A 57,671-nucleotide genomic window follows, 5' to 3' on the forward strand; every position below is an offset into this window, starting at 1 on the left:
TAAGCCATTTTTACGATTGTATTTAGTTCCCTGCCAGAAGGCGGGGAACTAAAATAGCAGTCAAAGGAGATAATTTAAATGGGGTATCAAAATAAAAAAGTCACATCACCATTAGGAAATAAATTTGATGAACATAACCTGCCTAAATTATAGTATTCAAGTCTTTTGGAACCTCACAGTGCCGTCAATATCAGTTTTAAAGAAATAGCTGCTGATACACTGGATTGCTACCATGATTTTTATAGTATTGATATGAAATGCTTTAGAATAACACTTTCATTATTTAATAATGATAGGATGAATTATTAGGTCATTAGGGTAAATATAGTAAATATGTAAAGGAGATTTTGCATCAAAAATGTTGTGAAATAAGAGAGTGAAAAAATTTCAGTAAAGTAAAATTTATTAAGGGAGTGAAATATATGAATTATATATTGTCGAATAATAACTTTAAGACGATAGTTAAATTATATGAAAATATAAATAACAGATTAGGGAAAAATGATGGTTTGCTAAGCGACGATCCTAACTTTATCAGTCTTAAAGACAAAATAACCATCAGTCGCTCTTCAGAAGAAAGTATCTTACTGGCTTTATTCCCGATACTGATATTTGTTTCTTATCTGACGTTGGTTATTGTATTTTATGGTTTTTACTTTTCTTCTGATGCTGCGGGATTACAACGTTCCGCCAGTATGTTTATTATTTCAGTCATTTCCTTATTGACACTCTATGTCTACAGAGGAAATCTTTCTGCTTTAAAAGCTCTGAATACGTTGAATTCATCAAGTATTATCCTTGCAATGACCATTCTTCTGCTTGATTATTTTGTTTATTATATGCACCACGAATGGTATTTGTTGATCATCGTATTTTTTAATTTCTTCTCTAACCGAGTGATCATTAACAGTGAGGCTTTTTCCCAAGCTATGACAGAAATTTTGTGGTTCAAAACGACGAATCATATCCTGAGAAAGCAAATAAACAGTGAGCTTGATGCTATAGAAGAACACAAGGCTCCTCAAAAGAGAAACCTATTCACTCTGTTTTGGCAGTATTGTGTGTTAAACATAAACCTCAATCGTACACTGAAAACAAGTTATGAACTTAATCAGCGAATGGAAAGAAATGATCCTGCGTTGCTGACAGAAAAAAGATTAAATAAATATCAGCATCTGTTGGATTTCGATATGTCAAAAAAAGCGTTATTAATGACAGCATTGGCTACAATCTTATTGATTAAGGCTTATGTGATAGGGACATTTATGCTGTTTTCTAACTTTGATAATAAAAACGATCTACCCATCTTATTTTTTGCAGTTGCTGTTGTGACTGTCTTTTCTCCTTTACCCATCTTACTGACTCATCGAGGAGTGACATTAGGCTTCAAAATTTTAACTTTAGCCCGCTATTTTTTCATGATTATTTTTATTTTACTCGTGGGTTTAAAATTCGTTTTAGGAAGGCTGGATTACAGCAATATATCTTTGGGGATTATTACCTTCGATTTCTTATTGGTATTTTTTATGCTGAATACTGAATATTACAGTCGTCACCTTAGTGAACTACACTGTTTTTTAGCTTGGCATAAGGTCATTAGAAATAATATCCAATAAATTGGAGGCACAGGGCATGGTAGCTCGTACCTCCAATTTATCCAATTAGTGGTGCTTTCTTCTGCCGGATACTGCGATCCCTATGGCGGTTAGTAAAAATAATATACTTGACACGATTAGCACCCACAGGAATGAGTGATTGAAAGCCTGTTTTGCGGCATAGACTAGTGACAGTGCGGTGTCTCCTTTTAGCCCTTCTGCGATGATAAGTGCCTCGTCAATGCTGTTTCGCGCCAGTTCTGAGTGGCTTATATCAGCGGGAAAGGTGAACGATGCAGAATAGATTGTCACCATGAGACTACCGAGAACGGCTATCCCGATTAAACTGCCCAATTCGTATGCAATTTCTTCGATAGAAGCGGCGGTGCCCGCCTTGTTTTCTGGTGCATTAAGCATAATGGCAGTAGAAGCCGAAGTCATTGCCGCACCAATACCAAATCCGATAATGCTAAGTGCAGCTATTTGTACGAAGAGACCTGTTTGTAGGCTCGAGAGGTAACCAAAAGTGCCTAACCCTGCAAGGGTAAGAGAGAACCACATAATTCGTTCTGAGCCAAATTTAGGTATAGCAATCCCCGCCAAGGGGCCAGCAAAAAAAGAGGCAATTGGGATGGGTAAAATGAACAATCCTGCCTGCAAAGGAGATAGCCCCATGGCAAGTTGGAAATATTGGCTGATGGCAAGTTCCATGCCTACCAGTGCTGCCATGGAAACAAAGGCTACGATGGCTCCTGCGGTGAAAGCACGATTAAGGAAAAGGTTGAAGTCGATCATAGGGGTTGATGAGTTTAACTGGCGGCGAACGAAAATAGCTGTGAAAATAATCCCTACAGTGCCCATTGTTGCTGCGATAAGCAATGATGGTGCTTGTTTGCTTAATTCTTTGATCGCATAAGTGATACTCACCAAGCCAATCATGATTTGCACTGAAGCCATCAGATCAAAGGAGTGATCTGTATGACTCCGGCTTTTAGAAATAACGACCAGTGCAAAGCCAAGCGCGATGATAACAATGGGAACGTTGATAAGGAAAACGGATCCCCACCAGTAATATTCGAGCAGTAACCCGCCGATAACAGGGCCAAGAGCAGCTCCCCCCGAAGCGACGGCAGACCAAATACCGATGGCAAGTGCGCGCTCATTCGGATCTTCAAAAGTTTGGCGGATGATAGCGAGAGTTGCTGGCATCATCAAGGCGGCCCCAAAGGCGAGAACCACGCGGGAGGCGATCAGAGTGTTGGGATTGGGGGAAAATGCAGCCATAATGGATGCTGCACCGAAAACAACCAATCCAATAGTGAAGAGTTTTTTTGCGCCAAAACGGTCACTCAGCGCCCCTGTCGCTGGAAGCAGGCCTGCGATGGTTAAGGTATAAGCATTCATGATCCACAGCTTCTCTGAAGCAGAAGCCCGTAAATCATGAGTCAGTCGCGGCAACGCGGTGTAGAGGACTGTCATATCAATGACAATCAGGAAAAGTGCGCTGGAAATGATAGCCAGCACAAGCCAGCGGATATTGGATTTCATGAAAAAACTCGCTAATACGATTCAGGACGTAGTATCCGCCAGCCTAACTTTGACGGAATTGTTGTATTTTATTATAAATACATACGTATTTAATTAAAAGGGATTCACATGGGACGACGTAAAACCATCGACCGAGAAGTGCTGCTTGATGCAGCGGAGCAAATCGTCACAACACAGGGAGCTTCTGCACTCACCATTGACGCGCTTGCAAAAGCGGTAGGTATAACCAAAGGCGGTGTGCAATACAATTTTAGTACAAAAGATGTACTCATTGATGCGATGTTTGAGCGCTGGGGAATGAATTATGACGAACAGTTTCGTGAAATCGCTGGGGACGCTCCCGAGCCTTTGATCACTGTTCAAGCACACATTGAAGCGACGATGCGATCAGATGAAGCATCGACTGCAAAGGCGGCAGGCCTGTTGGCGGGATTGCTACAGACACCAGAACATCTTGAATCGACCCGTACTTGGTATCGCCAGCGTATAGAGGGATTGGATACCACGACGGAAGAAGGTCGTCGGGCACGTTTAGCTTTTTTGGCTACTGAGGGAGCATTTGTTCTGCGTTTCTTCGGCTTAATGGATATTGGTGAAGATGAATGGCGGGATATATTCGGCGATATTCTTGCTTCCATGCCATTCAGAAATTCTTCTGCAACGGAACAGCAAAAATAACGCATAAAATATCGTCACTTTATGAATCTCCTCAAGAATCATTATATTATTTAACTTATTGATTATACTGGTAGCAAACGTTTTCTTTTTTTACGATTTTGGAGTAACCATTTATATATCTTTCCTGTAGGATAAGTCGAAAACTTCGTCTTTTGGGAATTGAAATATCAATGAGCACAGTAAATTCTGGCCCTGTAAACCGTCAGGGCTTGCTTCAACGCGTATTTAAATTAGAAGAACATGGCTCGACGGTTCGTACCGAAATGATCGCCGGGCTGACAACGTTTCTAACTATGGTTTATATCGTTTTTGTTAACCCGCAAATTCTGGCCGTTGCGGGAATGGATATTAAAGCAGTATTTGTCACGACCTGTTTAATTGCTGCGGTTGGCAGTATTTTGATGGGACTGATGGCGAATTTACCTGTTGCCGTGGCACCTGCTATGGGGCTTAACGCGTTTTTTGCTTTTGTCGTTGTCGGTGCGATGGGTATTTCATGGCAGGTAGCGATGGGGGCGATTTTCTGGGGGGCGGTAGGGTTGTTGATCTTGACTATCTTTCGTGTCCGTTACTGGATGATCGCCAATATTCCATTGAGTCTGCGTGTGGGCATCACCAGCGGTATCGGTCTTTTCATCGCCATGATGGGGCTGAAAAATGCCGGCATTATCGTGCCAAATCCCGATACGATCGTCTCAATTGGTAATTTCGCTTCCCACAATGTCCTGTTGGGAACATTGGGCTTTTTTATCATTGCCATTTTAGCAGCCCGAAATTTCCACGCGGCGGTGCTGATTTCCATCGTGGTAACGACGGGTATCGGCTTCATGATGGGGTATGTGGAATACCACGGTATTTTTGATTTACCGCCCAATGTGATGAGCGTGGTGGGTAATGTCGATGTGAAAGGCGCTTTGGATGTCGCGTTGGCAGGCGTTATTTTTTCGTTCATGCTGGTGAACTTGTTTGACTCTTCTGGCACGTTGATTGGCGTGACGGATAAAGCGGGTATCGCTGACAGTAGCGGCAAATTTCCACGTATGAAACAAGCATTATATGTGGACAGTATCAGCTCGGTAGCGGGTTCTTACATTGGAACATCGTCGGTTACTGCGTATATAGAAAGTTCTTCTGGGGTTTCTGTTGGCGGTCGTACTGGATTGACGGCGATTGTAGTCGGTATCTTGTTTCTGCTGGTGATGTTTATCTCTCCGCTGGCGAGTATGGTCCCTGCTTATGCCACAGCGGGAGCGCTGGTTTATGTCGGTGTTTTGATGACCTCCAGCCTGACAAAAGTGAAATGGAACGATCTGACTGAATCCGTACCTGCATTCATTACTGCGGTGATGATGCCATTCAGTTTCTCCATTACTGAAGGCATTGCGCTTGGTTTTATTGCCTACTGTGCCATGAAACTGGGAACCGGCAAATGGCGTGAAATTGGCCCGTGCGTTATCGTCGTGACATTACTGTTTGTATTGAAAATGGTGTTTGTGGACGTTCACTAACTGATCTTAATAAAACCTGACAGTGCATATACTGTCAGGTTTTATTGGGGATCTATTCGTTATGGGATATTTTTAGGTGCAACAAAACCCACGCAAACCGTTTGTAGCTCAGCACTTGGTTGGGCTTGAAAGGAAAACTCTTCTTTATGGCTAAGCTTCAATGCTGGCCAATCCTTGAAAGTCGCTTGGAAATCCTCCTCAGCGCAGTTTTTGCCCCGATCACCCACCAGCAACGCCCCATATTTTACGATATCCTGCTCTTTGATATGGCGGTTATAAATATTCGGCGGAGCATCATTGCCTAATTCCCACGGTTGTATCGTTTCTGGGCGATATTGGCTATAGAACGTTAGCCATTGATGTAGATATTCCCCACCAACATAATATAAAGGTATTGGATACAACTCGTTCCAGCGTTGATCAAGTTGGTGCGTAAAGGATTTTATACCAACAAACTTTTGCCCTGCGTCACGGACATTAGCCGCCATCACACCAATATAGCCGAGTAGTACCAGTATCCCGAATACCGTTAACCCGCGTAGTGTACCTTGCAGAGACTTACGAGGATATACCGTTATTGAGCCGACCAACAGCGCGGGTGAAACGACCATAAAGGGCTGTACCCATTCGGTCATGCGTCCGCCCTGATTAAAGGAAAACCAGCCATAAATAATCAGTAAAGGTAGTAGGATAACAATATTAGCCAATGTGTTGGATTGCTGTTTTGGCCAGCCGAACCGCCCACCCAGCAGATAAATAATCATACTGAGGATAATTAACGGATAGAACACGGAAAGCACGGCGCTGGTGGTATGTAGGTTGAAACCTTGCTGAATCTGGGAATCTACCCACTTGAAGGCAACGAAGTCGTTATGTACCAGCCACCAGACATTCGGTAATACGAGCGCAAACCACACCACGATAGCGAGATAAAACAGCGGCTCCCGATAATTACGTCGCACTTTGGGTACAAATAGCGAGAGTAAAAAGACACTGCCGATAATGGCAAGTGAGGAGTATTTACCCATCGTTGCTAACCCCGTAGTGAGGGCGAATGCCAGCCACCATTTGGGGTGGTCATCAATGGCACGCAGGAAAAACAGCAAAGACCACGGCCAGAGCATGACTAAAAGGTAATTATCGTTATAAGGAATAATATCAAAATTTATAATGCCGGATAGGTTCAGCGTTAGCATGGCAAGCCATGCCAATGCAATTTTACCCGTCAGCCGAAAAGCCAGATGCCAGACACCCAACATGCCGATAGCAATGGCAACAAAGTGGGTAAAATACCAATAAAAGCTGAGCGAAATTTGGCTGATATGGATAGCAGGTAGCATGATGACACCCACTAACCACGGGTTCTTGGGTGAGCCCCATTCTCCATTTATGCCCCAATTCAAGGCTTCTACGGCATCATAAGGAACGGTAGGATCGAGCGAATAGCTTGCTGTTATCCATAAAAAAGCATAACCAATGATCCAAAGATACAATGGCATGCGATAAGACGAATTATCAAAAAAATGCATTGTGATTAATGATCATAATATTTGAGTTAAAGTTATTTAGAATACTAGCTGAAATTCAAGTGAGATACCCAATAGATTTTGAGTTGCAATTTGAAAGATCGAGGGTATAAGTGAATGCCATTGGATGTTAAAGGTAGTTTCTGTTAGATTCCGCCGAAAGTATCTTGATAAACGCGAGTTGAGTTACAAACTATGAGCCCGTTAAAGAAAAAATCACCAGCAAAGCCTTCTGCTGGTAAGCAGAAAAGAAAAAGCCGCGCAGAATTGGATGCCGAAGGTCGTGAGCGTAAGCGCCAGAAAAAACGCCGTGGTAATGCTACTGGCACTCGTAGTAACGGTGATGGCAGCAATAAAAATCGTTCAGCAGCCAAGCAGGAAAAAGATCCGCGTATCGGCAGTAAAGTTTCGGTTCCTCTGATCGTCGGTGAAAAAGCAGCGATGGTGAAACCAGCGGTTAAGCCGGTTGTGGAGAAAGCGAAGCCGCGCCTGTCACCGCAGGAAGAGCTGAGTATGTTGGAAAATGATGAGCGTCTGGATGACCTGCTGGCACGTCTTGAACAAGGTGAAACGCTGTCGCTGGAAGACAATACCTATGTCGATAGCATGCTTGATCGCATTGATACCCTGATGGAAGAGTTGGGTATTAATTTGGAAGAAGATGACAGCGAAGAGGAAAAGCAGGAAGATATTATGCAATTGTTGAAGGGTAAGTAATTCCCACAGCAATAAGTTTCAAGCATCGAGGATAAAAGGCGGGTTCCACCCTGATAACTGTAAAATCAATAACTACAATACTAATAACCATAGTATTAGTATGTTATTTATTATGGTTATTAGGTAGACTATCGTGGCTATTGCGACGTAAGCGTCGGTTGCGACGTATCATCAAGGCACGACATTTCAACTCCATGAAAAAGTCATGTTTTGCTGGGCGAAAACAGCGGAAGGAATAAGCATGTCAGAGCAAGCCATCGTTTGGGATCTGCCTTTGATCCAAAAATACAATTATTCAGGGCCTCGTTATACTTCATATCCAACGGCATTGGAGTTTAACCCGCAGTACGACAATACTGCGTTTGTACAGGCTGCCGCGCGTTATCCCGATCGCCCGCTTTCCCTCTATATCCACATCCCGTTCTGCCATAAGCTGTGTTATTTCTGTGGCTGCAATAAGCTGGTCACTCGCCAGAAGCATAAGGCGGATGAGTATCTGGATGTGTTGGAAAAAGAGATTTCAGCCCGAGCTAAATTGTTTTCCCAGCGCAAAGTCAGCCAAATGCATTGGGGGGGAGGAACACCGACTTATCTGGATAAAGCACAGATAAGCCGATTGATGTCAATGTTGCGCAGTCACTTCAGCTTTCTGCCTGATGCTGAACTCTCTATTGAAATTGACCCGCGTGAAATTGAACTCGATATGATTGACCATCTGCGTCAGGAAGGTTTTAACCGCCTGAGCATGGGCGTGCAGGATTTTAATAAAGAGGTCCAGCGTCTGGTCAACCGAGAGCAAGACGAGGATTTTATCTTCAAACTGGTCAACCGTGCTCGTGAAACCGGTTTTACATCCACCAGCATTGATTTGATTTATGGCTTGCCAAAGCAGACACCCGAGAGTTTTGCCTTTACATTGCAGCGAGTGCTGGCGTTGTCACCCGATCGCTTAAGTGTATTCAACTACGCCCACTTGCCGAATTTGTTTGCGGCACAGCGTAAGATCAAAGAACAAGATTTACCGAGTGCAACGCAGAAGCTGGATATCTTGCAGGGAACGATTTCAACCCTGACAGGCAATGGTTATCAGTTTATTGGCATGGATCACTTCGCCCGCCCTGATGATGAATTGGCGATTGCTCAGCGCGAAGGTGTGTTGCACCGTAATTTTCAGGGATACACCACGCAGGGAGAATGTGATTTATTGGGTATGGGTGTTTCTGCTATCAGTATGTTGGGAGACAGCTACGCGCAAAACCAGAAAGATCTCAAAACCTACTATGCTACGGTATCAACTCAAGGCAATGCGTTGTGGCGTGGTTTGGCATTGACGCAGGATGATTGCATTCGTCGTGATGTGATCAAGGATTTGATTTGTAACTTCCGGCTGAACTTTGAGGATATTGAGCAGCGTTATACGCTGAACTTTGCTGATTATTTTGCCGAAGATCTGCAATTGCTGGCGCCATTGGCTGAGGATGGCCTGATTGAAGTGACGGAGTTTCATATTAAGGCATCCCCAAAAGGGCGTTTGCTGATCCGTAATATTTGTATGTGTTTTGATAGTTATCTGCGTAACCAAATGCGTCAGCGGCAGTTTTCGCGGGTGATATGATGGCTTGTAATGTTTCACACAGAGACCCCCCTTCGATCTCATGCTTATGGCTCAAGCTATATGTGAAGGGGTAGTATTAGTCACAAATGATGAGTCGCTCTTAACTCAATTTGTGGATCTCTCCGAATATTTGCTCAGTAATAGAACATTTACTCCATAATAGTCTGTAAACGAGCTACTCCAACCCCAATTCCTTCAATTTCCGCGTTATCGTATTTCTTCCCCATCCAAGTAAGCGGGCGGCTTCCTGTTTATGGCCATTGGTATGTTCCAGTGCACAATGAAGTAAAGTGCGTTCCAGTAACGGGAGTGCATCAGAAAGAAGGTCGGTTTTTCCCTCTTTCAAAGCGCGTTCAGCCCAAATTGCTAATTGTTGTGACCAATGTTCAGCTTGTGCAGAACGGGAAGCCGGGGGGGCATCATTCGGCTCCACCGTTTTCTTTTCAAGTAAGTCAGCAGGAAGATCCTGCATCAATATTTCTTTGCTGGCGGCCATCACGGTCAGCCAACGGCAGACGTTTTCCAACTGGCGAACATTCCCTGACCACGGCAAACGCATCAAGGCCAGTTCAGTATCAGGATGGAGTACTTTGGCTTCAACGCCCAGCTCTTTGGCGGTTTGTTGCAGAAAATGGTACGCCAGACGGGGGATGTCTTCCACCCTGTCCCGCAAGGGAGGTAACTGAACGCGGATCACATTCAAGCGATGATAGAGATCTTCCCGAAACTTACCTTCCGTAACCCGTTGTTCAAGGTTTTGATGAGTAGCAGCAATAATTCGCACATCAACCTTCACGGGCGCATAACCTCCAACCCGATAGAACTGTCCTTCCGCCAATACACGCAGTAAACGGGTTTGGATATCCAACGGCATATCCCCGATCTCATCCAAAAACAGAGAGCCGCTATTAGCTTGTTCGAAACGCCCGTGACGAACCTGATTGGCGCCGGTAAAAGCGCCTTTTTCGTGACCAAACAGTTCTGATTCAATCAAATCTTTCGGGATTGCGGCCATGTTCAGGGCGATAAAAGGTGCCGCTGCGCGTGGGCTGTGGCGGTGCAGGGCTTGAGCAACCAGCTCTTTCCCCGTGCCGGATTCTCCGTTAATTAACACGCTGATGGAGGAACGGGAAAGCCGGCCAATAATCCGGTATACCTCTTGCATGGCTGGCGCTTCACCGATCATATCGGAGACGGATACCGCTACTTGCGGATTGGAGGTAGATTGACATTGTTCGCGATAGTGACTTAGTGCCCGTTCAACCAGCGCAACGGTTTCATCAATATCGAAGGGTTTTGGCAGATAATCAAACGCACCGTGTTGATAAGCACTGACAGCAGCATCCAGATCTGAATGAGCAGTCATAATGATGACAGGAAGCTGTGGATGGCTCTGTTTTATCTGATTGAGCAGGCTCAGCCCATCCAAGCCGGGCATACGGATATCTGACAGCAGAACTTCCGGGCAGCTTTGTGATAGTGCTGACAGTACAGTATCTGCGTTTTCAAAACTGGTACACTCCATTCCTGCACCACTCAGCGCCCGTTCAAGTACCCAACGGATAGAATTATCATCATCAACGATCCAGACTTTTCCTCGTTGCATTGTCACCCTCTACTTATTGATCGGTTACTTTCGCTCTGTTATTTCTTAATAGGCAGGTAAATAGAAAATTCGGTATGTCCCGGCCAACTGGTGAATTCGATTTTGCCATGATGTTGATCGATAAGATTACGGGCGATTGATAGCCCAAGTCCAGTGCCACCTTCATGTCCACTGACCATCGGGTAAAAAAGCGTATCTTGAATATTGGGTGGGATACCCGGCCCGTTGTCTTCAATATCAATTCTGGCTGCTAAGCGGTAGCGCTCACCCTTTAAGGTAATTTGGAATGCTGTACGCGTCCGCAGTGTGATAGTACCGTCTTTTTTGCTCAGAGCCTGTAAAGCATTACGGGTAATATTCAGTAGTACCTGCTCAATTTGGTCAGGATAATGGGATAGCTCTGGCAAGCTCGGATCATAATCTTTGAGCAACGTAACATTCGCGGGCATTTCCAGTGAAACTAATTGATAAACCCGTTCGACCACATGGTGGATGCTCTGGCGGGTTTGAGTTCCCGGATGCTGTGGCCCCAGTAATCGATCAACAAGGGCACGTAACCTGTCAGCCTGTTCAATGATAACTTGAGTATATTCCCGCAAAGACGGTTCGGGCAGCGCTTTGGCAAGGAGTTGTGCTGCTCCCCGTAGCCCGCCAAGGGGATTTTTGATTTCATGTGCCAGCCCCCGAACCAATTCCCGAGCAGCCGCCTGCTGTGCTTGTTGTATCTGCTCTTGGCTTAACCGGCGTTGACTGTCCATAGGCGCCAGTTCCAGCAGAATAAACTGTTCGGAAATCGGTTGGGCACTGAGCGACATCACATGCGAGTGATTATTGATCACCAAAATGACTTCGTTATCGGTAAAACCATGACCATCAATCAGACTGGAACGCATCAATTCAGTATCCAGTGAGATATAACTAAACAAGACTGGAAGAGGCGTTCCGAATAATTTATGTGTACTTTGTGCCATAAGTTGCATAGCGGAATGATTGGCATAGCGGATAATTAAATCGTTATCCAGCACCAACACGCTGTTTATCAGTGAATCGAGAACATGTTCTGCGTTTGGGAAATCAGCCATTGTCATTCAATCTCTGCACTTTTTTGGTGCATTGTAGCCTATTTAAGCATAACTCGATGAGTTCTTCTGCTAATTACGCGTTATTCTCTCTATGCTATCGAGAATGTGCATCATCATGGGTATGAGCACGGACGCTCGATAAAAGAGCCCATCCGAAGATGGGCTAAAAGTTTCACGGCAACAAAAAATCAGCTTGAAATCTACTGGATGTAATAATTACACACTGTAATAGAGTTCAAATTCCAGCGGATGTGGTGTCATACGGATGCGTTCAATCTCAACATGCAGTAATTTGATATAAGCATCAATTGCATCATCAGTGAAAACACCACCGCGTGTCAGGAATTCCCGATCGGCATCCAGTGCTGCTACGGCTTCTTCCAGAGAAGAGGCTACTGTTGGGATCTCTTGTGCTTCTTCTGCTGGCAGGTCGTATAGGTTTTTATCCATCGCATCACCGGGATGGATTTTGTTGATGATGCCATCCAGACCTGCCATCAATAAAGCAGAGAAAGCCAGATAAGGGTTCGCAGCAGGGTCAGGGAAACGCACTTCGATACGGCGCGCTTTTGCACTTGCCACAACCGGAATACGGATAGAGGCGGAACGGTTACGGGCAGAATACGCCAACATGACCGGAGCTTCAAAACCGGGTACCAACCGCTTGTATGAATTGGTGGTTGGATTGGTGAAAGCATTTAACGCACGGGCATGTTTGATAATACCGCCGATATAGTACAGAGCCAGTTCGGACAAACCACCATACTTATCACCTGCAAATAGATTCGTTCCATTTTTGGACAGAGACATGTGGCAGTGCATACCAGAGCCGTTATCTCCCACTAACGGTTTTGGCATAAATGTAGCGGTCTTGCCAAATTTATGGGCAACGTTATGAACCACATACTTATAAATCTGAGTTTCATCTGCTTTTTTGGTCATTGTATTAAAGCGGGTTGCGACTTCATTTTGCCCGGCAGTCGCGACTTCATGATGGTGGGCTTCAACCACCAGACCCATTTTTTCCATCGTCAGGCATATGGTTGAACGGAGATCCTGAGAGGAATCCACCGGAGGAACAGGAAAATAACCGCCTTTAACTCCTGGACGATGACCTTTGTTACCGTTTTCATAACGTGTACCACTGTTCCACGCTGCTTCGGTATCATCAATATGATAATAAGAGCCGGAGATGGAATTACCGAAACGAATATCATCAAATAGGAAAAACTCAGGTTCTGGCCCGAATAACACCGTATCTGCAATATCACTTGCACGCAGAAAATCTTCTGCGCGTTTGGCGATGGAACGCGGATCACGGCCATACCCTTGCATAGTGCCGGGTTCCAGAATATCGCAACGTATAATCAGCGTGGCATCTTTAAAGAATGGATCAAGTATTGCGGTGCTGGGGTCTGGCATTAACACCATGTCGGACTCATTAATACCTTTCCATCCACCAATAGAGGAACCATCAAACATTTTGCCATCTTCAAAGAAATCTTCATCAATCTGGTGGGCAGGGATAGTGATATGTTGTTCTTTACCTTTGGTGTCAGTAAAACGTAAGTCAATAAACTTCACCTGATGTTCTTCAATCAAGGACAAAACATGCTCAATGGACATACTGAACTCTCCTGGTTTACGCCGGCCTGATAAAACAATGCAAGGATACCGCTTTATCTTAAAGAGGTGTGCATCTCTGTACGATCAATTTTTGTAAAATTTCTATTGCAAAGAGAAATGCGAAAAGTGTGCCAGTTTTAATAAATTATTAAATATCAATTGGTTAATTTTAGTGAGGTAAAAACTAATGAGGTAAACGCACAGTTTTAAGTACATTTGCCCCAAATTAGGGATTCTGACAAACAGAAATGCACTGAAATGGTGCGCCTGGGGATTGACTCAACGTTGAGGGAATCAAGGAAGGTGTATAATAGCGAATATATATCGTAATAAGGCGCAATCGGTTATATAGAATCAACGTCAATTGCGCCTGTTAGTTTAGAGTAACCTGATGATTACACTGGTATCAGATATTATATTAATCCTTATAATAGGTCAGTTTTTCACCTAATAATGATGTTATCTCACTGGTATCCCATCCACCACCGGGGTTACCCCAAATAACGACTTTTTTATCTGCTGTCAGAGCAACAAATGCTTTTCCTGTTGCATAGATAGCCCTTACATTTTTCAGGTCGCCTTGAACTGCTGAACAATCACCACCATATTCAGCATCTCCCCAAGTGACGACTGTGCCATCTATTTTCAATGCTGCATACGCACTAGCTGAACATGTTACTTGAACGACATCTTGGAGCCCTTGAACAATTGGATCGGGAGCATCGGGAGCAGATAACATGACTGAATGATCGCTATTCAGTAAATACAATAGAGTATGACTGATTGATATGTCTACGGAGCGTATCGTTCTAGTTATCGCCGAATCATTACGGTCTTGGAAGTACCATGATATCATTTCACTATCACCACTAGCATCTGGGAACATTCCCAATCCACAGACCATCACCTTGCCGGTCGGATCTGTAACTCCGTTGAATTTTATTAAATTCTTTGGCGCGGCGAAGCTAGGTGGGGTAGCTAGTGTGTAGGAGTAATACGGATCTGCATGACCAACTGGATCGTTGCTCGGAATATCCAGCCCCCACAGTCCCGGAGTACCGTCTTGAGTTATGAAGCAGCAGTTCCCAGCAGGTATTGTTGAAACATAACGTAAGTTTGTGTAATTTCCTACAGGAGGTAGCGCAGACCCTGGTTGACCCACAATTTGTTCTGGCCAGCTCTCTAAACTACCATACGTAGTATAGCCGAAAAAATTATATTTATTTCCGATATAAATATATTCGTCCATACCAATAGACCAAGAGCCAGTCAGCTCCCCCCAGACATGCATAGTGTATCCGTTAGCATTGAGAACGGCAAAGCTAGAGTGACCAGCACCTAAATTTTGGAACGGAGCACTACCGCTTAAATTATTAGGAACGTCCATTCCCCAACACATGATACGTGAATTCTCGTTTCCAACTGATTGTAGGGCTGCATAGGCTGATCCGCATGTGGTAAGGGAATTAATGTTACTTGCAGTAGTGGAACTACCGAAAGGTCCTCCCCAACCTACCATGCTATTGTCGTTGAGGAACGCCGCGAAAGCGGAAGGGTAGTCACTATCAATGCCTCCGTTCCCAAAGACATTAATTGGATTTATCGTTAGAGAGCCTTTGCTGGGATGACTAACACTAATAGTTAGATTAGGAGCATTATCATAGAAAAATGTAGACGAGCTATAGTCAAAAGGTGAATAGAACTTTGATGCTCCATCCACATATGACCAACTTACTGCAAGGGGTTGACCATCATGACTCCAGGCAGTTAAGCGTTGTGGTGCTCCAAGGTCATTAGCCATAGCATAATTGGCATAACGGGCACCCATGACGATAAAGGGTTCGTCGGGGTGAGTTGGAGTTGTGGCCGATTTATCCTTAACAAGTATTGGTTGTTTTTTTGACTCAGTAGGCGTGCCAAGGTCGTTTTTAACTACATAGTAAACTTCAATATTTCCTAACTGTATATCAGCTTGGTCAATACTGTACACGAACTGGTTGTTCGGCCTATATGACCCCGCGGTTTCTTGAATCGGATTTACGGTAAGGTTGTAAATAGTTATGGGCTCACCAGTCATGATACCATCGGCAGATATATGAACTTCAATAAATTGCCCTGTTGCAGATTTATCTATAGTTAAAACACCATTTTTTACTGGAGTAATAATAGGTGCTGGAAGGAGGTGCTCTTCGCTCATAATAATAAGTCCTTATATTGTTAAGTATTTGTTGTGTACAGTTATTTACTGTTAAATGGCTAATATAAATAAAATATAATCGTGTAACTAATGAAATAAAGTTATCACTCGTATCATTATGATTTAATGTTATTTTTTATTTAAATTGCTTTAGTGATAATGATATTTTTTCTCTAATTTATCAGGTTTATTTGATTGATAATAATTTATATTGAACTATAACATAGTGGGAATGGATTTTTATATGTTTACTTTTTAAAAATAAATAATCTGACTAATTATGTTAGCGATACTATTTTCTTTATTATGCGCTTGCTTTATTTGTTCTGCTAATGAGCTATTAAATTTTAATTTAAACTAAGTTTTTATAGTTATAAAGATAACTAATGGTTATCAATTGATAACCATGTTTCATAATGACAGAATGAATATTATCTACTAGTCTAGGATATTAGGGGGGTAGTTTTATTTTATTACTTAATCAGCATAAAATAAGACTATTGATAATGACTTGGAGTGTTTGGGAGTCTGATGTATGTCATCATATTTTCGTAAATTAATTGTTTTTTTTATTGTTATTTATGTTTTATTTACACCTTCTATACTGATGAACGCCTTTGCAGATAGTCAGGTAACGGCTGATGAAAAATACACTCAGAAAACAGACAAAAAAGATAATATAGATGCTCAGGTAATAGAATCAAGTAAAAGTTTTTTAAATCCTAAAATAAATAAAAAAATAAATTTAAAAAACACTAATGCTCTTTCAGAATCAGATGCACCAAATATAATCGCCAGCAATATTCAAACGGTAGGAAACATTCTGTCATCTTCTCCTTCGGAGCTAGCGGAACAAGCTAAGTCTTACGCTTTGGGTAAATTTAACGGCACAGTATCTTCCGAAGCGCAAAAATGGTTATCGCAGTTTGGTACTGCCAGAATTAACTTTGGACTGGATAAAAAAGGAACCCTGCAAGAAAATTCACTCGACCTATTACTACCTCTTTATGACAATAAAACAGATTGGTTGTTTTTCTCTCAATTAGGTTATCGCAACAAAGATAGCCGCAATACTATTAACGTCGGTTTAGGTGGACGCTATTTTTATCAGAACTGGATGTATGGACTAAATACTTTTTATGACCATGATATTACAGGAAAAAACCAACGTATGGGGGTGGGGGGCGAGATTTGGGGTGACTACATTAAACTCTCAGCCAATACCTATTACCGCTTGAGCGACTTGCAAACATCACGGAATTTTAAGGATTATCATGAACGCCCTGCAAATGGTTATGATATTAACGGAGAGTTTTTCCTGCCCGCCTACCCCAATTTGGGTGCTAAATTGACATATGAGCAATATTTCGGTGAAAACGTTACTTTATTTAACCGTGATACCAGACAGAAAAACCCGAGTCTGGCTAAATTAGGCTTAACTTATACGCCGATTCCACTCGTAACAATGGGGGTGGATTATAAACAGGGTGAAAGTGGTCATACTGAAACACAATTTCTGGCGAATTTAAGTTATAAACTCGGTGTTCCTTTTAGTTCTCAATTATCGCCAGAAAGTGTGGCTTCGATGCGTACATTAGCGGGCAGCCGTTATGATTTAGTGGAAAGAAATAACAATATTGTTCTTGACCATATAAAGCAATCCACAATTCAACTTTCTATACCACAAACTTTAACGGGTTACAGTCACGAAGAAAAAAAAATAGCAGCCACAAATAATCCGGAAAATATAGTTAAATGGCAAGAAAATAAGGAATATACCAAATTTATCAATGATGGCGGGAAGTTAAATGTTAATGGGAATCAAATTTCCATTATATTCCCGACATATCAGCTTGGTACTGGAAAACCCAATAATTATCCCATTAATTTCAACATATTTGAAAATAGTAATACAAAAAAAGCTTCTCATCATGAAACAATGACCGTGATTGTCAGGCCATTTATTGTGAAAGAAAAAGAAGTTAATCCTACAGAAACATTACCTGCTGATGGTAAACAAACTTATCAATTTACCCCAGTTATAACCTACGATGCCGTGGGTAATCAACCTTTACCTCAGGTTACACTTGATAATGTCCAATGGACAACTGAACCGGAGATTGGTGAACAATCAGGGTTACAGTGGGGAAAACCCGAAAAAACATCAAAAACCAATGATAAAGGGCAATTACAAGCCGCTTTAACCAGTTCAAGACCCATCAACGATGTGAAAGTGTTTTTGCAAATGGATGGTATGGATAAAACGCAGGTAGGGACGGTGAGTTTTGGGGACGATAGCACGCGTCTTCATATAGATAAAATAGGCGTTTCATTACCAGACAATATGACAACACCTCTGATAGCAGATGGAATCCAAGCCTATACCTATAAGGCCGTTGTTTTGGATGGTGATAATAATCCAGTGTCACCAAACACATCAATTTCCCATGTAAAATGGGGACACGATCAAGAAGGAATTTCAACTTTGAAATTAGAACCCAAAGGTAACAAGACCGATGATAAAGGACAATTGACCGCAACATTGACGAGTTCTGCAGAAAAACCAGTTAATGTTATTGTTACTCTTTCGATTGAAGGGCATCCAGAAAAATCAGCTGATCCGGTTTCTTTCAAACCTGCAGACATTTCGCTAGTACCTTCACCTTCAGGCGCAATATTGGTCGGTGAAACATATACTGTCACGGCAACAATTAACGATAAAAATTCGCCAATAACGTGGAGTTTTGATGCTCCTCATCGTGATAAGGTTACATCAAATTATACTGCTGGTAATCCAGTGGCAACATTTAGTAGTAGTGTGGAACAAATAGTTACAGTGAAAGCTTCTATTAGTGGTTCTAAGCTCTCGCAAAAGAGTTTGGATTTCAAATGGCCAATAATTCATGAGCCAACTTTCACCCCAAAAAGTGGGACTATTCCACCAGATGGAGATATAAATTCTAAGCATGCTTATGATTATATAGCGGAAGTTTTTGGTACTGATGGATTAAGTTATACAGGAAAAGAGATTAAATTTAAATGGTGGTTGAAACCTTTAGCAAGTGGTGAAGCACCAAAAAATACTTGGCTGTCAGAGACGGGGGAAGTTACTGCTCAGTCAGATGGAAAATTGAAAGTTCAATTGAAGAGCAGTCAGAAAAGTCCTGTAGTGACAGGTGCAATAGTTTGTCTTTCTGTTGTTGATGGAAACCCTGCTGAAGTCTCTCCGACAAAGCAATGTGCACAACCTGTGAATTTTGAAACGCCAGCACCAGTAGAGGATTTAAAGATCATAAGTCTTACATCTGATTTTAATGTTAATAGCCCCAAGGTAGGAGGGATAGGAGGGAAGAAAGAAAAATATACCTATAAGGCAATTGTTAAGTCAGCTTCTGGTACATCATTGCCCAATGGGCATAAAATAAATGGTGCTAAATGGAGTACAGATCCCACTACTAAAACCGGTGATTGGGAAATAAAGAGTAATAATACGGTAGAGGATAGTCAAATTACGGCCACATTGACCAGCCAGGCTGGTATAGGCGATGTTAAAGGGGGGGGGGTTACTGATGGTCTGATAGTAAAATTAGAAGTGCCAGCAGGAGCGGGAAAAACTGATTCCATGCCAGCAGATCCAGTTGTCTTTGAAACTCCTACTGTGCCAGCAGGAATTCATGTGTACAGCGATGATTATCCTAATGGATTAATATTTCAAGAGCAAAATAAGCCTTACAATGCGTTTAATGGAATGAAAGGAAAATTGGTTAAACCAAAACCATCAGGGAAATCTATCCTAGAGAATCAAGGGAAAATTGTTTCTATTGGGAATTATGACCCTATGGATATCAACAGTACGATAGGTACTATAGATGAGAAAACAGGAGAAATTACTTTTACTTTGTCAAATAAAGTAAGTATTGCAATAGAGGTTAAAATGCCCAGTAAGGCTAGATACATCTATTCATATAATTTTGATATTAGAAGATATTTTTTTAGTGGTAGCGATACGGGTGGAGCCATAACACCGAATACAGGACATAGTTGTATTGGAGAGTACGATAAGCCGCTCGCCCGCCGTGGGGTAGAGAATGTTACTCCTACTGACTTGTTTCTGAAACAAGGCAATAATGTCCCGCTTCTAGATGAGATAAAAAACGTTTTTTCTTGGGGAATACTAAAGTATGCTGGTTCAATAGGTTATCCACCAGCTAGCTCACTGATTGTTGGTTCATATGACCCAATTGATGTGAGTCGCCAGTTTATCTATGATATTGATAAACATACTATTGTTAATAATGATGGTAATAATCTAAATGGTTATTTACTTTGTTATCGACATCCATAAGTCAAATATCTGATTGAAATCATTTCATGTTTAAACTGAAGACCACCTCCTGTGGAGGTGGTCAGTAACAGGTAAACTCTGCTAATAATACTAGGACTAGGGCGTGTTGTTACCGATAGCTTCATCTTCCCCTGAAGACGTTTCCACCTATGTTAGCGAGCACAATACTATCATCAATAAACAACCACTCTGTATCTACATATCCAAATGACTATTTGAAAATTAATGTAACATTTATATTTTGACTAGATATTAAAATGCTGGGAAATGCTATTCCATTTCCCAAATTCCGAAATAAATTCGCGGTATGATGTGATGTGATGTGATGTGATGTGATGTGATGTGATGTGATGTGATGTGATGTGATGTGATGTGAGATTTGGTTGTTTTTTGGCAAAATAATTATATCAAATCACCCTGTTTAATAACTCCTCACAAAACGTCAATACGGCCTAGGTAATCATTGAAGATGCTTGATTTTTCATTCGTATCAGATCAGGATCGCGCCCATGAAAATTAATCTGACAGATACCCAAAAAGAAGCCCTCGAATTGACGCACGATACGACCCGTGATGGACGAATAAGTGACAGTATCAAAGCCGTGCTTTTGGCGTCAGAAGGCTGGATTGCCTAGGCTTTGCGTATTCATGAAAGTACGGTGAGTCGCCATCTGAAAGATTATTTCTCTGAGAAAAAACTCGCCCCTGAAAATGGGGGGGGCTCTGAAAGCCGTTTGTTTACCGAACAAACGACAGAATGAGTTGAGTATCTGACTGCAAATTTGATGCACACCACCGCGCAAATTGTCGCCTGTGTCTGGGTGCGCTGGCAGGTGACTTTTACTGTGGCGGGATGACAAAATGGCTTCACCCGTCAAGGATTCAGCGACAAGAAGCCGATGGAACGCCTCATCAATTCGATGCGGATAAACAGCAACAGTTTATTGAGGCCTACAATGCGCTGAAAGCCGAATGTGGCCAAAATGAGCCTATTTTGTTTATTGATGCAGTGCATCCTACCCAGTCTACAAAATTAAGTGAGGGCTGGATGAAGCGCGGAAGGGAGCATGTCAAAGTGGTCGAAACCACAGGCAGTCGTACCCGCCTCAACATCATGGGTGCTCTCAATTTGCAACGGATTGAAGAGACCATTATTCGTGAATATCCGACGATTAACGCAAAAAATGTCATCTTTTTTTTCGGCCCAATCCGGGAAACCTATCCATGTTCGCAAAAAATTCATATTATTCTGGATGGCGCCGGTTACCACCGCGTCGAATTAGTTCAATTTTTTGCCAAAGTACTGAATATTGAGTTGCATACCTGCCGCCTTACAGCCCTAACCTCAACCCGATTGAGCGATTATGGAAGTACACGAATGAGCAGGTACGAAACAATATCTATTTCCCGGACGCAAAAACGTTCCGTGAAACACTTCATCATTTTTTCATGTCACATTGCCAGAAAAAGTACAGGAGCTGACTACCCGATTGACTGATAATTTCCAGATTTTAAGTCCTGCATCGTCAAGTTAATTGCGTATATTCTTTTTATTTTTTTAGCAATATTATCGTTTGGTTTATAATTTGCATTAGATATTACAATTTAAATGAAGTTATTTTATTTACGTTATTATATCATCAGATGATAACTATTTTTCATTATACAAATTACTAAAGGTTGTTTAGTCTATGATGTAACGAGTTTTATTATAATGAAAATATGAGTGATTATTTAATGCTATATTTATTAATAAAGAAATATAGTAATGATATTTTTTATAATGTTAACTGTATATTAGTGTGGTATATAAAATGAAAATTGAAGAAATAACTGTGCAGTCTGAACAAAAAAAAGATGCTTATATTTCTGTATCATTAGTCGATGGATCGAGTATTGCTATTGGTCAAATTTGTTATTTGACTGTAACTATTCCAGTAACTACTCCAAGTTTTGGTCTTATTCATAGTATTCATATCAAAGACTCAACTGGGCAAATTAAATCAAAACTTTTGCGCGGATGGACTACAGAAGGAAATAATAATGGTTATTCTATATTTTTATTAGAGCTTGAGGATGACGGGAGTGTAAAACCAGATACTAAAGTGGGGTATACTGTTGAGGCGTTAAATGCATCAGGAGCACTTATAACATCTTTAGATGTTAAATATACAGCGGTTAAGATAAATAATGATTTTGTTATTACACTAAATACAAAAAATGAATATATTTCACCAGCAAAAAAAAATTTGAAAATAGATGATTCAAATAATGATGATTATATTAAATATGTAGGTAAGGTTGTTGATTATAAAAATAAAAAATTAGATAAAGTTCAGGTAATGATTTCATCCTCAATAGTTGGTAAATTAATAAATCCGGAACTTGTGAGGATTGCTACCGAACCTGACCCGACTGTAAGTTTATCTACAGTTGCACCTACACCTACACCTACACCTACACCTACACCTACACCTACACCTATTCCTATCCACAGTGAGAATGGTACGGATTTTTTCCTTATAGAGAGCGATAATGGCTATGTGAGGTTTCGTATATATACTAATATGAACACTTCGGCAAGAATCGACTTCAAGACTCAAATAAATGGTGTAACTGATACAAACTATGCAGCATCCATATATGTTTTTGAAGCTCTAGATGATTTTGGATTTGGCCCACCATCTCCAAATATAGAAGGAATCAATAATAATGGTATACTTAAAAAAATACCAGGTGAAAAAGAATTTCAAGTAAGCATTAATCCATATCCTGGATATAGTAATACTGATAGCCTGATATTTTTCTATATGGATCGTAGTCAAAAGAACAAAATAACTCAAATGCTACCAATATATAAGCTACAAAGCATATCAAGCTTGGTAACAGCTCGTTTTAGTTTTATGTATGAAAACTTGGTCCGCAATGATTTATTAGGCTTATATTATATGATAGCTCCTGTAAATGGGAATCCAACATACTCAATGAAATCGAGATTAATGTATGTTGGTAGCCCAGGAAATTCTCCTGATAATGATGATGGTATTTATAATAAGGTCAAGGTATATACCAGTTATGCCAAATCACCTATTTCACCTTCTAGCGATGATGATGTGCTTTATGAAACGGGTTCTTTAACTTTAGATGCAATAAATCAGTTAGCACTTAATGGTGATCCTACAGGTTTAAAAACGGGTTTATATGTTGTTATAGAGGGACGTAAGTCCTTAGGAACGGATAATGGATTGCCACCATTGGGGAGCAACGTAGTATTGACTATGAAGTTAACGTCCCGGACAAGGAATAATATTCAAACTTATTCAAATTATACAGTGGGAGAAAAAAAGAAAGATTATACTGTAATTCAAATTCCATATTGTGAACTTACGCGAGCTGAGTCATGGCACAATGGAATACAGGGAAGACTATATTTTAGTTATAGCGTTGAAGTTAATGGTGTGTCGGTAAATAGCAAAACATGGGGAGTTGATATCTACACAGGGGTTGTGGGAATTTCTTCGTTTGATGACAATTGTCCTAAGTAAAACAAGACTAATTGAGAAAATATTAATATTATGAACGTATGGTTGAATTAATTTATTAAGGTTTAAATCCTTAGTTTTTAAATTTATGATTAAATAAGGATGTAAAATGAACATTGAATTTAATAAAGTTATTAAATTGGAATCATACTCTTCTGGTGGAGATATTAGTGTATCTATACCAGATGGTTCTGATGTGATTATTGGACAAGATTGTTATTTGACTATTGAAGTTAAAGCAGACGAAAACGTAATTAAAAACATTAACAATATTTCAATAGAAGGAGATGATAGCTCTATAATTGTAACTAAAATTAATCCTTGGATAGTCAAAGATAAAAATTGTGGCAAGGCTTTTTTTTTATTGCAAATTAATAAGCAATTATCCCCAGAGACACAAATTAATTATACTGTTCATGCGTTTTCAATTTCACAGAAAGATGTTGATGGTATTACTCCAAAGGGAATTACCTATACAGTAAAGAAAATAGAAGAAACTAGTATTATTACGTTAGAGTCAGACAATAATTTTTTAGAGTTGCCAACTAAGCCTAATCCAGTAGGTGATCATAATAGTGAATTTTCCATATATTCAGGTATAGTTACTGACTATAGAAATGCTCCATTAAAAAATGTTCAGGTTACAATATCATCTTCAATTACAGGTAAATTAATTAGTCCTCTAGTATATATAGCTACGGATTCAGAGCCATCTGATATTATTACAATTGATACCCCTGATGATTCGGAGTTTTTCACTGTTAATAGTGATGAGCACGGTAATATAAGGTTTCGTGTTTATCCAATAAAAGATAAGTCTGCAAGAATAGATTTTCAAACTCAAATTATGGGAGTGACTGATGTAAGTTATGCAGCATCTATATATGTTTTTAAATCAATCTCTAACTTTCCTTTTGGTCTTTCACCTCCAAACATTATAGGAAAAAACTCAGATAATACCCTAGAAAAAACATCTGGAAAAACTGAGTTTAATGTGGGGGTTAATCCATATCCTGGGTATAGTAGCACAGATACTCTTATTTTTTTTACAAAAAGTGAAATTTCTAATGAAATAAAACAAGTTAAGCCGGTATATAGACTTAATGATATAACTGATTTATATTCACATCAGTTTTGTTTTTTATATAGTGAATTGAAGCTTAATGAGTTTTTAGGGTTTTATTATATGGTTGCACCGATGAATGGAGAGCCGAGATATTCGGATAAATCAAAGGTGAAGTATATTATCGGTCAAGGTGGTTCTCCAAATGAAAATAATAAAAATGTCTATAATAAAGTAAAAATATATTCTAGTTATGCAGCACCTCCTCTAAGTGACCCATCTAATAAAGAAAGTGAAGTGTATGAACATGATACTGTTACATTAGATATGATAGAGCAGAAAAAAAAAGGCGGGAGTGTATATGTTAAAGATGCGATAGGTCTTTATATATTAATACAAAGCACTAATGATCCTCAAAAGCATACTTTACCAAAAATTGGACAGAGTGGTGGAGTAAAATTGCAATTTACCTCTAGAACTAGAAATAAGAAGAAGACCTATCCATTCAAAATACTTGATTCGAATGGCGCTATAGTAACCATACCATATTGTGATCTCATTAGAGCGGCAAGATACCGCGAGTCTGGTATCCCAGGTTCACTTCATTTTGAGTATTATACAGATGAGGACGATGGAACTAAAATATATAGTAAATTATGGTTGGGAGGTATTAGCACTGCATACAATCATGAAGATATTGATAATCAAGGTTGCCCACCTGATGATGACGATTAATATCTATAACATAAAGAAATAAAAAACTTCCGTAATGAAATTAAGATTTAATTGAAGCGGTGAACGTTAGGGTAAGTTAAATTAATTAATAAAGTGTTTTAATTTAAAAATACAAATATTTTTGTTATTTTTTAAGTGTCTTAGATTTATGGATACTTATATTGTACTAACTGCATCCTATTTTTATTATTTTATTTAAATTATAAGGCGATAATATGAAGAGTAATGAATTCCCTACTGGGAAGTATCAGATTTATTTATCTGTTCCAAAAAATGCTGATGTTGCTATTGGTCAGGGATTTTATTTGAATATTACTATCACTTCAAATGAAGCTATACCTACTGATTTTAAATTTACTTTAGATAATTATATCGGTTTAAATGTAGAAAGCATTAATCCATCACTTTCTGCACCTTCTACACCAAATTCTATCGATTTTTTAGCTTACTTGGTTATTGATGATTCAGGTTCAATGGCAGAAGGAGAAAGCACTACAGTTTCTTATGGTGTGAATATTTCAGGTGTTGAACCGAAAAAAATTAGTTACACTGCTAGAAAAATTAATCAAGACGAGATTAAATTAAAAGTAGATAAGTTGATTTGTCATACACCAGAAAAAGATGAAATGCCTAAAAGTATGGGAGATGATTTCATTCTCTATTCTATGATATTAACTGATGGTTCTGGTCATCTGATGAAGAATACTCCTATGCAGATTTATTCAGATAACTTAGCTAATTTAAATGAAAGAATTGTTATAACGACTGATCCGAGTAAAGGAACACCTTTCCGAATTATTAAACCTATTCTTAGCGATAAATATAATTTTATTCCTATTTCTAGTAATGATGAGGGGAATGTTAGCTTTAGAGTTTATCCAGTGAAAAATAAGCCAGCGGTAATTCAATTAGGTATTCAGCTAGCTGGAGCAAATTCAAATTATGTAGTTCCTATTACATATAGTTTGAGTCCTAAACCAAAAGATCCTCGTGAGCTACTTTCTAAACCATTAATACAGGATCTTTATAACGGTAAATTAAGTGGATATGGGGCTAATCAAAAATTTAGTATCAATATACCATATTATGATGATGCAACAGATTCAGATCATATTTTATTCTATACTAAAAATGGTCTTAACTTACCTGTCAGAAAAATACAAGATGCTACAGAACCTGATTATAGTTTTGAACTTTATTATAATGATTTTTCATTAAATGAATTATCTGAATTGTCTTATGTTGTCGCTAGAAATATAGATAATACTTTATATTCTAATATAGAGTATTTTACATACATAGGCGGTGGCGATAATAAGCCAGCTGATGGTATTGATCGTATCTTCGATATGCCTATTATATACGCCAGTGAGGCAGATCCTAAGAGTCACCCACCTTTTAAACATGATGAACAGTTGAAACTGGAATATGGCTCCACTATAGGCCCCTCATCGATTGAGGGTTATAGAGAAAATGGTGGTTATGGTTTGTTTGTTCAGATAATCGGAACGAATGATCCAACAGATAAACAAAAACCAAAATTTGGAGATAAAATCCATTTTACTATGTATTTGAATGGTGATCATAGCGATGATTATACCGTTAACAAAGGGTATAAAAAGATCAATAAGCAGTATTCTTGTACTATTAAGGATGTTTCTGACAATGCCGGTGGTAAGACATCTACCACGGTTGTTTCTATACCACATGATTTAATTGTTAACTTTGCAAGTAGTCCGGAATACGGAACGCCTAATATTTATTTTGAATATTATATTATGGATGACGAAGGAATACGGACTTATTGCAATTACTATTATAGTGGAATTGAAACTGTCGGTGTTTGATTTTGAAAAATCAATAAAATAATATGTATTTTTACTATGATTAATATATTTTTTAATCGCAATTTGGGTAAGAAGAGAGTCATCTGTGGAATTCATGGATGACTCCGTATCTATAAAATGATTTAAATTAATATAACAAAGAAAAAAGAAGTTTGAAGAATATGAATATAGATTGAAATGATCATTCAGGTGGATGATTAAATAGTTTAAATCATCAGTTTATATAGTTAATATAAAAGTGAGAGAATAACAATGAGTAACAAAATTACACCTTATATAACAAGTGGCTCAGATGTAGTGATAGGGCAATATTTTTTTCTTGATATTATTTTTACTTCCGATAATGTTATTTCAAGTGAGGTCAGTATTGATATTGATTCGACAAGGTCTGTTGGGATTTATCTAGAAGGCGATATTCCACCAATAGTTATTTCTGATGGTGGGAAGAAAGGTGTTATTACTGTTGAATTAAGTGTTGATGAAAACATTTCTGAAAATGATACTATTAGTTTTTATATTACACCAGATTCAAATGCAATAGGATTCAGTGAAATTTATGTTCAGTATAATGCAAGAACTATTGATAAATCCTCAACTAAATTGACTCTTGGTGATGATTATTTGGCAGTGCCCCATCATGTTAATTATCCGCCAAAAGGAATTTTTTCTTTTGCATATACAACGATAAAAAATCAAGATGGAAGTCATGGGTTATCTGGTACGCCAATTAATATAATGGATATTGGTGGTGACCTTGATAAAGTTGATTTTTATGCTGCTGACAAACAGACAAAATTAGAAGTTAGGAAATTTGGTAGTAAAAGAGGATTAATTGTTAAGACAGACTCTGATGGTAAACTCGTTTTATATATATATGCTAAGGAAGACACTTCTGCTGTAGTTAATCTTTATTCTGAAATACTTGGTGTTACAGGTGCTAGTTCAGCCAATAAAACTTTATATATTATAGATAATACACGAACAAACCCTGCAACTACTTTGGACGTTCCAGTTATTAAAGATGAGGATCAGGGAATTTTACGCTCCGACGGGAGCTCTCCAACATTTTCCGTAAAAATTCCTCCATATGATAATGCGGAGGGTGATGATTCTATATTTTGCTTCATTGATGGAAAGCCGATAGATAAACCTACTCGTTTATTAGAACCTGAAGAATTTCTTGGAACTTATTTTATTTCTTTACCTTATAGTAGTTTTCCAGAGGAAAATAAACTATATCAATTTGATTATAGTGTTATTAAAAAAAGTGGAGCGAGGCTAGTATCAGAACCGATAGATGTAACATATATAAGAGGCAGATCTCCAGACAATTTATATGAAAAATGTAAGGTGTACTCTAGTTATGGAGCTGATGATGAAAAAAATTTAATACCGGAAAGTGAAGGTATCAGTTGTGAACTTATAGCGAATTATAAAAATAATAAGGGTGTTGCTGGATTGTTTGTGAAAATTATGGGCACTGATGGTACAGGAGATGATACTAAAGTACCATTAGGCTCTAATATTTATGTACATGTGCGTATAAGATCCGCAACTAGAACTTTAGATAGGTGTTTTCCAACGACTATGCCGACGGATGGCAGTAATTGTGCAGTAGTAGGTATTCCTCAACAACTACTTGCTGGCAATAATGCATTTGATTTTGCCCATCTTGGCAAAATTTATTTTTATTATACAACGAATAAAGATGATAAAAATCCTGATAGCCAGACATGGCAAGGAAAAATTAATACTGTACCTCCTGGCCCGTGGCTGGATTGTGGTGCTATCGGTTCGTGAGATATGATGAGGTGATCATATTACAATTGGTCTCAGTATTATAAAACAGTATGGCTATATTAATTGGCCTTCTGCGAATTCTTGTAGAAGGTCATTTTTTAATTTTCGTATAGAATAGTAGTTTATAAATGATATTGTTCTCTCGGTTTTTAATATATTAAAAACCGAGAGAACAATATGGTATCAAGATTCCCTCCACTTAACGAAAGTAAAGCAACTCACTGACGAATCAAGCATGCTACCTGTTAGCCCCATCTTACCTGTAAACAAACTTTCGTAGTGATACATCTCACATTTATTTCACCTCTGTAGCTATAACGTGTAAAATAGCAGCATATTTGTGTTAGATGCGTGTAGCGGCATTCTGCCTTGCTGCACCCATGTAATATTTTCTCAAATAGCTAAAACGGTAAAAATACTTGTCAATTAATAACTTAAGAAATATCGCCATTATCGCTCACGTCGACCACGGCAAAACTACGCTGGTTGATAAACTCCTGCAACAGTCAGGGACCTTTGGTGAGCGTGCTGCGACAACTGAGCGTGTGATGGATTCCAATGATCTTGAAAAAGAACGTGGTATTACAATCCTTGCAAAAAACACCGCTATTAAATGGAATGATTACCGTATCAATATCGTAGACACCCCAGGTCACGCCGACTTTGGTGGTGAGGTTGAGCGTGTAATGTCAATGGTAGACAGTGTTCTGCTGCTGGTTGATGCGATGGATGGCCCAATGCCACAGACTCGTTTCGTAACCCAGAAAGCATTTGCTCATGGTCTGAAGCCTATCGTTGTTATCAACAAAGTTGACCGTCCTGGTGCGCGTCCTGATTGGGTTGTGGATCAGGTATTTGATCTGTTTGTGAACTTGGGTGCAACCGATGAGCAGCTCGATTTCCCAATCGTTTATGCTTCTGCGCTGATGGGTATTGCGGGTAACGAGCACACTGAGATGGCGGAAGATATGACTCCGTTGTATCAGGCGATTGTTGATCATGTTGAACCACCTAAGGTTGATCTTGATGGCCCATTCCAGATGCAGATTTCGCAGCTGGATTACAACAACTATGTTGGGGTTATCGGTATTGGTCGTATCAAGCGCGGTTCTGTTAAACCAAATCAGAACATCACTATTATTGACAGCGAAGGTAAAACTCGTAACGGTAAAATCGGTAAAGTTTTCAGCCACTTGGGTCTGGATCGTATCGAGTCTGATAAGGTTGAAGCGGGCGATATTATTGCGATAACAGGTTTGGGTGAACTGAATATCTCCGATACCCTGTGTGAAGTGAGTGCGGTTGAAGCATTGCCAGCACTGGCGGTTGATGAGCCTACCGTGAGCATGTACTTCTGTGTTAATACCTCTCCATTCTGTGGCCGTGAAGGTAAATACGTCACTTCTCGTCAGATCCTTGATCGTCTGAAAAAAGAACTGGTTCACAACGTCGCATTGCGCGTTGAAGAAACTGAAGATCCAGACGCATTCCGTGTATCTGGTCGTGGTGAGTTGCACTTGTCTGTTCTGATTGAGAACATGCGTCGTGAAGGCTTCGAAATGGGCGTTTCCCGTCCAAAAGTTATTTTCCGTGAAATCGATGGCCGCAAACAAGAGCCGTTCGAGCAGGTAACTTTGGATATCGAAGAGCAGCATCAGGGTGACGTGATGCAGGCACTGGGTGAGCGTAAAGGTGAAATGCGTGATATGTTGCCAGATGGCAAAGGTCGTGTTCGTCTTGATTACAGTATTCCAAGCCGTGGTTTGATTGGTTTCCGTACTGAATTTATGACTATGACTTCCGGTACTGGTCTGCTGTATGCGACATTCAGCCACTATGATGATATCCGTCCGGGTGAGATCGGCCGTCGTCAAAATGGCGTACTGATTTCTAACGGCCAGGGCAAGGCAGTTGCTTACGCACTGTATAGCTTGCAGGAGCGTGGTAAGTTGTTCCTCGGTCACGGTACTGAAGTGTATGAAGGCCAGATCATCGGTATTCACTCACGCTCTAATGATCTGACTGTTAACTGTCTGACCGGTAAAAAACTGACTAACGTACGTGCGTCAGGAACGGATGAGGCGACAACACTGTCTCCGTTTATCAAGAAAACACTGGAGCAGGCTCTGGAATTTATTGATGATGACGAATTAGTGGAAGTGACTCCACAGTCAATTCGCCTGCGTAAACGTCATTTGACTGAAAACGATCGTCGTCGCGCAAACCGTAGCAAAGACGCTTAATTTCTCTGCGCTGCTGTGTGGCAGAAGTTGATCGTGTGACAGACTGTATCTGACAGTTTGAATATGAGTAGCTTAGGGTGCTTCGGCACCCTGAGTTTTTTATGGTATTTGTCTTTTTCCGCTTTAGCCTGATTTTGTTATTACACTTCCTGTTTAGTCTTTTGCTCAATCTTCTATTCACTGCCTGTAGCACTCTGCATATTGCTGAATGTCCTTGATGATGAGTGGCCTTAACGATTATTAATTAATATTCTTAATCCAAAGTGAAATTTGTCTATTTTTTATCAATTCACACTTCTTTATTAATAAAATTATGATAAAAGTACTCAATGATGCGCATCAATCAGGAGGGGGTATGCTGTATATTTTCGATATGGGTAACGTGATTATTGATATTGATTTTAAAAGAGCATTGGCTGTCTGGAGTAATCTGAGTGGGACGCCGCTGGCAACATTGACCCCAAAATTTTCAGTGGGAGAAACCTTCGAAAAACATGAATGCGGGAAAATCAGTGACCGAACATTTGCAGACGTTATGTGCGATGAAATGGATATTTCACTCAGTTTTGAACAGTTTGTGGAAGGCTGGAATGCGATTTTTATTGGCGTCAGGCAGGAAGTCATTGAGTTAATGAATAAACTACGTGATCAAGGGCATCGAGTGGTTGTTCTATCAAATACCAACCATCTGCATCTGGATTACTGGCCAGTACAGTACCCTGAGATTACAACATCAACTGATTTTCTTTATTTGTCTCAAAATTTGGGTATGCGTAAACCGAATCCTGATATTTTTAAATATGTGCTTGAAACAGAAGGTGTGACAGCAGATCAAGCCATGTTCTTTGATGATGTTTTAGAATATGTTGAAACAGCGAAAAAATCAGGTATCAATGCCATTCATGTGACGGACAGGAATGTAATCCCTGATTATTTTAAGGCACATGATTTCTCACTTCCCACAGGAAATTAATCTCTTCCGCCCATTGCGAGAGAAGTTTTCTTCCGTTCTCCTTGCCTGTTTTTGGGCAAGGATGACAGTTTTGTTGCTGTGACATAATTTATAATGCCAAAAATAGCAAACAGCAATAAGAGCCTAATGAAGCAGGTTCTCAACGTTATGGCATGATATGGTTTGGCCAAAATATCATATTCATGGATTATCTATTTCTATTTTATATGGGTAATGGAATAACAGGATAGCAGGCAAGAAAAATGATCGCATTAATTCAGCGTGTAACACAGGCAAAGGTAGTTGTTGATGATGAAACGATTGGAGAGATTGAGCAAGGATTGTTGGTATTGTTGGGCGTTGAGAAAGATGATAACCCGCAGAAAGCACAGCGTTTATGCGAAAAAGTCATGGGATATCGGGTATTCAGTGACGAGCAGGGAAAAATGAATCTGAATGTTCAGCAGGCTCAAGGCAGTCTGTTGGTTGTATCTCAATTTACATTGGCTGCGGATACTCAAAAAGGTTTAAGACCTAGCTTTTCTGATGGTGCTGAACCTAAAAAAGCAGATGAACTTTATCGCTATTTTGTTGAACAGTGCCATGTAACTGGTGTAAAAACAGAAACGGGGAAATTTGCGGCTGATATGAAAGTCAGTTTGACGAATGATGGACCAGTGACTTTCTGGTTGCAAGTATAGCGAGTATAAAGTAACCCACTATATGCTGTATATGTTTCCCCCTGACTACACATGACCACATAAGAGAAGGGGCTGTTTCTATGTACCATCTGAGAGTACCTCAAACAGAACAAGAGTTGGAAACTTATTACCAATTTCGTTGGGAGATGCTGCGTAAGCCGCTGCATCAGCCTATCGGTTCAGAGAAAGATGGCTATGATTCAATGGCCCATCATCAAATGGTGGTGGACGAGCATAGTAATCCGGTTGCGGTTGGGCGCTTATATATTAATGCAGACAACGAAGGTGCAATCCGTTTTCTGGCTGTTCATCCCGGAGTGCAGCGGAAAGGGTTGGGTACACTGGTTGCGATGGCATTGGAATCGGTAGCCAGACAGGAAGGTGTGAAACGGATCGTTTGCAGTGCACGGGAAAATGCCGTTGATTTTTTTGATAAGTTAGGTTTTCAAAACCGGGGCTTGATCAATGGTGCCGGGACATTACCCATTAATCATTTTCTGATGATCAAGCCGATTATGAGCCTTGATGATATTTTACACCGCCCTGATTGGTGTGCAGAGTTGCAGCGGGCCTGGCATAAACACATTCCTTTAAGTGAGAAGATGGGGCTGAGGATCACTCAATATACCGGACAGCGTTTTATTACCACGATGCCTGAAGCCGGAAACCAGAACCCGCATCATACAATTTTCGCAGGCAGTCTGTTTTCGCAGGCTACTTTAACAGCATGGGGGCTGATTTGGCTGTTGTTACAGGAGCGTCAATTGGGGGGAGATATTATTCTGGTGGATGCTAATATCCGTTACCGACAGCCCATTACTGGGCGTCCCAGTGCAACGGCGGATTTCAATAACATGAGTGGTGATTTGGCCCGTCTTGCCCGAGGCAATAAAGCGCGAGTTAAATTGGAAGTGCAGGTTAGCGGTGAACATGGCATTGGTAGCGTGTTCACCGGTACTTATATCGTCCTGCCTCCCGAACGGCTTGTTACGACCTGATTTTTACAACCTAATTTTGGCGCAGGTTTTGCTTTCTGTTGTTGGTTGCTCGGTGGTTAATGGATTGGTGATTGATTGATCGGTTGCAGGGCTATCTACTGGAGAAACTGTTGTTGGTGAACAGTGGTCCGTTGAAATCAGCCCTTGTTCAATAGACTGAGACTCTTTGCCTGATGATTTATCTTCAGCAATCAGTGTGCCATTGATTGTGTTTTTGGCATCATCAGCAGAGAGTTCACCTGTAATCGCAAGTGAGAAATTACCTGCACCCTGAAGAGTCAGCGGTACCCATCCCCATTGCGGCAATGTGCTCAAATCCACATTCATTCCTTTGAAATTGAGGTTAAAAGGCGTTTGGTTAATTTGTTGTTCGGCCGTGCCTGTCACCTGTAATAGCCCATCTCCGTTGAAAGCGTTCAGTTTATCAATGATGACTTTGCCATCTGTGGCATGTAATTGCAGATAAAGGCGAGCTATTTCAATCTTATTGAATGTCCCTCCGGCCGCCTGCAAGGATGCCTGACCATTCCACAATCCCCATTTGCCATTTTTCAGGAGATCCAGAGTATTAATATGTCCCGAAAGGGTGGTGAACTGGAATGGGAAGTTGGGATTGGTATCAATCAGCACAGTATTATTGATACCAATATCATTTAATTTCAGCCCTGAAATCCATTCAGGTGCGGGTTTTTTGAAAGCGTTGAGCCATGCTGGTGGCAGAGTATAAAACAACCCAGATACTGAGCTATTGTTGATAGCCAGTTGCCGTGTTTTGCGATCCCATTCAGATTGGATGTTGAATAATCCTTTTTGATAATGGGTGGTTAGACTGGAAACGGTAAAAGTATCACCTAAAAAATGGAGTTTCCCAAGAGTATCGCGGAATTGTGCGTTATTCAGCACCATATCCGTAACATTAAAGTCAATCAGTCCATCTTCAGTATCCCAACTGCCATTGACCAGCCCCAAATTTTTAATGGTGCTATCCAGATAATCGACAGACCAGTTTTGCCCTTGTAACTTGGCATTGGTGATATTGAGATCTTTAACGTAAATAGCAGGGAGGTGACTGATTTTTTCCTTCAATGTGCTCAATGCTATCGGTGTTTGCCAGCGGATATCACTGAGCAGGAGATTGTTCACCCGCCAGCTACCATCGGGTAATTTCTGACCATCTCCAGAAATGGCGCCTTGCAGAAAAGTTGCGCCGAAAGAGCTGATAGTCAGAGTTTTCCCCTGATAACTGCCCTGCATAATGACATTTTCAACAGGAATGCCATTTAAACGGAGCGTACTGGCGCTGAATTGGTACTGCCCATCACCAAACGGAGCTTCCTCAGAAGGCAACCAGGGCGTAATGCCACCGGTGATATTTTCCGCTTGAATATGTGTATTTGGATTTTTTAACTGAACATTCATCTGGTTCAGTTGCAGAATGTCTGCTTGCAAGCGTGGGGAAAATTGATTTCCGGCTAGTGTTAATGTTCCTTGCTGTAATGTGAGGCGCTGGAGGTTTTTGAGGGTAAAAAGATCACGCCATTTGAAATCAAGATTAACTGTGTTGGCATTGAGTGCGAACGGGCTTTGTTTATCGCGGATATCAACCCAGCCCAACGTTAAGGTGGTCGGTTGTGACCAGCTATGACTGATGCTTTCAATACTGACTTGGTAATGTCCTTTTTTGTTAAGCCATTGGCTTATTTTTTTTGCTCCCCAATGTGTTTGAACAACAACATAGATAGTTATGATTGCTAAAAGCAGCAGTAATAGAAGCGCGACAACACCTTTCCCTAACCACTTCATGATTTCACCTCAGTATATCCCCCTAATAGAATCCCTTTTATGCCGTAAAACGGATAGGCACTCAATAGATGAAGCTGACAAAAATATTAATTAATTTTTTTTCGAGTGAGCGAGTATAGCTATTGCGAGTCGCTATGCAAAACGAAAGCAAAAAAGAAAACTCCCGCTGGGTAAGCGGGAGTGAGGGATAAAATATAGGCAAAATTATTGGTTATTTTTCCTGAGGAAAAATTAAGTTCAGCAAAATGGCTGTTAATCCACCCGCTGCGATGCCTGAGGAGAGTAAATTCTTCACCCACTCAGGTGCAAACTGCAAAATCAATGGTTGTTGTGAGACGCCTAACCCTACAGCCAGCGACAGTGCGATAATCATAATTGCACGACGATTTAATGGCTCGCGGGAAACTATTCTGACACCTGAAGCAGCGATAGTTCCAAACATCACAATTGTCGCACCTCCCAAAACAGGTTCAGGGATATGTTGCACAAAACCGGCCACCGCGGGGAATAGTCCCAATAAAATCAACATGGAGGCAATAATGTAACCCACATAGCGGCTGGCAACGCCAGTCAGTTGGATCACCCCATTGTTTTGACCAAAACAGGAATTGGGGAATGTATTGAACACCGCAGAAACCATTGAGTTAAGGCCATTTGCCAGCACTCCACCCTTAATACGTTTCATATATAGTGGGCCGCTGACGGGTTGTTCTGAAACATCTGAGGTTGCCGTGATGTCGCCAATTGTTTCCAGAGATGTCACCATAAAAATCAGGATGAATGGGATCAGCAAATTCCAATCACATGACAAGCCGTAATAAAGCGGTGAGGGAACCGTGAGGATAGGGGTATCTATTCTGGGTGTCGAGAGGGGAAGCATGCCCATGTACCAAGCCACGATATAGCCGACTGTCATAGCGATAACCAGAGAAGCAACACGCAGGTAAGGGTTCTTTTGGCGATTCAACAAGATGATGACGGCGAGGACAACACCGGCTAACAGTAGATTTTCAGGTGCACCAAATGTACCGTTTTGAATGGCGGAATAACCACCGCCAATTGAGGTTAACCCGACTTGGATCAGCGACAGGCCGATGATCATCACCACGATGCCGGATACCAGAGGAGTAATGACTCTCCTTGCCAGATGCAGTACACGGGAGAGCAGCACTTCGGTCATTGAGGCAATCATTAACGTACCGAAGAGAGCCGCCATCATCGTTGGGATATCCGCTCCGCCATTTTTCAGCGCCAGTCCACCCATGATAAGTGGTGCCACGAAGTTAAAGCTGGTTCCCTGAATTGAAAGCAAGCCAGAACCAATTGGCCCCCAAGAGCGAATTTGAATAAGGGATGCTAAACCAGAAGCAAACAGCGACATACTGATAATGCGCTGTGTATCCTGCTCAGGAAGACCGAGAGCCTGACAAATCAACATGGCTGGGGTAATAACAGCAACAAACATTGCTAGTAAATGTTGGCAGGCAGCAAATAGGGCATGTGGAAAGGGAGGCTTATCTTCGAGTCGATAGAGCAATTCATTGTCTGATTTGTCAGGAACTTCTAATGAATTGGATCCACGGGTTAAATTGACCATGTTATGAAATTCCGGATGGACAAAAAAACATATTTTAATGATCCTCACCAGTAAAGCAATCGGTTGCGTAACTTTTTAATAATAAAAGGCGGCTTAATTCCGTCACATTTTTAAATGTTTTAACTTGTGTTTATTAATGATTTTCTTTCTAATCCAACCCTTACCTGCTCTTGGCGTTTTTATAGGATGATTATAACGTCACATTAAATTCACATAATTTTAACAATAGATGGGGTACATAAATGTATCATCTGGATATTTACGGCACGCTCGTTGTTGCCGCACTTGTTTTACTACTAGGAAGAAAACTCGTACAATCAGTCCCATTCCTTGAAAAATATACGATCCCTGAGCCAGTCGCAGGTGGATTACTGGCCGCTTTTATTTTGCTGGCGGTTAAACAATTCACGGGTTGGGAAGTCAGTTTCGATTTATCTCTTAAAGACCCCCTGATGTTGACGTTCTTTGCCACAATCGGTCTGAACGCCAACCTTGCCAGCCTGAAAGCAGGCGGCAAATCTCTGATCATTTTTATCTTTGTGGTTGTTGGCCTGTTATTGGTACAAAATACCGTAGGTATTGCATTGGCGGAAATGCTGGGCCTTGACCCATTAATGGGATTAGTGGCAGGTTCTATTACACTTTCAGGTGGACATGGAACGGGCGCTGCTTGGGGGCAAATCTTCACGGAACGCTATGGCTTCGAGAGTGCGACAGAAGTGGCAATGGCGTGTGCGACATTCGGCTTGGTATTAGGTGGCTTGATTGGTGGCCCAGTTGCTCGTTTTTTGGTGAAAAATACCAAAACACCGGGTTTAGGTGCCGATGATGAGATCCCGACTGCATTTGAAAAACCGTATACTGGCAGACTGATTACTCCATTGGTCATGCTGGAAACCATAGCCATGATCTCTATTTGCTTGTTAGCAGGCAACTTTATTCAGGCTGGATTGAAAGGTACCGCTTTTGAATTGCCTACCTTTGTGTGTGTACTGTTCGTTGGGGTGATCCTCAGTAATAGCCTGTCACTGATTGGTTTTTATCGGGTCTTTGACCGTGCGGTTTCAGTCTTGGGTAATGTCAGTTTGTCACTGTTCTTAGCGATGGCATTGATGAGCCTGAAATTGTGGCAGTTGGCTTCCCTTGCACTGCCGATGCTGATCATTCTTTCCGTGCAGTCTGTCGTTATGGCGTTGTATGCTATTTTCATCACTTATCGTGTGATGGGTAAAAACTATGATGCAGCCGTATTGGCAGCCGGTCATTGTGGTTTTGGCTTAGGCGCAACGCCAACGGCTATCGCGAATATGCAGGCGATTACTGACCGTTTTGGGCCATCACATGTGGCATTCTTGCTCGTACCAATGGTAGGCGCATTTTTTATTGATATCGTTAACGCTGCTGTTATCAAAATGTATCTGTTATTACCGGTATTTCCATCTGTAGCAGGTTAAATTGATCCACTTTTGACTTTGCCTGAAATCATGGCTAAATATGCCGCTGAAATATCCAGCGGCATTTTTTCGCTTGTTTATTGGCTCATTACTATTTATTTATTCATTACTATAAGGTGCGTATTTTTAAGCATGGCTATATTGTGAGCTATCCGGCATCCAGCGCTCAATCAGTGCCTTGGCATGTTCAGGATAGTGTTGGTGAATATAGCGCGCGATGCGTTGAACTTCGGGCAACATACTTTGATCCCGCAATAAATCGGCGATCCTGAATTCAGCATTACCCGTTTGGCGCTTACCAAGTAATTCACCCGGCCCGCGGATCTCCAAATCTTTTTGGGCAATCACAAAACCATCGTTACTGTCCCGTAAAACTTGCAGACGTATTCTGGCGGTATTGGTCAGCGGTGTTTTATAGAGCAGGACACAATGTGATGCAATGGCACCACGTCCGACACGCCCACGAAGCTGATGCAATTGAGCTAGTCCCAGTCGTTCAGGATTGTCGATGATCATCAGGCTGGCATTGGGCACATCGACACCGACTTCAATCACGGTGGTGGCGACCAGTAATTGTAATTCACCCTGCTTGAAAGCTTCCATGATGGCTTGTTTTTCTGCTGGTTTCATTCGCCCATGCACTAAGCCGATTTTCAGTTCCGGCAATGCCAATGCCAGTTCTTCACTGGTTGCCTGTGCAGCTTGCGCTTCCAGTACTTCAGAATCTTCGATCAACGTACATACCCAATAAGCCTGACGGCCTTCATCCAGACAAGCGCTTTTGATTCGTTGGATAATGTCATTCCGACGGGTATCAGGAATGGCAACGGTCGTCACAGGTGTGCGGCCCGGCGGTAATTCATCAATGATGGATGTATCCAGATCGGCATAGGCAGTCATTGCCAATGTGCGCGGGATCGGGGTTGCTGTCATGATTAATTGATGGGGATGAAAGCCTTGTTCGCGGCCTTTTTCCCATAACGCAAGGCGTTGATGAACACCAAAACGGTGCTGCTCATCAATAATAACCAATGCCAATCCTGCAAATTTGACTTGCTCCTGAAACATCGCATGTGTACCGACGACCATGCTTACCTGACCACTCGCAATCGCCTCTTGCTGTGCCTGACGTGCTTTCCCTTTCTGTTTGCCAGCCAACCAGCCTACTTGAATACCGAGTGGCTCAAGCCATTGGCGGAAAGTATTGGCGTGTTGCTCAGCCAGCAATTCAGTTGGCGCCATCAATGCAACTTGCTTACCATGAACAATGGCGCGTACGGCTGCTAAAGCTGCTACCAATGTTTTACCCGAACCGACATCCCCTTGTATTAAGCGCATCATGGGGACATTTTTTTCCAGATCATGTTCTATTTCTGAAACGACACGGGCTTGAGCACCAGTGGGTGAGAATGGCAACTGGCTCAGAAGCTGCTGCTTTAGCGAATCGTTCGCTGTGAGCGGCTGAGCGTGGAAACGCTGTGCTCCTGCTCTGACCTCCAGCATACTTAAGTGGTGCGCCAGCAGCTCTTCCAGAATCAACCTGCGTTGGGCTGGGTGTCGGCCATTTTCTAAATCGTTCAGAGAGATATCCGGTGGTGGATAGTGCAACGTATGCAGGGCCTTGGGCAATCTGATGAGGTTTCGGCTGAACTTTTCCGGCAGCAACTCATTAATAGCGCAGGTATCCATTATCTCCAATGCCTGCTCGATCAACTTGCGCAGGGTTGTCTGACGTACTCCCTCAGTCGTGGGATAGATGGGAGTGAGCGTATCTTGTAGCTGGACACGGCCGGTATTTTGCTGAGCTTTATATTCTGGATGAATAATCTCCGGCCCTTGATTCCCTCGACGGATTTCACCATAGGCAACAACGTGTTTTCCTTCGGCCAGATTATTTTTCATGCTGGCGGTGAAGTTGAAAAAACGCAGGGTCAGCACTCCGGTTCCATCGCTGATTTGGCAAGTCATGATGCGTCGGCGTCCAAAAACCACATTAGTACGCAATACTTCACCTGTTACCGTAGCATGAATGCCGGGCAGCAATTCACTGATGTTATACAGGCGGGTTTGATCCTCATAACGGAGGGGCAGATGTAGCAACAAATCCTGTAGATTGACCAACCCCAATTTGGCGAGTTTATTGACCTGACTGGCTCCAACACCATGTAGGGTGGTTAAGGGGATGGCATCAAGTAGTTGGCCTTTCATGCGATTTCTCCGTCGGTGTGATTTATCCCCTTTATCTTTCAGGTTGCCTCTTTGTTGGCCGCCTCAATGCAACTCGAAATCTATTGGGTATATTTCCTTTTTGATGGTGCGTTTGTCGCTTGCATTTCTGCCCACCAAGATTCACTTGCGATGATTTGCCCTTGCTTATCAATCAATGGCTGTTCTAGCCCTTTACGGCGAGAAACGGCAGCCAAAACAGGGTATCCCCCTTCGAAAAGCAACTTTTGTTGTTCTTCTTCGGAGAGCGTGCTTTCTTTTTGCTGGTACATTCCAGCCAATTGCCGTTGTCGTTGTGCTTCATACAAGATCAAGGCTGATGCTACAGAAACATTCAATGATTGCACCATACCCGCCATCGGAATGATGATGTCATGATCGGCTAAAGCGATAGCTTGTTTTGAAATGCCTTTCTTTTCCTGCCCCATAATGATGCAGGTAGGTTTAGTGTAATCTATCTGGCGGAAATCGACGGCTTTATCAGAAAGATGAGTTGCCAGTACCTGCATACCATCGGATTTAAATTGCATGATGGCCTGCTCAATAGTGGCATGTGTTTTCACTTGAACCCAACTGTTACTACCGGCGGCAGAGGAGAGTTGCGTTCTTAATTGTTGCGTGGGCCAAATGGTATGGACTTGGTGGATACCGATTGCATCCGCCGTACGAATGACAGCGGATACGTTATGCGGCTTATGGACTTCTTCTAAACAAATCGTCAAATCAGGTTGACGCATCGCCATCATCTGGCAAATACGAGCGTAACGTTTTGGATTCATAACCTTTTAGTTTCGGTTACGGCTGACTCGCATCACATCTGGCATGACACGTATCTTACGCATGATATTCGCCAGCTGGATCCGGTCTTTGGTTGTCAGCCTGATGAAAGCACAATAAACGCGGCCATCTTTTTCCTCAGTATTCATGCTTTGAATACTGGAGTTTGCATCATTAATGGCGGCTGTCAGATTTGCCAGTGCGCCCTGATGGTTAAACATATCAACTTTAATTTCGGCAATAAAATCGCTATTGATATCTTTATCCCACTCGACAGGCATGAATTTTTCCGGTTCTTTCTGATATCCACGGATATTGCGGCAGGATTCGTGGTGGATTACCAAACCTTTCCCCGGGCTGATATGGGCAATAATGGGGTCGCCTGGAATTGGACGACAACATTTGGCAAAGGTGATCAAAATGCCATCTGCACCCTTGATAGGCAGCTTGCGAGACGAATTGGCATTGCCGTTGGGAATTTTTTCCGCAGCACCCAGCAATAAATTTCGGGCAACAACGACGCTCATGGCATTACCTAAACCTATTTCTGCCAGTAAGTCATCCAAAGTGGCAAGCTTCATTCTTGCCAGTTCTTTGTTGATATTCTCCTGAGGAATATCGATAACTTTCGTACCGTTGCCAAGAGCGTGATTGAGCAGACGGCGACCCAGTCCAATGGAATCATCCCGTTTCAGGTTTTTCAGTAACTGACGGATTTTGGCTCGTGCTTTGGAGCTGACGACAAAATTCAGCCATGCAGCGTTAGGGCGTGCACCTGGCGCAGTGATGATTTCGACAGTTTGCCCACTGCTGAGAGTTTGTGAGAGTGGATAAGGTAAGCGATCAACGCGGGCACCGACACAGGCATGCCCGATATCTGTATGGACAGCATAGGCAAAATCGACGGGTGTTGCGCCAGCAGGTAACTCCACAATCCGCCCTTCAGGGGTAAAAACGTAAATCTCATCAGGGAACAAATCAGACTTTACGCTTTCAATAAATTCAAAAGAGCTTCCAGCACTTTGCTGAAGCTCCAGTAAGCTCTGCATCCAGCGTTGAGCTCGTACTTGTGCAGTGGTGCCGGATTCTCCCTGCTCTTTATAGGCCCAGTGTGCTGCAACCCCCATCTCTGCCATCTGATCCATGTCTTCAGTACGGATTTGAACTTCAACGGGAACGCCATGCGGGCCAATAAGAGAGGTGTGCAGTGATTGGTAGCCGTTGGCCTTGGGAATGGCAATATAATCTTTTACTCGGCCGGGGCGCGGTTTATATAAACTGTGCATTTGCCCCAGTACCCGATAGCAGGTATCAAGATTATCAACGATGACACGAAAGGCGTAGATATCCATGATGGAATGGAAACGCTGTTCTTTCAGATGCATCTTACGATAGATAGAGTAGAGATGTTTTTCGCGGCCACTGACGGTACAAGTGATACCGGCATCTGTTAATCTGCCTTCAATTTCAGACAGAATCTTTTGGATCATCTCCTTGCGATTACCACGGGCGGATTTTACAACCTCCTTAATCACGCGGTAACGGTTAGGATACAGGGCTTCAAACCCCAGTTCCTCCAACTCTGTTTTCAGGTGATGAATACCTAAACGGTGAGCCAGCGGACTATAAATTTCCAGCGTCTCCCTAGCAATGCGCCGCCGTTTGTCGGGGCGCAGAGAGCCAAGTGTTCGCATATTGTGTGTACGGTCTGCCAGTTTGATCAAAATGACACGAATATCTTGTACCATTGCCATGATCATTTTGCGGAAGTTTTCAGCCTGAGCTTCTTTTTTGTCACGGAAGTTCAGCTTATCCAGCTTGGATACACCTTCCACCAATCCGGCGACAGCAGTGCCAAATAATTGCTCTATATCCTGAAATGTCGCTGGGGTATCTTCAATGACATCATGCAGAAGTGCTGCCATAAGTGTTTCATGATCAAGGCGCATTTCGGCCAGAATACAGGAAACGGCGACAGGGTGGGTTATGTATGGTTCACCGCTGGTGCGGGTTTGCCCTTCGTGGGCATCCCGCGCAACAGCATAGGCCTGTTTAAGTAGATCGATTTGATCTCCAGGCAAATATTTCAGAACTAGCTGATTCAGGCTTTCAAACAGGTACAAGGCAGACCTACCGTAAAATTAACGACGACCTTCAGCGATGGCAGAAACGGCTTTGATTTCCGCAGCGTCTTGTTCTTGCTGTTCCTGACGCTCACGAACATCAAGAATTTTATTGTTGATGAGGCCTTGCTCGATTTCACGCAGAGCGATAACAGTCATTTTATCGTTTTCTTCTGGAACGAGAGGATCTTTGCCACCCGATTGCAATTGGCGTGCTCGGCGAGCAGCGACCAACACCAGGTCAAAACGGTTACCAATTTTTTCTACTGCGTCTTGAACAGTTACGCGTGCCATATGTGTGCTACTCCACAGATAAGATAAATAAATGACTGGGCATAATACTGAAACTTGGTTCAGTCTGCCAATAATTTGCTGATTAAGGCATCATGCCGCTGAGTCTGACGATCTAATCGTAGACGCTCTGAACGAATGATAGATTGCAAATCGGCTAATGCCATATTGAAGTCATCATTAATGATGACGTAATTATATTCGTTGTAATGCTCCATCTCCGCGACAGCCTGAGCCATGCGCTTTGCAATGATTTCTTCGCTGTCCTGGCCGCGTCCACGCAGGCGACGAAGCAATTCTTCCTTGGATGGTGGAAGAATGGAAATGCTACGGGCTTCTGGCATTTTCTTACGGATTTGCTGTGCACCTTGCCAGTCAATATCAAGAAAAACATCGACACCACTGGCGAGCGTATCTTCGATCACTTTGCGGGATGTACCGTAATAGTTACCAAAAACACAGGCATATTCCAAAAACTCATCATGGTCGATCATATTTTGGAATTCATTCACTGTGACGAAAAAATAATGCTCACCATGATTTTCGCCCGGACGTGATTGGCGTGTTGTATGTGAAACAGAAACCTGAGTGTCATACAACGGCTGAGTTTTTAATAAAGCCTGAATAAGGCTTGATTTGCCTGCTCCACTCGGTGCAGAAACAATATATAACGTTCCTTGGTTCATGATGATTTCTTGACTGATTGGGTATTAACAAATGCAAGCGCAGGAATATAAAACCCCACATAGTATACACGGATACGTCAATCCATGCAGCGTTACAATACATGCCAACGAACATTTGGACAAAATTTTTTCTTAGCAAATTGCTGTTAATAGATTATTTTGCGAAACAATTTCAGGAAAAATAAACGGTTGCAGAAATTGAATATTAATTTTTAGAAATGCTTCGCAAACCTATATTTTTAATCTTGGTAAAAGTTTTCTTACTTTTTATTCTTTGCCCGTGTCTTAGGAACTTACGGAGCAAGGATGCTTAATTTTCTCATCAGTTTTTTTATCAGCTTTTTCATCACAATGTGGGGGCTGCTATTTGGCATCCCCACGGCCTTTGCAAATAAGGCCGATTGTCCTGAATGGTCACAGGAAAAGCTTCAGCACGAAATAGAACATCTGACGCAACAGATGGCGAAATGGGATCACCTTTATCGCCAGCAAGGTATCAGTGAAATAGATGATGAAATCTATGATCAATTGCTGGAAACCATGACGTTTTGGCAGGGTTGCTTAACTCAGGCTCCAGACATCACTTTTTCAGTTTCAGATGGCACTTTTGCAGTTACTGTGCCTTGGGAGGGAAAACAGCCTCATCCTATCCAGCATACTGGTCTGCATAAACTGAAAGAGGCATGGGAAGTGCGCCAGTGGTTACAGGGGAGAACGGGTGTCTGGCTGCAACCTAAAGTTGATGGTGTTGCTGTTACATTGGTTTATGAAAAAGGGCATTTGGTTGGGGTCATCAGCCGAGGTAATGGTACTGAAGGTACAGATTGGATGGATAAAAGCCCATTCATTCCGGCGATCCCTAAGCAAATAACGATCCCTCATCAGATAAATAGTGTACCGGAGCATTTGGTGTTACAGGGCGAGCTTTTTTGGCAGCAGATGCATCATCAACAATCAGTTGCCGGTAGCTTAGGTTCCCGCAGCAAGGTAGCGGGGCTGATGATGCGCAAGACTCCTGCGCCGGAACTTGAACAAATTGGGGTCTTTATCTGGGGCTGGCCGGATGGACCACATGAAATGGCTATAAAACTGGAAAAATTGGCAGAGATGGGGTTTCCCATCGCACAGCAATATAGCTATCCGATTACTACGGTAGAAGAGGCTGAAAAAGGGTGGAAAGACTATTTTGTTCAGCCCCTCCCTTTTGCTACAGATGGCGTTGTTTTACGGCAGGAAGCTGAACCAGCCGGGCGCCAATGGCGAACGGGTTCCAGCAGTTGGGCGATTGCATGGAAATATCCATTACGACAGCAATTAACAGCCGTAAAAAATGTCAATTTTACGGTAGGGAGAACAGGAAAAATATCCGTTGTCTTGGAGTTAGAAAAAGTGGAACTGGATGATCGGCAGGTCAGTCGCGTTAATATCGGCTCGGTCAAACGCTGGAAACAGTGGAATGTATATCCGGGAGATAAAGTCACTGTGGCGTTGGCGGGTCATGGGGTTCCTAAACTCAATAAGGTGATGTGGCGGATTGCTGAACGAACTGAGATTCAGCCACCTGATGCGCAGGAATATCACTTCCTGAGCTGTCTTACGAGTAATCATGATCATATGAACGACAATTTAAATGATAATCGTTGCCAGCAGCAGTTTATTGCTCGCCTGACTTGGCTTGGTGAAAAACTAAAAATGAAAGGCGTAGGGCAAGGAACGTGGTCTGCTTTGGTTAAACATGGATTAGTAACACGTTTAACGGATTGGTTGGCACTAAATATGGAGCAACTTGCTGAAATACCCAATATTGGTGCGAAGCGTGCTGAATTGATTTTCACCCAATTTCAACAGGCACGATCACAGCCCATTTCATTATGGCGTGAGGCGATAGGAATGCCTTATGCCAATCGATTGATGGATGAAGTAGGTTGGCACAGGGAGGTGCAATTCTCCAATATGGGCGAGAATAATTCATTAACAGTAAAACAAAAATTAACAGTAAAACAAAAAGCCAAAATTGCAGAGTTCTTGCAGCATCCTGAAATTCAAACACTAGTTAACACTTTAATGTTGCAAGGAATCGGAGGTGAATAGGATGATTGTTCAAGATACGCAGGGGCAGCAACCTGCCCCAAACGCTTATATTAGTGTTAGTGGTCTGTGCCATCATAATTGAAAATGGGTAAACCAAGACGGTAACGGATGGCAATCAATCGTGCAGCAAGACCTGAGATAAGCGTAATTAAAACCACGCTATTCGGGTGCAGTGGTGTATGTAATAAGGCGATATACAGCCAAGCAGCTGCAAAAGAAACACCGGCATAAATCTCTTTCTGGAATACCAAAGGAATGGTATTACAAAACATATCGCGCAGTACGCCGCCAAAAACCCCTGTAATCACTGCGGCAATGGCTGCGATTATCGGGCTGTATTCCATATCTAGTGCAATTTGAGCGCCAATAATGGAAAAAACGATTAAACCAATCGCATCAAGAATGAGAAATAAACGGCGCAAATGTTTCATCATGGGAGCAACCCAGATAGTGACTACCGCAGCACAGGCAACGGTCACAATATATTCAGGATTTTTTACCCAGCCAAGGGGGTAATGACCCAGAATAATGTCACGGACAGAACCACCACCAATGGCTGTCACGGAAGCAATAATGATAACGCCGAACACATCCATTTTTCGACGGCCAGCGGCTAAGGCGCCTGTCATGGCTTCAGCCGTAATACCAATGATATAAAGGACACTGAGTAGCATAAGTTTAATCAAATGGAATAACGTAGAAGTAAAGAGTACTGTTGAAATAATAACGTCTCGACTGAAATTTTTTAGTCAAATTTGCATAAAATTAGTTTTTATTATCTGAATCCTCCGCAAGATAAGGTAGAAAAATGGTCTTTAAGGAACATCAGATTACATTTGATAGCCGTAGTCATCAAATAACTAATACAAATATCTGGACTCCTGACAGTCAATGGTTGGTATACGACGTCCGCCCTAATGGAGCATCTTTCACTGGCTTAACGATAGAAAAAATTCATGTTGATAATGGGCAAACTGAAGCGATCTATCAGGCGAAAGATGGAGCACATGTCGGTGTTGTGACTGTGAGTCAGCAGGAGCCGACTCGTTATGCGTTTATTCATGGCCCAGAAAAACCCGATGAGCAGTGGCATTATGATTTTCATCATCGTCGGGGTGTGATTGTCTCTGATATCCAGCCGAAAGTCGCAGTTAACATTGACGCGATGGATATTACGCCACCTTATACTGCTGGCGCTTTGCGGGGAGGTACGCACGTTCACGTTTTCAGTCCTGACGGCAGCCGCTTGAGTTTCACCTATAACGATCATGTGATGCATGAATTAGACCCTACGCTGGACTTACGTAATGTCGCTGTCGCCGTACCCTTACAGCCTGTTATACCTACTACAAAACATCCGAGAGAATATGCCGGCAGCTACTTTTCGGTTATTGTCAGCCAGACTACAGCACATCCTCGTCCTGGAAGTGATGATATCAATCGGGCTTATGAAGAAGGTTGGATTGGGCAGCGGGGCTATCTCAAAGATAATGGCCAATGGCAACGCTGGGCACTGGCTTTTATTGGGGATACTCGCGCAAAGAATGGTGAAAAGATCCCGGAAATTTATCTTGTTGACTTACCTGAAAACGACAGTAATTACGCTATTGCGGGCAATCAACCTCTGGAGGGAACGGAAACAACCTTGCCCGCTCCGCCATCGGGTGTGAAGCAGAGACGATTGACCTTTACACATGACAAACGCTGGCCGGGGGTGGTGAATGTTCCCCGACATTGGTTGAGAGCATCGCCGGATGGCAGCAAAATCTGTTTTCTGATGAAAGACGAAAAGGGGATCGTCCAATTATGGTATATCTCGCCAAATGGCGGTGATCCAGTGCAGATAACTCACGGTCCTGACAATATTCAATCTGCATTAAGCTGGGATAGCCGTGGCCGGTTTATTGCGTGTGTTTGTGACAACAGTGTCATGCTTTGTAGTTGTCAAAATGGAGAAATGCGTCGTTTAACGGAACGCACCGATGAAGCGCCTTCTGCCGATGCGATAGTAATATCACCGGACGACCGCTATGTTGCCTTTATGCGTGATATTGAGGGATATCGGCAGATATTCGTAGTTGAAACAGGAATTAGTTGGAACAGGAATGACTTGGAACAGGAATGACTTGGAACAAGACTCACTCACCCCAGTCACGTAGTTATAAACATATAGATGATTTTATCTCGACTGAAAGCGTCTATTGGATTGGGGTGGAACCATTATGCACAATTTTGGGGGCTTTCAGTGTAGTGGTTGAGTTCTTCTCTAACTGCTCAATGCGATGTTTAGGAGATTCACCTGCTTTGTCTTGATCTGAACGAGCATAATCATAGGGGATAAGAAGTGTATCCAAGAAGGCTGAGAATGGAAGATCAATAGCAAGTAACGGTTTCATGACCCATCCTGTGTTGTCATCTTTCAGCATGCCAAGATTGGCCTTTGCTCCAGAATAATAACCTTGATAGGGGCCATTATGAGTCATGATACTGGAGCAGCCTGTGACAAGTAATCCACTCAATGTGGTACATAATAATAGAAGCACTTTACGGTTTTTTATCATTTCCATGATCTCATGAGTTAATTTGCCAATGTTCAGATAATTTATTTGCTCTCTAACACTGCTTTCTCCAAAGCATCAAGATAACCTTTAAATAATAACTAATTAATTATTCAATGCTATTTACTATAGTCAGGTAATATTCAGTTTGCTATAGCACTTATCGCTAAACTTAACGATTTTTTGTGATATGAGTTTAAATTCTGTTTGTATGCACATTCTTTAATGTGAAATATGAGATGTAGTGATCCCATCCAAATTTTAAGGATTATTTTTTTGGCGTTACAATGATGAGGTTGGTGATGACTACTTAAGAATTTTTACTTAATTTATCAGTGTGCGTTAGATCACAGAATGTGAATCGATCGTCTAAATTTGAGATATTAGAAATGATTTAAAGTAAAAAACCTTACTTATTCAACTTATTAGATTAGGTTTTTTCTGATTTAATGTACGCAATTCAGGGAAAGTGTATAAACAAGGATTGTTTTCTTTTCCTATTGTGTGTGAAGAATTCTTTTGGGATTCTAATAACTACTGGCCTGTTCTCAGGTAAAAGTCCTCGTTATCATCTTGCTCCCTCTCCCCTAAAGAGGGAGCTTTTTTTTATTGTGTTATTAAATCAATTTCCAGCTTCTTTATGCGCTATTTCTATCTCTTCAGAGAGAATGCGGATGCCTTCTTCAATCTTTTCTAAATCAGGAACATAATTCATACGCATACATTGATGGGCATGAGGCCAGTTCTGTTCTAAACCGGGGAAGAAGAAATGGCCCGGCACCATCAGAACTTTGCGTTTTTTCAATCTCTGATAAAGCACTTCTGTGGTGATGGGCAGGTTTTTGAACCAAAGCCAGAGGAAGATCGCTCCTTCTGGTTTATGGATAAGACAGCGATCTTCTGACATATGGCGGCGAATGATCTCAATAACACTGTCTACCCGTTTTTTATAAAAGGGCTGGATGACATTTTGCGATAAGCGGAACAGGTCATTACGTCTGATCATTTCCAGTGCAATAGATGAGCCAACCCCTCCCGGAGCCAGGCTGATAATGCCATTCATATTGCTGACTGATTTGATTATCTTCTCATTGGCAATGATAATTCCACAACGTGCTCCCGGAAGCCCAAGTTTGGACAAACTCATACACAGAATAATGTTGGGGTTCCACAACGGGGTCGCTTCGCTGAAAATAATGCCGGGGAACGGAACACCGTAGGCATTGTCGATTAACAGCGGAATTTGGTGTTGTTGAGCCAGTCCATCCAAGCGCAGTAATTCTTCGTCAGTGATAACATTGCCTGTTGGATTGGTTGGGCGGGAGACACAAATCAGGTTGATATCTTCAGAAATATTCAGATGATCGAAATCAACGTGATATTTGAATTGGCCATTGGGCAGCAATTCAATATTCGGTTTATTGGCAACAAACAACCCTTCATCCAGACCGGAATCAGAATAGCCAATATATTCAGGCGCAATAGGAAATAAAACTCGTTTCATTGAGCCATCTTCTGAGCGGCCTGCCAATAAATTAAAAAGGTAGAAAAAAGCGCTTTGGCTGCCGTTGGTTAACGCAATATTTTGTGGATGGATCTCCCACCCCAGTTTTTCCCGCAATTCTTCGGCCAGCGCTGTTATCAGGGTATTTTTCCCTTGTGGCCCGTCATAATTGCATAAGGTTTCAGTTAATTGGCCGCTTAATGCCATGTCAGTCAATATCTGTTGGAAATAATCATCCATTTCAGGAATATGGGCAGGATTGCCACCACCTAGCATGATAGCTCCAGGCGTTCTCAGACCTTGGTTGAGATCATTCATGAGGCGAGTAATGCCTGAGTCTTGTGTGAATTTGTTTCCGAATTGAGAGAATTTCATAGCGGCGTTTGTATCTCTATTTTATAGAAGAAAAGACACGATACCCCGCACCTTATTGGGGTGCAATGGGGTAGAGTAGCCAATTAATGATTCTATATATTGTAAACTGGCTTTTTTTTGAACCAAAAGACTGGTGGTGTAGTATTTTTCCAGTTTTATATTTCGGTTAAAAAATAGTGTTTGATTTTATGCACTGATTTCATTTTTTCGACATAAGCAGCTTATAAGGTGATCGTTAACTAAGCCAGCAGCCTGCATAAAAGCGTAACAGGTTGTACTACCAATAAATTTGAATCCCCGTTTTTTCAGTGCCTTTGAAAGTTCACCTGAAACGGAGGTTTGGGCAGGGACATCTGACAACGTTTTCCAGTGATTAATCTGTGGTACATGATCAACGAAATGCCAGATAAAGGAACTAAAGTCTTCGCCTTGTTCAGCCATGTTTAGGTAAGCACGGGCATTGTGAATAATAGCGTTGATTTTGGCACGATTGCGCACAATGGCAGGATCTTGCATCAGCCTATCAACATCATTTTCATCCATACTGGCAACTTTGGCCGGATCAAATTGATGGAAGCACTTTCTGTAACCAGCTCGTTTTTTCAGGATAGTGAGCCACGATAAACCCGCTTGCTGCCCTTCAAGGCAAATTAACTCAAAAAGTTGCTGGTTATCTCTCAGCGGATTGCCCCATTCATTATCGTGATAGGACAGGTAATCAGGATCCGATGTGACCCAACCGCAGCGAATTATCTCCTTGCTCATAAATCTGATTTCTCCATAGATATAGAAGGTGGTTAATTATTACGCCAATTTTAACTGTATAAATATACAAGTAAAGTAGCTTGAATAAGATTTTTTTATACTGCGGTGAAATTGAGGGGAGATCAGTGCTGTATATCTTACAGTCAAAGGGTATACTGATCGCTTTCATTTAAATTCATATGTATCGCGTGCGGATTCAACATGCAAAAGTTTGATACCAAAACCTTTCAGGGGACTATCCTGACATTACAGGATTACTGGGCGCGTCAAGGCTGTACCATTATCCAACCATTGGATATGGAAGTCGGCGCAGGAACTTCTCACCCTATAACCTGCTTACGTGCCTTGGGGCCAGAACCCATTGCAGCGGCTTATGTGCAACCTTCCCGTCGTCCGACTGACGGGCGTTATGGTGAAAACCCAAACCGCCTCCAGCACTATTACCAGTTTCAGGTTGTCATCAAGCCATCTCCAGACAATATTCAGGAACTTTATCTTGGCTCTCTGAAAGCGTTGGGACTCGATCCTTCCGTTCATGATATCCGCTTTGTTGAAGATAACTGGGAAAACCCAACCTTGGGTGCCTGGGGACTTGGCTGGGAAGTCTGGCTGAATGGTATGGAAGTGACTCAGTTCACTTACTTCCAGCAGGTTGGTGGCCTTGAATGTAAACCTGTGACCGGTGAAATCACCTACGGTCTGGAACGTCTTGCGATGTATATTCAGGGCGTGGACAGCGTTTACGATCTGGTGTGGAGCGATGGCCCGCTGGGTAAAACGACCTATGGCGATATTTATCACCAGAATGAAGTTGAACAGTCCACTTATAACTTCGAACATGCCGATGTGGATTTTCTGTTCACCTGCTTTGAGCAATACGAAAAAGAAGCTCAGGAATTGTTAGCGCTGGAGACTCCGCTGCCATTGCCGGCTTATGAGCGTATTTTAAAAGCGGCTCATACCTTCAATTTGCTGGATGCCCGTAAAGCGATCTCCGTGACTGAACGTCAGCGCTATATCCTGCGCATCCGTACTCTGACCAAATCGGTTGCTGAAGCTTATTATGCCTCCCGCGAGGCGCTTGGCTTCCCTATGTGTAACAAAACCATGTGTAACAAGAATTAAGAGGCCGTCATGACTCAACAGACTTTCCTTGTGGAAATCGGCACAGAAGAGCTGCCACCAAAGGCGCTGCGTTCACTGGCTGAATCTTTTGCGGCCAATTTTGAAGCAGAATTGAACAACGCCAATCTGGGTCATGGTGAAGTTAGCTGGTTTGCGGCTCCTCGCCGTTTGGCGCTGAAAGTGGCAGATTTGGCTGCGGCACAGGCCGATCGTGAGGTTGAAAAACGTGGCCCTGCGATTTCTCAGGCGTTTGATGCTGAAGGCAAACCAACCAAAGCGGCAGAAGGCTGGGCGCGTGGTTGTGGTATAACTGTTGATCAGGCTGAACGCATGGTAACCGATAAAGGTGAATGGTTACTCTATCGCGCTTATGTCAAAGGCTGTGAAGCTAAAGAGCTGCTGGCCGGTATGGTAAGCAGTTCATTGGGCAAATTGCCGATCCCTAAACTGATGCGTTGGGGAGATAAAGAAACTCAATTCGTGCGTCCTGTGCATACGATCACTATGCTGCTGGGCAGTGAAGTGATTGAAGGCGAAATTCTGGGTATCAAATCTGATCGCATTATTCGTGGTCACCGTTTTATGGGTGAAGCGGAATTTATCATTGAAAATGCAGAACAGTATCCGGCGATTTTGCAGGAGCGTGGTCGAGTCATTGCTGATTATGATGCGCGTAAGGCGGTCATTAAACGTGATGCAGAGCAGGCGGCCATGCAGCTTGGTGGTATGGCAGATCTGAGTGACAGTCTACTGGAAGAAGTGACTTCGTTGGTGGAATGGCCTGTTGTACTGACAGCGAAATTTGAAGAAAAATTTTTGGATGTTCCTGCCGAAGCACTCGTTTATACCATGAAAGGCGATCAGAAATATTTTCCGGTTTATGATAACTCCGGCAAATTGATGGCGAACTTTATTTTTGTTGCCAATATTGAGTCTTCTGATCCGCAACAAATTATTGTTGGTAACGAAAAAGTTGTGCGTCCACGTTTGGCAGATGCAGAGTTTTTCTTCAAAACTGACCGTAAACAACGTTTGGAAGATAACTTGCCACGTCTGGAAACGGTATTGTTCCAGAAACAGCTAGGTACACTGCGTGACAAAACGGATCGCATTCAGGCATTGGCTGGCTGGATTGCTGAAAAAATCGGTGCAGACGTCAATCATGCAACGCGGGCTGGGTTGTTGTCCAAATGTGACCTGATGACCAATATGGTGTTCGAATTCACTGATACGCAGGGTGTGATGGGAATGCATTATGCTCGCCATGATGGAGAAGCTGAAGATGTTGCGTTGGCACTGAATGAACAGTATCAACCGCGTTTTTCTGGTGACGAACTGCCATCGACAGGTGTTTCCTGTGCGGTAGCCATTGCGGATAAAATGGATACTTTGGCGGGTATTTTCGGCATTGGTCAGCATCCGAAAGGGGATAAAGACCCATTCGCATTGCGTCGCGCGGCTTTGGGTGTTTTGCGTATTATTGTCGAGAAAAAATTGCCTCTCGATCTCCAGACCTTGGCTGAAGAAGCTGTGCGTCTTTACGGTGACAAACTGACCAACGAAAAAGCTGTGGCTGATGTCGTTGAGTTTATGCTTGGCCGTTTCCGCACTTGGTATCAGGAACTTGGCTACAGTGTTGATACCATTCAGGCGGTACTGGCGCGTCGCCCGACCCAACCGGCAGATTTTGATGCCCGGGTGAAAGCGGTAACACATTTCCGTACGTTGGATGAAGCCGTTTCTCTGGCTGCCGCTAATAAGCGTGTTTCCAACATTCTGGCGAAATCAGAAGAGAAGCTGAATGACGGTGTTTTGGCTTCCGTATTGAAAGCAGCAGAAGAGATCCAATTGGCAACTCATCTCGTTGTGCTGAAAGAAAAACTGGCTCCTTTGTTTGTGGAAGGTAATTATCAGGATGCTTTGGTTGAATTGGCTTCCCTGCGTGAAGTGGTGGATGCGTTCTTTGACAACGTGATGGTCATGGATGAAGATTTGCAAGTGCGAGCCAATCGCCTGACACTATTAAGTGAACTGCGCGCCCTGTTCCTGCAAGTGGCAGATATTTCACTGCTCCAGTGATACCTGTATTCTGCGTTATTGATGAAAGCCTCGTGAGTTAAAGCGAGGCTTTTTACTGCACTTGATTTATTCAGATAGATCCAAAAAAAAGACTTAACAGGCGTATTCTGGTTGGTTTATCGTCAAATAAACACTTATCTTTAAAAAGGTATTGACGGTTTGTGGCGCTGGCAGTAAGATGCGCTTCGTTTTCGGCGAGTAGCGCAGCTTGGTAGCGCAACTGGTTTGGGACCAGTGGGTCGGAGGTTCGAATCCTCTCTCGCCGACCAGCATTCTGAAACCCCGCTCTTATGAGCGGGGTTTTTTCTTATGTGAAAAATAAAATTTTTCATACTTTTTTGTTAGATTAAAATTAGCGTTAATAAGCCAAATTAATAGCAAAAACTATTATTTTAACAAGCTATGTAATCATTCTTTCTCTAGTTGTTTATATTTAAATCATTTCTTCTGCGTGAATCTCATCAACATCTTATTCCCCCATCTTTTTTATAATCATAACTGCTCATTATTTAAGTAATTGGTCACAATTTCAAAATTATAATTACTAGAGGTTAATTCTTTTTATTGGCGGCTATTCTAGTGAATTTGTCTATTTAATGTGCTTCCCATCATGTTTTTTAACCACAATTGTTAATAATTCTTTTCTTTTATGTTTTCCTGATGTTTCTGATATTGTGCGTGATTAAGTTGACGTCAGACATAACACTTGATTAATTGATAAACGAAAAGCAAAAAAACATGCTGGGACAGTAGCTTCAGGAAGAAAACTCTGGGCTGGCAACGACATAATAAACATCACAAACGGAGTTCGAGTTATGATCTTCTCCAAAAAAAAACAGTCCAGTTTTTTGAAATTGGGTGTTGGCCTTGTCGCACTGGCTGTTACAGCCAGTATTCAGGCAAAGACACTGGTTTACTGCTCTGAAGGTTCTCCTGAAGGCTTCAACCCTCAGTTATTCACCTCTGGTACAACTTTTGATGCGAGTTCAGTACCCATCTATAACCGTTTAGTGGATTTTAAATTAGGTACGACAGAGATTATTCCGAGTCTATCCGAAAGTTGGGACGTGAGTGATGATGGCAAGATTTACACTTTCCATTTGCGTAAGGGCGTAAAATGGCACAGCAACAAGGAATTCAAGCCAACACGCGATTTCAATGCTGATGACGTGGTTTTCACCTTCATGCGCCAGAAGGATAAAAATCATCCATACTATAAAGTGTCAGGTGGGAGTTATGAATACTTTACTGGCATGGATTTGGGTAACATTATCAGCAAAATAGAAAAAGTGGATGATTACACCATCCGTTTTGTTCTATCCCGCCCTGAAGCGCCTTTCCTGGCTGATATCGGGATGGATTTCGCCTCTATTCTGTCTAAAGAGTATGCGGATGTTATGATGAAGGCTGGCACACCGGAGAAAGTTGATCTTAATCCGATCGGTACAGGCCCGTTTCAATTACAGCAATACCAAAAAGATTCGCGCATTCTCTATAAAGCCTTTCAGGATTACTGGGAAGGGCCTGCGAAAATTGACCGTTTAGTCTTCTCCATTACTCCTGACGCTTCTGTTCGTTATGCAAAATTGCAGAAAAACGAATGCCAAGTAATGCCATATCCAAATCCCGCTGACATTGCTCGTATGAAACAGGATAAAAACATTGTCCTGAAAGAACAGGCGGGTTTGAATGTTGGCTACCTTTCTTTCAACGTTACCAAGCCGCCGATGGATAACCAAAAAGTCCGTCAGGCATTGTCTATGGCGGTAAATAAAGATGCCATCATTGAGGCGGTTTATCAGGGAGCTGGTCAGAAAGCGAAAAACCTGATCCCACCGACCATATGGGGCTATAACGATGACATCAAAGATTACGCCTATGACCCAGCCAAGGCCAAGGAACTGCTGAAAGAAGCGGGTTTCCCGAATGGTTTTGAAACGGATTTATGGGCAATGCCGGTTCAGCGTCCGTATAACCCGAATGCCCGTCGCATGGCGGAAATGCTCCAAGCTGATTGGGCGAAGATTGGTGTTAAAGCCAAGATAGTCAGTTATGAGTGGGGAGAATATCTGAAGCGCGCCAAAGATGGCGAGCCGAAGACGGTTATGATGGGATGGACAGGTGACAATGGTGACCCTGATAACTTCTTCGGTACTTTGTTTAGCTGTGCCGCCAAAGAGAGAGGTTCCAACTATTCCAAATGGTGTTATAAGCCGTTCGATGACATTATCCTGACTGCCCGCGAAACTGCTGACATCAACAAACGTACCGAGCTTTATAAACAGGCTCAAGT

General features: G+C 42.1%; 37 protein-coding genes, 1 tRNA gene and 1 pseudogene (1 of these 39 only partly in view). 22 read left to right on the forward strand and 17 right to left on the reverse strand.

The features are described from left to right. Positions 1-422: 422 nt before the first annotated feature. Entirely contained in the window at positions 423-1,616 is a 1,194-nt protein-coding gene (locus tag Xhom_RS04460) for a hypothetical protein (RefSeq protein WP_069317573.1), read from the forward strand. 45 nt (positions 1,617-1,661) lie between these two features. Here Xhom_RS04460 and Xhom_RS04465 read toward each other — a convergent pair whose 3' ends face one another. Next, positions 1,662-3,143, reverse strand: a complete 1,482-nt coding sequence (locus tag Xhom_RS04465) for an MFS transporter (protein WP_069317574.1) — start codon at positions 3,141-3,143, stop codon at positions 1,662-1,664. Between the two features lie 108 nt (positions 3,144-3,251). On the opposite strand from Xhom_RS04465, the gene Xhom_RS04470 reads away from it, so the two are divergent. Further along, entirely contained in the window at positions 3,252-3,821 is a 570-nt protein-coding gene (locus tag Xhom_RS04470; protein ID WP_069317575.1) for a TetR/AcrR family transcriptional regulator, read from the forward strand. A gap of 170 nt (positions 3,822-3,991) precedes the next feature. Further along, positions 3,992-5,329, forward strand: coding sequence for an NCS2 family permease (locus tag Xhom_RS04475; protein ID WP_069317576.1), 1,338 nt, complete (start codon positions 3,992-3,994; stop codon positions 5,327-5,329). Positions 5,330-5,388: 59 nt separating this feature from the next. Here Xhom_RS04475 and Xhom_RS04480 read toward each other — a convergent pair whose 3' ends face one another. Beyond that, positions 5,389-6,858, reverse strand: a complete 1,470-nt coding sequence (locus Xhom_RS04480; RefSeq protein ID WP_069317577.1) for a glycosyltransferase family 39 protein — start codon at positions 6,856-6,858, stop codon at positions 5,389-5,391. Positions 6,859-7,050: 192 nt separating this feature from the next. On the opposite strand from Xhom_RS04480, the gene yihI reads away from it, so the two are divergent. After that, positions 7,051-7,572: a Der GTPase-activating protein YihI gene (gene yihI, locus Xhom_RS04485; protein ID WP_069317578.1), complete on the forward strand. Its 522-nt coding sequence runs from the start codon at positions 7,051-7,053 to the stop codon at positions 7,570-7,572. A 241-nt stretch (positions 7,573-7,813) separates the two neighbouring features. After that, positions 7,814-9,187 carry an oxygen-independent coproporphyrinogen III oxidase gene (gene hemN, locus Xhom_RS04495; protein ID WP_069317579.1) on the forward strand — a complete coding sequence of 458 codons (1,374 nt, stop codon included), beginning with the start codon at positions 7,814-7,816 and terminating at the stop codon, positions 9,185-9,187. A 175-nt stretch (positions 9,188-9,362) separates the two neighbouring features. Here the strand turns inward: hemN and glnG are convergent, their stop codons facing one another. The 4 genes from glnG to Xhom_RS04515 all read right to left on the reverse strand — a co-directional run bounded on the left by glnG (position 9,363) and on the right by Xhom_RS04515 (position 15,698). Next, positions 9,363-10,793: a nitrogen regulation protein NR(I) gene (gene glnG, locus Xhom_RS04500; RefSeq protein WP_069317580.1), complete on the reverse strand. Its 1,431-nt coding sequence runs from the start codon at positions 10,791-10,793 to the stop codon at positions 9,363-9,365. Positions 10,794-10,831: 38 nt separating this feature from the next. Next, positions 10,832-11,881, reverse strand: coding sequence for a nitrogen regulation protein NR(II) (gene glnL, locus Xhom_RS04505; RefSeq protein ID WP_069317581.1), 1,050 nt, complete (start codon positions 11,879-11,881; stop codon positions 10,832-10,834). Between the two features lie 210 nt (positions 11,882-12,091). Further along, positions 12,092-13,501 (reverse strand): glutamate--ammonia ligase, encoded by a 1,410-nt coding sequence (gene glnA, locus Xhom_RS04510; RefSeq protein ID WP_069317582.1) that lies wholly within the window; start codon positions 13,499-13,501, stop codon positions 12,092-12,094. A gap of 418 nt (positions 13,502-13,919) precedes the next feature. Continuing rightward, on the reverse strand, positions 13,920-15,698 hold the full coding sequence (locus tag Xhom_RS04515; protein ID WP_069317583.1) for an RCC1 domain-containing protein: 1,779 nt from the start codon (positions 15,696-15,698) through the stop codon (positions 13,920-13,922). Positions 15,699-16,233: 535 nt separating this feature from the next. On the opposite strand from Xhom_RS04515, the gene Xhom_RS04520 reads away from it, so the two are divergent. The 10 genes and pseudogenes from Xhom_RS04520 (at position 16,234) to fabY (ending at position 33,924) form a co-directional block, all read left to right on the forward strand. Further along, the gene (locus tag Xhom_RS04520; protein WP_069317584.1) at positions 16,234-20,043 is read left to right on the forward strand and encodes an inverse autotransporter beta domain-containing protein; all 3,810 of its coding nucleotides are present in this window, start codon (positions 16,234-16,236) and stop codon (positions 20,041-20,043) included. 509 nt (positions 20,044-20,552) lie between these two features. After that, positions 20,553-21,578 (forward strand): annotated as a pseudogene (locus tag Xhom_RS04525) (IS630 family transposase). A gap of 279 nt (positions 21,579-21,857) precedes the next feature. Next, complete coding sequence (locus Xhom_RS04530) at positions 21,858-23,588, forward strand: hypothetical protein (RefSeq protein ID WP_069317585.1); 1,731 nt, start codon at positions 21,858-21,860, stop codon at positions 23,586-23,588. Between the two features lie 106 nt (positions 23,589-23,694). Beyond that, complete coding sequence (locus Xhom_RS04535; protein WP_069317586.1) at positions 23,695-25,383, forward strand: hypothetical protein; 1,689 nt, start codon at positions 23,695-23,697, stop codon at positions 25,381-25,383. A 215-nt stretch (positions 25,384-25,598) separates the two neighbouring features. After that, positions 25,599-27,230 (forward strand): hypothetical protein, encoded by a 1,632-nt coding sequence (locus Xhom_RS04540; protein WP_069317587.1) that lies wholly within the window; start codon positions 25,599-25,601, stop codon positions 27,228-27,230. A 252-nt stretch (positions 27,231-27,482) separates the two neighbouring features. Next, the gene (locus tag Xhom_RS04545; protein ID WP_069317588.1) at positions 27,483-29,030 is read left to right on the forward strand and encodes a hypothetical protein; all 1,548 of its coding nucleotides are present in this window, start codon (positions 27,483-27,485) and stop codon (positions 29,028-29,030) included. A 419-nt stretch (positions 29,031-29,449) separates the two neighbouring features. Further along, on the forward strand, positions 29,450-31,273 hold the full coding sequence (typA, locus tag Xhom_RS04550) for a ribosome-dependent GTPase TypA (protein ID WP_069317589.1): 1,824 nt from the start codon (positions 29,450-29,452) through the stop codon (positions 31,271-31,273). Positions 31,274-31,628: 355 nt separating this feature from the next. Further along, positions 31,629-32,246, forward strand: coding sequence for a glucose-1-phosphatase (yihX, locus tag Xhom_RS04555; protein ID WP_069317590.1), 618 nt, complete (start codon positions 31,629-31,631; stop codon positions 32,244-32,246). Between the two features lie 242 nt (positions 32,247-32,488). Beyond that, a complete protein-coding gene (dtd, locus tag Xhom_RS04560; protein ID WP_069317591.1) occupies positions 32,489-32,926 on the forward strand; it encodes a D-aminoacyl-tRNA deacylase in 438 nt (145 codons plus the stop codon). A gap of 80 nt (positions 32,927-33,006) precedes the next feature. Next, positions 33,007-33,924, forward strand: coding sequence for a fatty acid biosynthesis protein FabY (gene fabY / locus Xhom_RS04565; RefSeq protein WP_069317592.1), 918 nt, complete (start codon positions 33,007-33,009; stop codon positions 33,922-33,924). A gap of 3 nt (positions 33,925-33,927) precedes the next feature. Here fabY and Xhom_RS04570 read toward each other — a convergent pair whose 3' ends face one another. Both Xhom_RS04570 and Xhom_RS04575 read right to left on the reverse strand, forming a co-directional pair. Beyond that, positions 33,928-35,727 (reverse strand): translocation/assembly module TamB domain-containing protein, encoded by a 1,800-nt coding sequence (locus tag Xhom_RS04570; protein ID WP_069317593.1) that lies wholly within the window; start codon positions 35,725-35,727, stop codon positions 33,928-33,930. A gap of 211 nt (positions 35,728-35,938) precedes the next feature. Next, positions 35,939-37,324 (reverse strand): nucleobase:cation symporter-2 family protein, encoded by a 1,386-nt coding sequence (locus Xhom_RS04575; protein ID WP_069317594.1) that lies wholly within the window; start codon positions 37,322-37,324, stop codon positions 35,939-35,941. A 242-nt stretch (positions 37,325-37,566) separates the two neighbouring features. Here Xhom_RS04575 and gltS point away from each other — a divergent pair, with 242 nt between their 5' ends. Then, positions 37,567-38,778, forward strand: coding sequence for a sodium/glutamate symporter (gene gltS, locus Xhom_RS04580; RefSeq protein ID WP_069317595.1), 1,212 nt, complete (start codon positions 37,567-37,569; stop codon positions 38,776-38,778). A 126-nt stretch (positions 38,779-38,904) separates the two neighbouring features. Here the strand turns inward: gltS and recG are convergent, their stop codons facing one another. The 5 genes from recG to gmk all read right to left on the reverse strand — a co-directional run bounded on the left by recG (position 38,905) and on the right by gmk (position 44,881). Continuing rightward, on the reverse strand, positions 38,905-40,986 hold the full coding sequence (gene recG / locus Xhom_RS04585) for an ATP-dependent DNA helicase RecG (protein ID WP_069317596.1): 2,082 nt from the start codon (positions 40,984-40,986) through the stop codon (positions 38,905-38,907). Positions 40,987-41,066: 80 nt separating this feature from the next. Further along, on the reverse strand, positions 41,067-41,783 hold the full coding sequence (trmH, locus tag Xhom_RS04590) for a tRNA (guanosine(18)-2'-O)-methyltransferase TrmH (RefSeq protein WP_069317597.1): 717 nt from the start codon (positions 41,781-41,783) through the stop codon (positions 41,067-41,069). 6 nt (positions 41,784-41,789) lie between these two features. Beyond that, positions 41,790-43,904 (reverse strand): bifunctional GTP diphosphokinase/guanosine-3',5'-bis pyrophosphate 3'-pyrophosphohydrolase, encoded by a 2,115-nt coding sequence (gene spoT, locus Xhom_RS04595; protein WP_069317598.1) that lies wholly within the window; start codon positions 43,902-43,904, stop codon positions 41,790-41,792. Positions 43,905-43,922: 18 nt separating this feature from the next. Beyond that, positions 43,923-44,198 (reverse strand): DNA-directed RNA polymerase subunit omega, encoded by a 276-nt coding sequence (rpoZ, locus tag Xhom_RS04600; RefSeq protein ID WP_069317599.1) that lies wholly within the window; start codon positions 44,196-44,198, stop codon positions 43,923-43,925. A 59-nt stretch (positions 44,199-44,257) separates the two neighbouring features. After that, entirely contained in the window at positions 44,258-44,881 is a 624-nt protein-coding gene (gene gmk / locus Xhom_RS04605; RefSeq protein WP_069317600.1) for a guanylate kinase, read from the reverse strand. A 306-nt stretch (positions 44,882-45,187) separates the two neighbouring features. On the opposite strand from gmk, the gene ligB reads away from it, so the two are divergent. Next, the gene (ligB, locus tag Xhom_RS04610) at positions 45,188-46,972 is read left to right on the forward strand and encodes an NAD-dependent DNA ligase LigB (RefSeq protein ID WP_069317601.1); all 1,785 of its coding nucleotides are present in this window, start codon (positions 45,188-45,190) and stop codon (positions 46,970-46,972) included. A 56-nt stretch (positions 46,973-47,028) separates the two neighbouring features. Here the strand turns inward: ligB and Xhom_RS04615 are convergent, their stop codons facing one another. Further along, the gene (locus tag Xhom_RS04615; RefSeq protein WP_069317602.1) at positions 47,029-47,646 is read right to left on the reverse strand and encodes a trimeric intracellular cation channel family protein; all 618 of its coding nucleotides are present in this window, start codon (positions 47,644-47,646) and stop codon (positions 47,029-47,031) included. A gap of 134 nt (positions 47,647-47,780) precedes the next feature. Here Xhom_RS04615 and Xhom_RS04620 point away from each other — a divergent pair, with 134 nt between their 5' ends. Further along, a complete protein-coding gene (locus Xhom_RS04620) occupies positions 47,781-49,097 on the forward strand; it encodes a YidR family protein (protein WP_069317603.1) in 1,317 nt (438 codons plus the stop codon). A 73-nt stretch (positions 49,098-49,170) separates the two neighbouring features. On the opposite strand, the gene Xhom_RS04625 is transcribed toward Xhom_RS04620, so the two are convergent. The 3 genes from Xhom_RS04625 to Xhom_RS04635 form a co-directional block, all read right to left on the reverse strand. Further along, positions 49,171-49,539 (reverse strand): YceK/YidQ family lipoprotein, encoded by a 369-nt coding sequence (locus Xhom_RS04625; RefSeq protein WP_069317604.1) that lies wholly within the window; start codon positions 49,537-49,539, stop codon positions 49,171-49,173. A gap of 613 nt (positions 49,540-50,152) precedes the next feature. Then, the gene (locus Xhom_RS04630; protein WP_069317605.1) at positions 50,153-51,409 is read right to left on the reverse strand and encodes a valine--pyruvate transaminase; all 1,257 of its coding nucleotides are present in this window, start codon (positions 51,407-51,409) and stop codon (positions 50,153-50,155) included. Positions 51,410-51,595: 186 nt separating this feature from the next. Next, positions 51,596-52,174, reverse strand: coding sequence for a DNA-3-methyladenine glycosylase I (locus tag Xhom_RS04635; RefSeq protein WP_069317606.1), 579 nt, complete (start codon positions 52,172-52,174; stop codon positions 51,596-51,598). A 201-nt stretch (positions 52,175-52,375) separates the two neighbouring features. Here Xhom_RS04635 and glyQ point away from each other — a divergent pair, with 201 nt between their 5' ends. The 4 genes from glyQ to dppA all read left to right on the forward strand — a co-directional run. Further along, positions 52,376-53,299, forward strand: a complete 924-nt coding sequence (gene glyQ, locus Xhom_RS04640) for a glycine--tRNA ligase subunit alpha (protein ID WP_069317607.1) — start codon at positions 52,376-52,378, stop codon at positions 53,297-53,299. 9 nt (positions 53,300-53,308) lie between these two features. Beyond that, positions 53,309-55,378 (forward strand): glycine--tRNA ligase subunit beta, encoded by a 2,070-nt coding sequence (gene glyS, locus Xhom_RS04645; RefSeq protein WP_069317608.1) that lies wholly within the window; start codon positions 53,309-53,311, stop codon positions 55,376-55,378. A gap of 192 nt (positions 55,379-55,570) precedes the next feature. Further along, positions 55,571-55,647 (forward strand) — tRNA-Pro (locus Xhom_RS04650). A 546-nt stretch (positions 55,648-56,193) separates the two neighbouring features. Then, positions 56,194-57,671: the 5' portion of a dipeptide ABC transporter periplasmic-binding protein DppA gene (gene dppA, locus Xhom_RS04655; protein WP_069317609.1), read on the forward strand. 133 nt of this gene lie beyond the right edge of the window; the window shows 1,478 of its 1,611 coding nt (coding positions 1-1,478); it begins with the start codon at positions 56,194-56,196; the stop codon falls past the right edge of the window.

This window comes from Xenorhabdus hominickii, from assembly GCF_002632725.1.
In the GTDB taxonomy this organism is placed as follows: Bacteria; Pseudomonadota; Gammaproteobacteria; order Enterobacterales; family Enterobacteriaceae; genus Xenorhabdus; species Xenorhabdus hominickii.

What these genes read in the sequence shown, in the direction of transcription:
- Xhom_RS04460 (WP_069317573.1), top strand. Translation starts at nt 423, where the DNA reads ATGAATTATATATTGTCGAATAATAACTTTAAGACGATAGTTAAATTA.
- Xhom_RS04465 (WP_069317574.1), bottom strand. Translation starts at nt 3,143, where the DNA reads ATGAAATCCAATATCCGCTGGCTTGTGCTGGCTATCATTTCCAGCGCA.
- Xhom_RS04470 (WP_069317575.1), top strand. Translation starts at nt 3,252, where the DNA reads ATGGGACGACGTAAAACCATCGACCGAGAAGTGCTGCTTGATGCAGCG.
- Xhom_RS04475 (WP_069317576.1), top strand. Translation starts at nt 3,992, where the DNA reads ATGAGCACAGTAAATTCTGGCCCTGTAAACCGTCAGGGCTTGCTTCAA.
- Xhom_RS04480 (WP_069317577.1), bottom strand. Translation starts at nt 6,858, where the DNA reads ATGCATTTTTTTGATAATTCGTCTTATCGCATGCCATTGTATCTTTGG.
- yihI (WP_069317578.1), top strand. Translation starts at nt 7,051, where the DNA reads ATGAGCCCGTTAAAGAAAAAATCACCAGCAAAGCCTTCTGCTGGTAAG.
- hemN (WP_069317579.1), top strand. Translation starts at nt 7,814, where the DNA reads ATGTCAGAGCAAGCCATCGTTTGGGATCTGCCTTTGATCCAAAAATAC.
- glnG (WP_069317580.1), bottom strand. Translation starts at nt 10,793, where the DNA reads ATGCAACGAGGAAAAGTCTGGATCGTTGATGATGATAATTCTATCCGT.
- glnL (WP_069317581.1), bottom strand. Translation starts at nt 11,881, where the DNA reads ATGACAATGGCTGATTTCCCAAACGCAGAACATGTTCTCGATTCACTG.
- glnA (WP_069317582.1), bottom strand. Translation starts at nt 13,501, where the DNA reads ATGTCCATTGAGCATGTTTTGTCCTTGATTGAAGAACATCAGGTGAAG.
- Xhom_RS04515 (WP_069317583.1), bottom strand. Translation starts at nt 15,698, where the DNA reads ATGAGCGAAGAGCACCTCCTTCCAGCACCTATTATTACTCCAGTAAAA.
- Xhom_RS04520 (WP_069317584.1), top strand. Translation starts at nt 16,234, where the DNA reads ATGTCATCATATTTTCGTAAATTAATTGTTTTTTTTATTGTTATTTAT.
- Xhom_RS04530 (WP_069317585.1), top strand. Translation starts at nt 21,858, where the DNA reads ATGAAAATTGAAGAAATAACTGTGCAGTCTGAACAAAAAAAAGATGCT.
- Xhom_RS04535 (WP_069317586.1), top strand. Translation starts at nt 23,695, where the DNA reads ATGAACATTGAATTTAATAAAGTTATTAAATTGGAATCATACTCTTCT.
- Xhom_RS04540 (WP_069317587.1), top strand. Translation starts at nt 25,599, where the DNA reads ATGAAGAGTAATGAATTCCCTACTGGGAAGTATCAGATTTATTTATCT.
- Xhom_RS04545 (WP_069317588.1), top strand. Translation starts at nt 27,483, where the DNA reads ATGAGTAACAAAATTACACCTTATATAACAAGTGGCTCAGATGTAGTG.
- yihX (WP_069317590.1), top strand. Translation starts at nt 31,629, where the DNA reads ATGCTGTATATTTTCGATATGGGTAACGTGATTATTGATATTGATTTT.
- dtd (WP_069317591.1), top strand. Translation starts at nt 32,489, where the DNA reads ATGATCGCATTAATTCAGCGTGTAACACAGGCAAAGGTAGTTGTTGAT.
- fabY (WP_069317592.1), top strand. Translation starts at nt 33,007, where the DNA reads ATGTACCATCTGAGAGTACCTCAAACAGAACAAGAGTTGGAAACTTAT.
- Xhom_RS04570 (WP_069317593.1), bottom strand. Translation starts at nt 35,727, where the DNA reads ATGAAGTGGTTAGGGAAAGGTGTTGTCGCGCTTCTATTACTGCTGCTT.
- Xhom_RS04575 (WP_069317594.1), bottom strand. Translation starts at nt 37,324, where the DNA reads ATGGTCAATTTAACCCGTGGATCCAATTCATTAGAAGTTCCTGACAAA.
- gltS (WP_069317595.1), top strand. Translation starts at nt 37,567, where the DNA reads ATGTATCATCTGGATATTTACGGCACGCTCGTTGTTGCCGCACTTGTT.
- recG (WP_069317596.1), bottom strand. Translation starts at nt 40,986, where the DNA reads ATGAAAGGCCAACTACTTGATGCCATCCCCTTAACCACCCTACATGGT.
- trmH (WP_069317597.1), bottom strand. Translation starts at nt 41,783, where the DNA reads ATGAATCCAAAACGTTACGCTCGTATTTGCCAGATGATGGCGATGCGT.
- rpoZ (WP_069317599.1), bottom strand. Translation starts at nt 44,198, where the DNA reads ATGGCACGCGTAACTGTTCAAGACGCAGTAGAAAAAATTGGTAACCGT.
- gmk (WP_069317600.1), bottom strand. Translation starts at nt 44,881, where the DNA reads ATGAACCAAGGAACGTTATATATTGTTTCTGCACCGAGTGGAGCAGGC.
- ligB (WP_069317601.1), top strand. Translation starts at nt 45,188, where the DNA reads ATGCTTAATTTTCTCATCAGTTTTTTTATCAGCTTTTTCATCACAATG.
- Xhom_RS04615 (WP_069317602.1), bottom strand. Translation starts at nt 47,646, where the DNA reads ATGCTACTCAGTGTCCTTTATATCATTGGTATTACGGCTGAAGCCATG.
- Xhom_RS04620 (WP_069317603.1), top strand. Translation starts at nt 47,781, where the DNA reads ATGGTCTTTAAGGAACATCAGATTACATTTGATAGCCGTAGTCATCAA.
- Xhom_RS04625 (WP_069317604.1), bottom strand. Translation starts at nt 49,539, where the DNA reads ATGGAAATGATAAAAAACCGTAAAGTGCTTCTATTATTATGTACCACA.
- Xhom_RS04630 (WP_069317605.1), bottom strand. Translation starts at nt 51,409, where the DNA reads ATGAAATTCTCTCAATTCGGAAACAAATTCACACAAGACTCAGGCATT.
- Xhom_RS04635 (WP_069317606.1), bottom strand. Translation starts at nt 52,174, where the DNA reads ATGAGCAAGGAGATAATTCGCTGCGGTTGGGTCACATCGGATCCTGAT.
- glyQ (WP_069317607.1), top strand. Translation starts at nt 52,376, where the DNA reads ATGCAAAAGTTTGATACCAAAACCTTTCAGGGGACTATCCTGACATTA.
- glyS (WP_069317608.1), top strand. Translation starts at nt 53,309, where the DNA reads ATGACTCAACAGACTTTCCTTGTGGAAATCGGCACAGAAGAGCTGCCA.